Origin of the sequence: Enterobacter sp. 237C8, assembly GCF_034106865.1 — a bacterium.
Taxonomy (GTDB): Bacteria; Pseudomonadota; Gammaproteobacteria; order Enterobacterales; family Enterobacteriaceae; genus Enterobacter; species Enterobacter asburiae_B.
Genome location: NZ_JAWNDF010000003.1, coordinates 168,992 through 224,994 on the forward strand (window position 1 = coordinate 168,992; position 56,003 = coordinate 224,994).

The window sequence follows — 56,003 nt, forward strand, 5'->3', positions numbered from 1 at the left end:
TGCGGATGGTCTGCGTGCGGCCACTGCCTTCCTGCAGCTGAGGCTTATATGTCTCCGGGCAGTTAGCCACGGCGATCAGAATGCCGTCGTCGTCATAGAGACCGATCTCTCGGATCCAGAAACCGCCCTCATTCTCGGGAATAATCTGTTCAGCGATGATCTGGCTGGTATTGTTTGGGTCAACAGCGAGCAGGTTCAGCGGCGCTATGCGTTTTTGGTTGACGAGCTTCGTCTGCGCCGGGTCGGGGGTTGGCAACGTTCCGTTGGCGTCGCCTACCGCCATTTGCGTCAGGTTGAGTTGCGTACCAAGTGCCGTCGCGTTAGCTAGCCGCGCCGCGCCCTGATTCGTCAGTATGGCAAAATATTTTGCGGTCATGCGTTCACTCTCAGGTTATCAATCAAATGGATGGCCGAGGCCGGGTAATAATCACCACCGACAATAAGTTCCTCAGTGGTATAGGGGTAAACAGCCAGCGCATCGCCGTGATAGCATCCTGCGCCGACATAAAACTCTCCCGTTGAGCTCAGGCTGATAGCCAGCCCGGTCATGTGTCTACTTGCCGGTTTGGCATCCTCAATGAGCCGTTCAAGCTCCTGATACATTTCGTCAGTGATGCCGTTATCAAGCACACCGACAACCAGACGGAATGTGCCTGGCTCCTCACCGAGCTGCCACCACTCGCGTACCTCAATCAAAAAGCCAAGCGGTTCCACCACACGACGCAATGCGCTGATGGTTCCTTTGTGCTGATGGACGAAAAACGAGGACGCACAGACGCTGCGCTTCGTGCTCTCCGGCCACGCCTCATCCCAACGGTCTACCGACAGCGCCCATGCCAGGTAGGGAAGTAAATTTACCGGGCACGCGCTGGGGTTCCATAACGTGCGTAGAGGTACCGGCACACGCTCAATATTCGAGAGCGCAGCGGCAGCGGCGACTTCCAGCGGCGAGGATCCAACGGGTAACAGCCTTTCACTCATCCGAACCCCCGATTGCTATCTGATACGAGGTACAGTTCGAGGCCTGCGACTTACTCAGTACAATGTCAGAGTGGGGAGATTCCAGTTCCACGCGCTGCACGCCTTCAACGTGAAGTGCTGCATAGATGGCCGACAGACGAATATCGCGTCCAAGGCGATGCTGTGCGCTGATATAATTCTGCAGCTTCTGCTCTGCAGCTTGCCTGATGGGTTCAGCTTCTGGTCCGGGATAAACGTAGAGCGTTGCGTTTATCTTGTAAGGCACAATTTCTGCTGACTGGACAGTTACACGATCGCCGACCGGGCGGACGGTTTCAGCGTTAAGCGCTTTTTCAACAACCGCCAGTAGTTCAGGACGAGCGGTACCATCACCCTCACGGGATAACACCGAAATCGTCACGTATGCGGGCTGAGGGCTTTCAACCGAAACGTCAGCGACCCGTCCGTCGGCGCTTCGACCATGATATTCATAGGCTCCAACCGGCCCCGCGACGCTCAACCCTTCAAAGGCCTGCTGCGCACGCAGTCGCAGGTCAGCATCAGACTCCATGACGGCAGCCGTTGGCGGAATGGTAGTGTCATCGCCCGGGGTGATGGTCAGGCGTTCGGTATTATTGTTTCCCGCAATAACGTCCAGATCGTGACCGGAAGAATAAGCCAGCGTCACGGCCAGCGCAGCCTCATTAACCCGCTGGCGCCAGATAACTTCCCGGTAGGCGTTCTCCTGCAGCAGCTTCACAATCGGCTCGGATTCCAGCGTCAGCGTCCGTGCAATCGCCTCTCGCTCCTCTTCCGGATAGAGGGAGACAAAGGTGGCCTTTCGTTCTGCCAACAGCGTTTCATAATCCACCTCCTCCACGACATCAGGCGCGGCGAGCTGGCTCAGATCAACAATAGCCATAGCGTTTAACTCAGTGAAATAGTGATAGAAAAGGATTGCCCGGAGGTGGGGCGCGTGCCGGTGATATCGACATACAACGTCCCGTCGTTCTCCGAACGCTCGAAAGTGATGGCCGTCAGGCTTATTCGCGGCTCCCATTTCTGGATGGCGGAATAACAGGCGGCCATGATTTGCAGACGCAGCGCCGGGCTCTGCGGCCTGTCGATCATCGCCGCCAGCAGCGAGCCGTAATCCCGCCGCATGACCCGCGAGCCAATCGGCGTAACCAGAATGTCGCGCACGCTTTGCCGGATGTGTTCCGCCTCTGAAAGGCTAAGCCCGGTCTGCCTGTTCATCCCCCTGTAAAGCACCGTCATTGTGTCCCCTTAGTCCAGCTTCCACCGCTTTGCACACTGCCGTGCGCGTGGTTATCCACCTGCACCCCGTTGGAGGTGAATTTACCGCCGGAATGCTCAATATTTCCGGCCATCACGCCGCCCTTCTGCACTTCAAGAGAGGCAGTAATTAACTTGTTGGTACACACCACTTCAGGCGTATCCAGCGTGATGCGGGACGTTGACGTCACCCTCACCTCCGGCACGGTGGCGGTCAGCGATTCAGAGGCGGTAATGTCGGCCGTTTTAATGCCTGTAACCGTCAGCGCCCCGCGACCGGGTTCGTACTCGATGACCGCCCCGTCAGGAAACGAGACGTGGAACGCATCAGGTGACCCGGACGGCGCCGGATGGTCGTCAGAGAAAATGCCGGGCAGCACAAAGGCGGTATCAAGCTCGCCGCCGATGGCCAGCAGCAGCACCTGCTCTCCCTCGGAAGGGGCCCACCAGACGCGTGAACGTCCCGCACGACAGGTGAGCCAGTTCAGCCAGGTGGTTTTCATCCCGCCGGTCTGGACACGACAAAGCCCTCTGCTGAGGTCAACATCGGTCACAACACCGATACGAATAAGATTGCGGATCGCGCGAGCGATGCCGTTCATGGAAGTTAATGTATTCATGAGAAGAGAATGCCGTTCAGGAGGAACGGCAGCAACGAGACGGGGTTTTCTGCGGGATGATACAACAAGCGGTCCAGACGGCAGTCGGATGGCGGCCTTCAGCGCGGGGAAATTACTCCTCCCACTGGCTGACCAGCTCGCCGTTAACGTACAGCGCCTTCGGACGCGTGACGGGCTCCGGCAGCGGCGGCTCGGGGGAATACGTCGCGTGCAGAGCGCCCTGCTCCTGGGAAACAAGAATACGCTCGGTTAATTGCACGCTGATGGTGATATCCATCGTATCGTCATCGTTTAAGACGATCGCGAAGGTGTAACCGTTTTTGCGGCCTTCATCGAGGGTAAAAATATCCGGCTGGTTTTCCCGAAGCCAGGCCAGCACAGGGACGAAAAATCCCTCGCTGTCGCCGGTGAAGCCGCTAACCTTCGCGTTCAGCGCATACCGCTTTTCAAAGGAGAGCGAGGAGGCCTGGCGGGCGTCAATATTGCCGCCTCCGACCGACATCTGCAGGCGCTCCGGGTTGGCATTGAGTTGGGGGATCGCGTCAATTAATGCCTGACGCAGGCTCTTGAGTTTGTGCATCGAGTTTATCCTGACAGTCTTTAATGGTTTCAACCTGCAGCGCGCAGGCGATAAGGGCGTATTCCAGCCTGCGAATATCCGCGCTGAGATCGCCGTTAGTGGCGGGTTCGCTCCCCGGCATCGGGCAGCGGCTCACCTTCGGGCAGGCGTTGTAAACAATGGGCTGCAGAGGCGCAGGCGGTGCGGGTGTGCAGCCTGCGGACAGCATCAGGCAGCTGAGCGGTATACCAGCGGCGTAACGCTTCATTTTCATTGAGTAATCTCCCGATAGTCGCTTCCCGTCTTGCCCTCTCCTCGCCCGCGGTGACAAGCTCCTCACGGAGCCTGACCTGGGCGTTTTCATTTGCTCTGGCCATTCGCTGCGACAGGGACAGCTGCTGATTAAGCGTGGCGAGGGCCGTTTTTTGCTCGCTGGCGACCCGGTTGGCCGCGGCTAAGGAACGGGACAGGTTCAGGTTGTCATGACGAAGCCACAGCGCGATGGCCAGCAGCCCGGCCAGCGCCAGCATGAGCGTTCTCACGGCAGCCCCTTCATGCACCAGGCCTTCTCGCGGACGCGACGGTTTTCCAGCCCGGCATTTTTGACGCCGTTGACGTACACCCAGCGGGTAAGCTGCCCGCATGCCTGCGGCCACTGTTTACGTTTGATAAAGGACACCAGCGTCGAACGGCAGGCAGCGCCTGCGCCGACATTAAAGGTAAAACTCACCAGCGCGTCATAGACCCGGGGCGGCATCTCTACCGGTGCACACGCCGCCAGACGCCGCTCAACATTGAGCACATCAGCAACCAGGTTTACCGCAGCCTCACGCTCGGTAATGTCCCGCGTCGGCACAACGTTTGCCGTGTGGCCAATGCCGGACGTCCATACGCCGGCGCTACACCGGTAGGGCGAGAGGCGACATCCTTCGAGATCGGCAATCAACGCCAATCCTTCCGGGGACGTTTTCAGTAATCGAAAGTCAGGCATCAGCACCGCCAGGGCCAGCACGCCGGCGACGCTGCAACGCTTAATGATTGAGTTCACGAATGCTCTTCTTATCGAGGCCAAGAGACTGGAGATAGCGCCAGGTTTTGCGCTTAAACCAGTAATTCGTCAGCGCGGTAAAAATGGCGCACAGACTCCCCACGTACAGCGCGACTTTTTCAGGAGACATCGCCCCGAACCATGCCAGCGCCACGGCCAGCCAGTAGGCGATAAACGTGGTGATTTTCTCCAGGCTCAGTCCCATAGGTTTACGGATTCTTTTGTGGGGGCGCTATTCACCTCCGGCATCTCTACCGGCGTGCCGTGAGGCAAGATAACGCCTAACTCCGCGAGGCCAGGATTGGCCTTCAGAACGGCTTCAACGACGCCAGCCGTGCGCCCATAAAAGCGGGCGCAAACGGCATCAAGCGTGTCCCCTTGCATTGCATAGATTTTCATCAGACGCTCCCAACATCCGGTTTCCAGGTACTGTAGAGTTTCCCGGGCCAGCAGGCTTTTCGCTATCGCTGACGGATGGACAATCGCGGGCACAACAGATCGTCCGCGAGCGGCGAAGCGTGGTTCAACGGAAGCGCAAAACAGGAATGAGGGTGTTGGTACGGGTGATGACGCCGGGGCTAGCGCCAGCTCTCGTCTTCCCAGACTTCCCGGAGGATAGCGTCCAGCGCCTCGCGATCGGCTTCTTTTTCAAGCCCCTGGAGCTCGACACCCGTCACCGATCCTATTTTCACGTTCACCCGCGATGACGGAAACAGGTAGCGTATTCTGCGGGTCAGTTCGCACTGAAAGGCCTCAACGACGGCATGATCGATCTGCTGATCTTTATCGAGAGTAATGTTCACCCGAACGTTGCCCTCTTTTTTGATTCGTTCCGGAACAGGCGATGCTGAGAACACAACGGTAAATGCGTTGTTCTTGATTAAATTTCCCCGCGCAATCTCAGCAATCAAATTCAGGGCAATCTCACGATCTCTTTCCTGACACGTTCCTTCCGTCGTCAGTCTCGCAATCAGCTCGACTCGTTCAATCATGACCTGCTCGTTCAACTCTCTGTCCACACAACCTCCACCACGAGATACTGTATAAACATACAGTATCACGTATTCATAAAAAGAGTGAAGCGAAAAATCAGAACCCTTCACGGTATGTACATGATATGGATGGAGATTAGCGTGCCCTCTGAGCGAAGAGATCCGTTAAAAGCCCAATACGTTCAAGGATTTTCCGCGCCTTTTGCTGGTAAGAACACGGTGCCGGAAATAGCGATCCGTCAGCTGCGCCCCTGCACCATTTATCGTTAAAGCGGCTGATGCCTCCCGCCATCAGATGCAGGGCTTCTGCCCGGCTGATGGCTATCCCGGTGGCGAGCCGTATCTCATCGATCACCTTCTCCGGTACCCCGTTCTGCGGGTCGCTCGCGAAGACGACGGGCGCTGTCGCGCCAGGGCGGATGAATTTGATGCGTTCGGTTAACGCCCGCCTCGCACGTCGGCTGAGGGGTTGAGAAAGATCGGTCTGCGTACAGTTATTGACAGAACTCCGAGAGGATACGGGCGCGTCCTTAAGATCCGCGGCCCGCTTCGGCACAATTTTCCACTGCGTGAGCCGGGTTAAAACTGGGCTGCCCGCGCCAACGGCAGAATCGTACACGCCGCGGATGCGGACCGTTTCCTCGCCGTACTGGTTAAACCCGGCGCGCGGCTCATACAGCGTGCGCACCTGTAAATCATCGCGACGCACAAACGGCCCGCCCTGCGCAGTAACGTAACCCGCCCAGTCCCCGGCGTCGGCAGCCTCCTGGACGGCGGCAAATTCAACGCTCAGACCGCGCGCGGCCTCGGCATCCACCAGACGCCGCAGCTCGCGGTAGACCGTTACCGGCGCGCCGCCGATGAACTGAAACTGGCGAATGTGCCAGCGCCCTGCCCAGGCCGACACGGCGGACGCCGTCTCCTTCAGCAGCCCACCGCTTTCGCTATCGGTCTCGCCATCGAGCGCATAGCCGTCGATATTCTTTGAGATGTATTTGGCGATATAGCCGGTAGCGCTGCCTTTCTGCGGATCGATCGCGTCCGCGTGAAAGCGCGCCTGTCTGGCGTCTTCGCTCTGCAGCTCAGCGCCATCCTCCTGCCGGGCGTAATCCCCGATAATCCGGCGAACGCATTCGACGTCTTCCGGCAGCATAAACATCAGCATGTGCCAGTGGGGTGTACCGTCGTGATGGGGTTCCGCAACGCGGATACCAAAGATACGGCGCCCGTCCCGGTGCAGTTTTGCCCGGATACGCGCCCACAGTCGGGTAAAGTAGAGTTGCGTATCCGCCGGGCTGGCCCCGTTCCACTTCGCGTTGGGGAAGCCTGATTTCAGCGTCGCGTGATACTGCGCGGGCGCGGTTAAGGTATAGAACTCGCCCACGTAGCCCAGCGCCTCACAGATATTTTCAAACCCGCGGATGCGGGTCATCAGTTCACAGCGACGTATCGCCGGGTTGGCCGCCGAGCTGTCGTATTTTTCAATCAGGCTGATGCGGTTGCCCTCTTCATCTTCCAGCTCCATGCCCTTGAGAAATTCGCGCGTGCGGCGCTTCTGCTCGCGCCACTCGGTCACGCAGCGTTTGCTCGCATACGCCGTTCTCCGTTTGCTGACGTTGCCGAGGGCAATCTGCAAATGCTCGCGCCAGGCAGCCGCGACCCGACGCAGGCGCCCGCGCCACCACGCCTCGGAAAACATGCGGATCACCGCCGCGGCAACGTCATCTTTGTTGAAAAACGTCTTCGACACCCGCTCCCAGTGCGGAGGCGACACGTTGAACTGTCGGGCGATCAGTCCGGCGCGCTGATACCAGACGTACAGCGTCTGGTATTCACCCATCTCAGCATCGTTAATATTCGCCAGCTCGCCGCGAATAAAGCTGGCGATATCTGCGGCCAGCAGGTCGAGGTCCGCGCGGGACATATCCGGAAGGCGGTTATAGCGGGCCACCAGTTCGACCATCCGCGAGGCGAGGTATTGCAGATGCTGAGTGTCGAAATGGCCGTCAAACACGGCCCTCGAGACCTCGTCGTGCAGGCCTGTGCAGGAATAGCGATCAGAGACCCGCCTCAGACGGGGTAACATCCTTTTGCAGAAGCGGATCAAAAAGGCGTTAGCCTGCGGGCTGCCCCTATGCTGTTCGAGGGCGTCAACCGTGCGCCAGACCTCGAAGCGTACGCAGTCAGGCTGCTGTGAGAGGGCAATTCTTGCCTGCTGCAGCGCCGCGAAAAGGCGATCGCGGCGCTGCTGTTGGGCATGGGTGAGATAAGGGCTGGCAATGGCCGACCGTGGGGCATTCCACGGATAAGCAAATGACGTAGCCAACTTATCCTCCCCGGACGTGTTTATTTTTTATCTCTGCGATCTCCTGGCAGGTTACGCACAGGGCTACGCCGGGCACCGCTATTCGGCGCGCCTCCGGTATCGGCGCCTCGCAGTCCTCGCAGAGGAAACGCGAAGGCGATGCGGGTCGTCTGCGGGCGCGATTAATGTATCGCTCTCTGTCTTCCTGCTCGCGCGCCTGCGCAAGATCGATAAAATCGGCCATCAGTGCAGCTCCTGGGATTCACGCTCGTAGCGAGCCGCCTCGTGGCACAGCAGTTCGGCAACGTCTTCTCCGCTCATGCCGGTTTTGTAGATATGGCTCGCCAGGGCCTCCAGACGCAGGGAGACCGCGAGGGCTCGCGCGCATCGTTCCTCTGTTTTTGCCTCTGCCAGCAGGCGCTTCAGTTCTTCACTTCCGGTCGGATAAGGGCGGTTTTCACTGTTTCGCATCACGCGTTCTCCTTAAATTCAGGCAAAAGGATGCCCGGCGGGTTTACGCCATTAGTTTTTGGGTTGGGTTATATCGGCATGGTCAGCCGTTCAGGAAATAAACTCACGACAGCACGAAAATGATTCATGGCGTTAATCAGCGCCCTTTTCTCCTCTGTGGTTAGCTCACTGAGCTCGCACTCATGACGGGCGACGGGCAATCTCGCCAGGAAAAAGAGGGCGGCCAGCGCCCTGCTGTTCTCCTCAAAACAGGGATCGCGCTTATCGCGCAGCTCAGCCATAAACCGCGCCAGCTCTTTTCCGCTATCGCTCCCGTATCGGGCGCGCAGTTCAGCGATGTGGTTAAGCCCGCTAAGGCGAGCTCCCACGCTAAGTGGAACCCTTGCACGGGCAGCTTCTATCGCCATATCTCCCCTCGCGTAAACTCACGCACGCTAGTGCGCTGAAAACGGGCACAGCACGGTTTTTCCGCCGTTTGATGATTGCGATTTCAGATGCCATGCTGCATGATTCCCATTTTGATAATGTCTGCAATCATTAGCCTCTGTTTGCCAACGCCTGCCGCTGATTGCCCGAATTTGTAATGATACTAATACCCAAATGAGTGTTAGTAAACACCCAAAGGAATATATTTTGATTTTAGATTCTCAAGTGAATAATGACGAGTTACTCGATAGAATCTGTCAGGTATATGGTTTCACGCAGAAAATCCAGCTGGCCCGGCACTTTAATATCGCCGCCAGCTCGCTTCAGAACCGCTACGCGCGCGGTACCGTCTCTTACGACTTTGCGGTTCAGTGCGCGCTGGACACCGGTGCCAGCCTTCGCTGGCTGATGACCGGACAAGGTGCACAGTTTGAAGGTCACCCCGCACCGGGCGATCCGGTTTCGGTTTCCACATTCACACTGAGTGATGGAAAGCTGGAAGAAAATACCACTTTGAGTATTGACTCTGGTTTCTTTAGCAAACCGCTGGCTCGCGGCATCGCCGTTCGGGCGGAGGGAAAGCTGCACTTTATTGAAAAAGAAGCATCGTTAACCGACGGCCTGTGGCTGGTTGAGATTGAAGGCACCGCCAGCATCCGCGACCTCACGCTGCTGCCGGGTAAAAAACTCCACGTGGCGGGCGGCAAGGTTCCGTTTGAATGCGGTATCGACGAGATAAAAACGGTGGGTCGCGTAGTGGGGATTTACAGCGAGGTTAATTGAGGGTGGGTCGGATGCATTCGCCACCAAAGGTGGGGCGCTCGCTTTCGGGTAGGACACGGAAAAACCCGAGGCAGGGGAAAAAGAGGATCGACGCACATTAACAGGGCTGGTGAAGGTGTGGCATGTCGCTCTATCGGGTTTACCCCATAATGAGAGCACCACACATCAACTCATTAAAGAAATCCCCCATCGCGCCGATCATCATCCGTGTGTATTATTTCCTGTAGCTTTTACAACAACTAACCTTAACTCAAATACTTAAGCGCCAAAGCGAAAGGCATCATGAGCACACCGATCAAACGGCTAGAAATCATTAAAAATGCCATTGAACTGGAAGATGACGACATCATCCAGAGCCAGCTGACACGCCTGAAAAATGAAGCGTTTGACGATGAGCTACAGGCAATCGTCGTGGCGCTTGAGGAGAAGAACTACACCGCTGCGATGGCGGCAATTACCGCCTGGCTGCAGGGCCAGCGCGCCGTAACCCAGTGGCGAGATCCGCAGGTGGCCGCCAGCAAGCTGGAGCTGAAGGCGCTGGAAGAGCGTCTGCGCGATCTGATTGACCGGCGCAACGCCCGGGTGCAGCAGCTTGATGAGTTCAACGATCTCTATTTTTCTCGCCTCGGACCGCTGATGCAGCAGATCCTCGCCCTGCGTAAAACGCTGGCCGAGCTCAATCTGCGCCGTCAGCAGGCGGAAGCGCGTCGTCGCGAGGAAGATTACCGTCGCTGCCAGCGCTATATGGCGCAGGCGGTAGAGGTGCTGGCGACGCTCACCCAGCGCTGGCGCGATCTCCCGGCCGACTCCGTGCAGGCCGCTGAGGCGCGTAAGCATCTGGAACAGCAAAGCAATCTGATTGCCAACCTGCTGGCCGAAGCGCTGGAGCTGGAGAGCGGCTTAACGCGCGAAGAGGAGCCTGCGCGTCAGGCGCGCGACGACGCTAACGAAGAGTACGAGAAGTATCGCGAGCAGCATCACGATGCCGAAGTGCGGCTGCGCAAGGGTAAGGATCTTTCGGAAGAGGATCGGAACGAACTCAAGCGCCTCTGGCGGCAGGCGAGCAAGCTCTGCCACCCGGATCTGGTGGCGGACGACCTGAAAGAGGAAGCTAACGCGATGATGGTCCAGCTCAACCAGGCGAAGCAGCGTGGCGACGTTAAAACCATTCGCTCACTGGTGGCCCGCCTGCAGCAGGGCTTTGAGCCATTGATGGCAAGCGACAGGCTGAACGATCTGGAACGTATCCGCAAAAAAATGGCGCAGGTTCGCGAGCAAATCGACATTTTAGTGAACGAGCTGGCAGAGCTGGAGAAAGAGGAATCCTGGCTTCTGGTCTCGTCGCTGAACAATATGGAAGCTTACTTCGCTCAGCAGGAGAAAGCGCTGCACGAGGTCCGCGCCTCGCTCGAACATCAGGTGAGCGAAGCGCAGCTGGATTCCGCCGCCTGATTATTTGGCGTGCCAGTATGCGCTGGCACGCACCAGTTGAGGGTCAATCGCGTCGGTTTCAAACTGACGGCTCAGCGTCTTCACTACCTTCCCTTCCCCGGTCAGCCAGATGAAGTAATCTTCCCCTGGAACGGTCAGCGCCGCCAGATGGTCCGCTACCGCCCGCTCGCTGTGGCCCACCACCCAGGTGATGTTGAATTCACTCAGGTGCGCCAGATACGCCTTATAAGAATCGTCCCCGACCGTCACAACCGCATGAATTTCCGGGCGAACCGGCAGTTTAGCAATGCTCTCTAAGCGTCGACGCAGCGCGGGCATGCCGGACTCGTCGCACACGTACAGCTGCCAGGCGTAATCCTCCGGCACCACCAGCGAACCGCGCGGGCCGCCGATGGTCAGCCTGTCTCCCGCTTTCGCCTCGACTGCCCAGCGGCTGGCAATGCCGCCGTCATGAACGAAGAAATCGAGCACCAGCTCATGGTTTGCCTCGTCGTACAGCGGCGTGTAGTCGCGCGTCTGAGGACGTACGCCGTCACCCCAGTCGATGCCTTCATCGGTGACCACCGGCGGTACAAATACCTCCCCAGGAGCCGGGAAAAAGACTTTTGTATGGTCGTCGAAACCGCGGGAACTAAAGCCCTCCAGCTGCTCGCCGCCTAAAACAATGCGCTGGAAACCCGCGCTGGCGCGCTCAACGCGGAGCACCGTCAGCTCGCGAAAGCGCAGGTCATTACGAACACGCTGTGGGTAACGGGTAGATGCCATTTTTAGCCCCTTCTCTGGTGAATACGATATATCTAAATCAATTATCCAAATGATAATGATTACTAGTAAGTAAAAATGCAAGATCTTTTAGATTGCATCTGAATATATCTTAGATATAGTTTAGATATATCAAATTAAGAGAACTACTATGCGACACGAACACGACAGCGGCGGGCGCCGACCGCGCTTTTTCGGCCACGGCGATCTGCGGCTGGTGATTCTGGATATCCTGACCCGCAGCGCGAGCCACGGCTACGAGCTGATCAAAGAGATCGAGAATCTGACCCAGGGGAACTATACCCCGAGCCCAGGGGTGATCTACCCGACCCTGGATTATCTTCAGGATCAGACCTTTATCACCATTACGGAAGAAGATAACGGTCGTAAGAAGATTGCGATTACCGCTGAAGGACAACGCTGGCTGGACGAAAACCGGGAACAGCTGGAACAGATCCAGGTGCGTATCAAAGCGCGTTCCGTCGGTTTTCAGCTGCGCAAAAACCCGCAGATGAAGCGGGCGCTGGATAACTTCAAAGCGGTGTTAGACCTGAAGGTGAATCAGGGAGAGCTCAGCGACGCGCAGCTCAAGCAGATTATCGGCGTTATTGACCGCGCGGCGCTCGAGATCTCCCAGCTGGACTAAGCCGGAGCGTGCTCGCTCACGCGGAAGACGCGTACCAGCTCCTTCAGGTGCATCGCCTGTTCGTTAAGCGATGCCGCCGCCGCGACGGACTCCTCCACCAGCGCGGAGTTCTGCTGGGTGGTGGCATCAATCAGGCCAATCGCGCTGTTAATCTGCGAGATACCTTCCGTCTGCTCGTGGCTGGCCTGGCGGATTTCGCGCAGGATCACGTCCATCTCTTCCACGTTGCCGACCATCCCGTTGATCAGCGCACTCGCTTTTTCAACCAGGTTCATCCCGTCCTGGGTCTGGCTGGTAGAGCTCTCAATCAGCTCGCGGATTTCGCTGGCAGACGACGCGCTCTTCTGGGCAAGCTGGCGAACTTCACCCGCCACCACCGCAAAGCCGCGACCGTGCTCGCCGGCGCGCGCCGCTTCCACCGCCGCGTTCAACGCCAGAATATTGGTCTGGAAAGCAATAGCGTCGATCAGGTCGATAATGTCGGACATCCGGTTCGACGTCTCGTTAATCAGGCGCATTTTGCTGGTCACCTGCTTCATCATCTCGCCGTTGTTTTTAACCACCGTGGCGGCATCCGCCGAGAGGTTGGTCGCTTCCCCGGTATGCGAGGCGGTATTTTTCACCGTTGCGGTGATCTGCTCCATCGAGGCGGCGGTCTGTTCAACGGAGCTTGCCTGCTCTTCGGTACGCGCGGCCAGATCCTGGTTCCCGGCGACAATCTGCGCGGCTGCGCTGGAGATATTCTCCGAGCCGGTTTGCACCTGCTGCACGATGTCCAGCAGTCGCGTTTTCATCTCCATCAGCGCATGCAGCAGCAGGCCCGTTTCGTCTTTACCGTGTGGCGTGATGCTGCCCGTAAGATCGCCCTCAGAAATGGCTTTTGCAAAATGCACCGCCTCGCCGAGCGGACGAGTGATAGCGCGCACGATAAACCAGCCAATCAGGCTGCCTGCCGCGACGCTAAAGAGCGTGAGCAGGATCAGCAGCAGGCGGTTAGACCTGAAATCCCCTTCCACCTGCGCGCCGGCACTCTGCATCTCGCTGTTTTGAATGGTAATCAGCTCCTTCACCTTCGCTTTATAAGCCTGCTGCACGGCGAGGGTGGTGGTCATCATCTCCTGAATAGCGCCCGCACGATTGTTGTTCTGCACCGCCTGCAAAATGCGGTAGCGCGAGTCCAGATACTGCTGGCGCACGCTGCGGATCTCCGCCAGCACCTGCTGAGACTTTTGATCCTGCAACGCGTTGTTCAGCTCGCCCAGGATCACCGTGATGTGCTCGCTGATCTCTTTCAGGCGCTGCTGAGATTGCCCCGTATAGGTGCCCTGCTCGTCCAGCAGCATCAGCTGTTGAGTGCTAATAAATTCCTGGAAGTTATCGATTAACTGGTTCGCTTTTACCGTGGTCGGATAATCACTGGTAATAATCGATTGCATCCCGTTATTAGCCCGGTTCAGGCTCAGCAGAGACAGGCTCGCACTGATGGCCATCAGGACAATAAAGAACCCGAACGCCAGAAATAATTTCGTGCCGATCTTTACGTCATGTAAGAACATATTTTCTCCATCGATGTGATTATTTCTCAGACGATCGCTGTTATCGGTAACGATTTCGCTAACTTTATGAGTTTGATCGTTTTTTTATTTCATAACCCCCGCAATGCATAGGTGTAGGCTATTAATATGGCCTCATCGATCGTTACCAGACCGTCAAACGGGGTATTTTCGAAATAGCATTCTGAAGAACTGACTTAGGCAGGAATAAATAACTGAGGCACTTTCTTTAGTTATTTAATATTAAATTAACAATAAACCACATTAATAGTCACAATCAGAAAAATAAAAAGCCGTTTATTCCCTACGGTATAAACGGCTTTTTTGGAACATTACTGACTCAGTGGAGCACAGTCACCGCATCCTTTAGGCGTCCGGCGCGGTGCTTCACCATTGCAGAAATGTGGGCGCTCTCCTCGACCAGGTCGGCGTTTTTCTGCGTGATGCTGTCGAGTTCGGCCACCGCGCGGGTCAACTCTGACAGCCCGGTTGCCTGCTCGGAGGTCGCGTGGCTGATCTGGGCGATAAGCTGCGTCACGTTTTTCACCTGCACTACGATATCATCCATCGTGCGGCCTGCGGCGTGAACCTGCTCAGAGCCGGACTGCACCTTGCTGGCGCTGGCATCAATGAGTTTACGAATATCATTGGCGGCACTGGCGCTGCGGCTGGCGAGATGGCGAACTTCGCCCGCGACCACGGCAAAACCTTTTCCCTGCTCTCCTGCCCTTGCCGCTTCAACCGCCGCGTTCAGCGCCAGAATATTGGTCTGGAAAGCGATGTCGTTAATCAGGGAGGTAATCGAGCCAATCCGCTGCGTGCTGTCGGCAATGTCATCCATGGTTTTAACGACGGTCTGCATCGCGTTGCCCCCTTTCGTCGCCGCGCTGCTCGCGGCCACGGAGAGTTTATCCACCTCGGCGGCGGTTTCAGAGTTACTCTGAACGGAAGCGGCCATCTGGTTCATTGTTGCAACGGTCTGCTGCACGTTCGCCACGGTCTGACGCGTCCGATCGTTCAGGTCTTCATTTCCCTGCGCCAGCCTGTCGCTGCCGTCACGGACGCTCACTACCTGGCTCGAGACGTCATTGATTAACCAGCGGCACATCAGGCCCAGCTGCCCGACCGCGCGCAGCGTCAGCCCCAGCTCGTCGCTGCGGTTCAGATGCTGCACGCTGTTGCGTTCACCGGTTGCGACCTTCAGGGCCTGTCGCGCCACATTCTCTACCGGGCGGACAATCTGTTGCTCAAACAGCAGCGTCCCCAGCAGCATCACCACCGCGGCAGCAACGAGCGGCATCCACCCGGCGGAAGTCGCGATCAGCGTGGCGGCGAGAACGGCAAAAAGCGCCGCCATCACGCTGCGCACGCGCCAGCGCAGCGGCATTGCCGGCAGTTTACCCAGCCAGCCTTTTCCAACCACCAGCCCCTTGTGCACGCGTTTCTTACAGCTCCCGTCGTTCAGCGCCCGGTAGAGCGGCTCCACGGCCGCAATCTCTTCGGCTGTGGCTTTGGTGCGAATGGACATATAGCCCGTCACCTGCCCGCGGCGCACCATCGGCACCGCATTCGCTCGCACCCAGTAGTGGTCACCGTTTTTGCGCCGGTTTTTGACAATCCCGCTCCACGGCTCGCCCTGCTGCAGCGTGTACCACATATCGGCAAACGCGGCTTTTGGCATGTCGGGGTGGCGGACCAGATTGTGCGGCTGGCCCGTCAGCTCATCAAGCTGGTAGCCGCTCACCTGCACAAAGGTGTCGTTGGCGTGTGTGATGTAGCTGTGGACGTCTGTGGTAGACATTAAGGTGGTGTCATCGTCCAGAGAATATTCATTCTGGGTGACATAGGTTGGAGAGGACATCGTGGGCATCCCTTGCAGGTTATTTGAATGTTAATTTTGTGGGTCAATGTTTTTTCGGCGGTAAACAATTTATCTTTAGTTGTTAAACTTGATGAAGATCGCAGATTTCACTTAAACCATACTTTTTGTACGATTTTATAATTCATTGATTTCAAATACTTTCGCAAAGAAATTACCTATAAAGCATGACCAGTTAATGCCCACTTAAGTTGCAGCCAATGCACTTCTTTAGTGCAGATGCGCTTTTCCGGCCTCATTTACCCTTTTTGTCCTGTACCGCTAAATCCCGTTTCGGTTGCTCCGGCATGATTAAATATTGTGCAACATTATTTTAACCTGGCGTTTATCCCGATTTTCGTTAAGTCATCTGAAGTGGCGTAATCCCTGCAATACTTAAACCAGTATCATGTGATACGCGATCCCCGGGAGCACATTTTGAACAGGTTACCTTCCAGCGCCTCGGCTCTTGCCTGTACCGCGCACGCACTGAATCTCATTGAGAAGCGAACGCTCGATCATGAGGAGATGAAACAACTTAACCGAGAGGTCATCGATTACTTTAAAGAGCACGTCAATCCAGGTTTTCTGGAGTATCGCAAATCTGTTACCGCCGGCGGGGATTACGGAGCCGTAGAGTGGCAAGCGGGGAGTCTTAACACGCTTGTCGACACCCAGGGACAGGAGTTTATCGATTGCCTGGGTGGTTTTGGTATCTTCAACGTGGGGCACCGTAATCCAGTTGTGGTTTCCGCCGTACAGAATCAACTTGCGAAACAACCTCTCCATAGCCAGGAACTGCTCGACCCGCTTCGCGCTATGCTCGCGAAAACGCTGGCGGCCTTAACGCCCGGCAAACTGAAGTACAGCTTCTTTAGCAACAGCGGCACGGAATCGGTCGAAGCGGCGATTAAACTCGCCAAAGCGTACCAGTCGCCGCGCGGGAAATTCACCTTTATCGCCACCAGCGGCGCGTTCCACGGTAAATCCCTGGGCGCACTGTCTGCTACCGCCAAATCCACCTTCCGCAAACCGTTTATGCCGCTGCTGCCGGGCTTCCGCCACGTGCCGTTTGGCGACATTAACGCCATGCGCACCGTGCTGAGTGAATGCCGTAAAACCGGTGATGACGTGGCGGCGGTGATCCTGGAGCCGATTCAGGGCGAAGGCGGCGTTATCCTCCCTCCGCAGGGCTATCTGCCCGCCGTGCGTCAGCTGTGCGATGAGTTTGGCGCGCTGCTGATCCTCGACGAAGTCCAGACCGGGATGGGGCGCACCGGCAAGATGTTTGCCTGCGAGCACGAAAACGTGCAGCCGGACATCCTGTGCCTGGCGAAAGCGCTCGGCGGCGGCGTGATGCCGATTGGTGCGACGGTTGCGACTGAAGAGGTGTTCTCGGTGCTGTTCGACAACCCGTTCCTGCATACCACCACCTTTGGCGGTAACCCGCTGGCCTGCGCGGCCGCGCTGGCAACCATCAATGTGCTGCTGGAGCAAAACCTGCCCGCGCAGGCGGAGCAGAAAGGCGACATGCTGCTGGACGGCTTCCGTCAGCTAGGCCGGGAGTATCCGGACCTGGTGCAGGACGCGCGTGGGAAAGGGATGCTGATGGCGATTGAATTTGTCGATAACGAAACCGGCTATAGCTTCGCGAGCGAGATGTTCCGCCAGCGGGTACTGGTCGCCGGAACGCTCAACAACTCGAAAACCATCCGCATCGAACCGCCGCTGACGCTGACGATTGAGCAGTGCGAGCAGGTGCTGAAAGCGGCGCGTAAAGCGCTGGCAGCGCTGCGAATAAGTGTGGAAGAGGCGTAAGCAACGCCCGGTGGCGCTACGCTAACCCGGCCTACAAAATACTGCATGCAGGCCCGGTAAGCGTAGCGCCACCGGGCTGCTTTTTATCGGTGAAATTCCGCCACCGTCATGGTGAAGCGAAGCACGGTATCGCCTTCGTTCGCATATCCGTGCGCCGCTTCCGTTTTCGCCACCGCCGATGCGCCAGCGTTAACCTGGGTCACCGTCTCATCCACCGTCAACGTTAAAACGCCTTCGTTCACGTGCAGCAGCTCAAAGGTTCCCGCCGGGTGCCCCGGAGAGGTAAAGCGCTCTCCCGGCTGCATCTCCCACTGCCATAGCTCAATCATATCCGGGCCTGCGGTTCCCGCCAGCAGTCTGGCGCGTCCACCCTGTGCGCCCTGCCACAGCACCGGAATCGCGGCCTCTTCGATAACGTGCACCAGCGGCTCGCTGGATACGTTGACGATATCCGCTACGGAGATGCCGAGCGCGGCGGCCAGCTTGCACAAGATGGCGATACTGGGGTTGGCTGCGCCCTTTTCGATCTCCACCAGCATGCCTTTGCTAACGCCTGCCCGGCGGGACAGCTCGTCCAGAGACAGCTTTTTCTCTTTGCGCCAGTTGCGTATGCGGTTTGCCACGGCCAGGCTTACCTGGGCAACATTGGCACCCTGCAAAGTCATTATATTGACTTTATCAGTCATTGGTCACTACCATGGTATAAAACAGTCAATACAGGATTATTTATGTCTCTCGTTACGCCGTCAATAGATTCGCATCTTGCCGGGATTGCCCCGGGCTTTCGGGCGCTGAGCATTCTGGTTGAAGCTGCGCCGATAACCCACCCCGAGGTTGCGCCCGCCGCGTTGGCGCAGGCCTGCCAGCAGATGTTGAATGATGATGTGCCATGGGCTGATGCACACCTTTCAGACTGGGATGAGGTGTTTAAAGCCTTCGGCGCGAAACCGAAACGCACGCCCTGCTCGGCATCTGCCCTGCGCAAGCGGGTACTGAAAGACGGTTCGCTGCCGTCGCTGGATCCGGTCGTAGATATCTATAACGCGGTGAGTATTCGCTATGCCATTCCGGTGGGCGGGGAAAATCTCGCGGCGTATTCGGGTGCGCCGCGTCTGACGCTGGCCGACGGCAGCGAGCCGTTTGATACCTTCAAAGAGGGACAACCAGTGATGGAACATCCGGAACCGGGCGAGGTTATCTGGCGCGACGATCTCGGCGTCACCTGCCGCCGCTGGAACTGGCGACAGGGGGTACGTACCCGTCTGGACAAGCAGGCACAATCCATGTGGTTTATTCTTGAAAGCCTGCCGTCGATGCCCCTTGCGGCACTGGAAGAGGCAGGAGAAGAACTGGTCAACAACCTGCAGCGGCTGATGCCGGGAGCCACGGCTCGGGTTCAGCTGCTGACGCTGTAGGAGGACAACACAATGTTTCACGGGTTAAGCGCGTTTCCGTTAACCCCCCTGAAAGAGGGGACGTTTGACGAGCACTCCTTCATCAATCTTCTGCGCCCCGTGGTCGACGCTGGTATGGATTCACTGGGCATTTTGGGCTCAACGGGAAGTTACGCCTATCTGACCGTTGAAGAGCGCGGTCGGATCGCACGATGCGCGGTGGCGCATGCTGATGACATTCCGGTCATCGTCAGCATCGGCGCATTGCGGCTGGACGATATTCTGCGTCTGGCTGACGACGCGCAATCGGCAGGTGTCTCCGGCGTGCTGCTGGCACCCGTTTCGTACCAGCGATTAACGGAAGACGAAGTGTTTAATCTGTATGAAACGGTGACCCGCCAGCTCTCCGTACCGCTGTGCATTTACGATAATCCCGCCACGACCGGTTTTTCGTTTAGCGATGAACTGTTATTTGCCGCCGCGGCCCTGCCGAATATAGGGTCCATAAAGCTTGGCCGCGTGCCGGAGGACCTGTTGCAGGTACGCGCTCGTCTACCTGATACCGTCACGCTGGGCATCGCCGGTGACTGGCGAGCGGCCTCCGCCCTGCAGGCCGGGTTTGACGTCTGGTACTCGGTGGTCGGCGGGTTGTTTCCGCAAACAGCGCTGGCGATTGCCCGTTCGAAAGAGTCGGCACAATCCGAGCGGCTGGAGCCGCTTTGGGAATTGTTCCGTCGCTACGGCAGCTTACGGGTTATCGCGGCGGCGGCAGAGATGATGGGAAAAGTGGCTGCACCTGCGTTGCCTTTCCCGTTACAGGCGCTTCAGGGTGAGCCGCGTGAAGCGCTTGCAAAGTTATTTGTCAGCCTGGATCTGGCCTGAAAAACGCCGGGTGGCGCTAACGCTTACCCGGCCTACCGCACCGTCCCGCACCCCGTAGGCCCGGTAAGCGTAAGCGCCACCGGGCAAAGCCGCTACTCCGGCAGTAGTCCCACAAAACTGCGTTTCTTGCGCGGCTCCGACATCAGCTCTTCGAGCTTATCCACGCACGCCAGATAGTGCGGGGTTTGCTTATGCGCCAGCACCGCCTCTTCGTCTTTATAGGCCTCGTAGATAAAGAACCGGGTCTTCACCCTCGGGTCCTGCAATACGTCAAAGCGCAGGTTTCCCGGCTCCTGGATTGCCCCCTCGTGGTTGGCGCGAAACACCTCCAGAAACTCGTCTACCCGCTCGGGCTTGATGTTGATCTCCACCAGCGTCACGTTCATTTTGCTTCTCCCTGTTTCTCTTCCTGCCAGAACTGGAACGCATCGCGGGCATTCCAGTTCTCGTGAACCACTTTTTTCACCGCCTTCAGCATGGAGAGCGGCGCGCTGGACTGGAAGATGTTGCGTCCCATATCCACGCCCGACGCCCCCTGATCGATAGCCCGCCAGCACATTTCCAGCGCCTCGTGCTCCGGCAGCTTTTTGCCCCCGGCGATAACGATCGGCACCGGACAGCTGGCGGTCACTTTTTCAAAGCCCTCGTCCACGTAATAGGTTTTGACGAACTGCGCCCCCATTTCGGCGGCGATGCGGCTGGCCAGCGAGAAATAGCGCGCGTCGCGCGCCATCTCTTTACCGACGCCCGTCACCGCCAGCGTCGGCATGCCGTAGCGCGCGCCCGCATCCACCAGCTTGATGATGTTGTTGATCGACTGATGCTCAAACTCGCTGCCGATGTAAACCTGCGCCGCCACCGCGCAGACGTTCAGGCGCAGCGCGTCCTCCATCGCCACCGCCACGCACTCGTTCGACAGTTCGCCCAGAATCGAGTTACCGCCCGAGGCGCGCAGCACCACCGGTTTGTTCGTGGCGGCTGGCACTTGGCTCCTGAGGATGCCGCGGGTGCACATCAGCACGTCGGTTTCGCCAAACAGCGGCGCGATGGAGAGATCGATGCGCTCAAGGCCGGTGGTCGGCCCCTGAAAATAGCCGTGGTCAAAGGCCAGCATCACCGTGCGGTTGCTCTGCGGGTTGAAAATGCGCGCCAGCCGGGACTGCATGCCCCAGTCCAGCGAGCCGCAGCCCTTCAGGGTGTACGGCACATTCTGCTGCGGCGTGCCGATGCCAAAATCCTTGCCGTCTTTGATGTCGTCTAAATCAGCCATTTGCTCCCCCGTCAGAAATCGTATTTGCTGATGTTCTCTTTGGTGAACACCACGCGCTCCGGCAGCAGCACGATGCCGTTGCCCTTCGCCTCATACTGGTAGCCCTGCACGCTGTTCGGCTCGACCTTCAGCGCGCCGATATTTTTTACGTCCACGCTGTCGCCGACGTTAAGATCGCCTTTTTTCAGCAGGCGATCGGCGACGTTGACCGCAATTTTGCCCTGTTGTACGACATCCCACAGGCCGAAGGCTTTCACCGTGCCGCGCTCAACGTACGGGCGCATCACGTTCGGCGTGCTGAAGCCGACAATCGCCACCCCTTCCCGCTTCAGGTTTTCCGCCGCCTGCGCCGCCGCTGGAAGCGCGTTGGCGTCCGGGGCGATAATCGCGTCCAGATCCGGATACGCTTTTAAGATCCCTTCGGCGGTTTGCAGGGATTTGGTGGCGTCGTTATAGCCAAACTGGGTCGTCACGACCTGCCACTGGGGGTGATCTTTCTCGATTTTGGCCTTCGCCTCTTTCACCCACTGGTTCTGGTCGGTGACGGTCGGGCTGGAGTAGAAGAACGCCACTTTAGCGTTCGGTTTGGTGACCTGTTTGCCCGCCATCTCCACCAGCAGGCCGCCCAGCTGCTCCGGCGTCCCCTGGTTGATGTAGATGCTGCGGCACTCCGGTTTGGTGTCGGAATCCCAGGTCAGGACCTTGACGCCGCGCTGCATCGCGCGCTTGAGCGCCGGGCAGAGGCCGTCCGGCGACACGGCGGAGACGATAATGGCGTTATAGCCCTGGTTAACGAAGTTATTGATGAGCTGCACCTGCCCGGAGACGCTCGGCTCGGTCGGGCCATCGTAGGTCACGTCCACGCCGAGGTCTTTCCCCGCCTCTTTCGCGCCGTTGCCGCCGCTGGTGAAGAACCCCACGCCCACCAGCTTCGGGATAAAGGCGATGCGGTCCGCCGCCTGCGCCGAGGCGAAGCTGAGGGCCATTGCCAGGACTATCAGTTTTGTTTTCATCTTACGCTCCGGATAGTTTTCTAAAGAGAGAACGCACCCACTCGCGGTGCAGACTCAGCGAACGTCCCATCACCACCACAACCAGCAGCGCCCCTGACAGCGCGCTCGACACCTGGTTAGGGATGCCGACCATCTGTAAACCCTGCTGCAGGTAGCCCACCAGCAGTGCCGCCAGCGCAGTACCAACAACCGAACCTGACCCGCCGTAGATATTGGCCCCGCCGAGCACGGCGGCGGTGAGCGCGGGCATCAGCAAATCGCGCCCCAGATCCGAACGCGCGGAGCCGAAATAGGAGACCATCACCAGCGCGGCAACCGCCGAGGCCACGCCCACCAGCCCGTACAGCGCGTAGGGCATGCCGTTCACCGACAGCGCCGCATAGCGCGCCGCGCGCGGGTTTTGCCCGATCAAAAACAGATGGCGACCAAAGCGCCCGCGGTGGGTAATCAGCCAGAAGAAAAACGTAATTACCGCGAACAGCACCAGCGGGATCGGCAGGCCCAGCACCGTGAGGTTAGCGAACGCCGTGAAGCCGTCCGGGAAGCCGCCGATGCCCTCGTAGCCCGTCGCGCCCGCCATGCCGGAGAGCAGCAGCGCGCCGCCGCCGTAGAGGTAAAGCGTGCCGAGGGTGATGACTAAAGGACTAATGCCGGTGTAGTGGATCAGCGCCGCATTCAGCAGCCCGCACAGCAGGCCGAGCAGCAGCGTCAATGGAATAGCGACCGCCATCGGCCACCCCGCCTGCATCATCACGCCCAGCGCGATGGCGCACAGGCCGATGGTTGAGCCGAGGGAGATGTCGATCCCGCCGCTGATGATGACCAGCGTGAGCGGCAGCGCCACGATGCCGATGCAGATGAAGTCGCTGGTGCTGAACAGCAGCATGTTGACGTCGAGCATGCGCGGGTTGATGGCGCCAAAGAGCAGGATCTCCAGCACCAGCAAAATCAGCAGCGCGCTTTCCCAGTTAAGCCTCATTTACGCCACCTCTTTTTTGCGTTTGGGAAACGGGGTGACGTGCTTTCCCCCTTTGTTACCCGGCTGGAAGCGACCGTACTTCAGCGCCCGCTGATGGCGCGCCAGCGCCTGGCGCAGACGCCCGTCGAGCACCAGCACGCCCAGCAGCACCAGCCCGGCGATAAAGTCGTTCCACCACGCCGGGAGCCTGAACAGCACCAGCACGGTGTCGATTTGGGTCAGGAAGAAGGCGCCGAGCAGCGCGCCAATCAGCGTGCCCGTGCCGCCCAGCAGCGAAATACCGCCGAGCACGCAGGCGGCGATGGCCTTCATCTCCAGCCCGCTGCCGGTCTGGTTGGGCACAAAGCCAATCTGCGCGGCAAAGACGATCCCGGCGCAGGCCGCCAGCATGCCGTTGAGGGTAAAGGCGATCATGCGGGTGCGGTTCACCGCCACGCCCAGCTGTCGCGCGGCGGCGAGGTTATCCCCCACCGCGTAGAAATCACGCCCGAACGCGGTGCGCGAGAGCGTCCACGCGCCCGTGACCGCGATAATTAACACCAGCATGCCGAGCGGCGAAATGCCGATGGCGGCAGGCTCAGAGAGGGATTTCAGCCCGGGTGGCAGTCCTTCAATCCACTTTCCGCCGGTCCAGAGCAGCATCGCGCCGCGGTACAGCCCCAGCGTGCCGAGGGTGGCGACAATCGCCGGAATGCGCAGCCCCACCACCAGAAACCCGTTGAACGCCCCGGCCAGCGCGCCAACAGACAGCGCGAAGAGAATGGAAACGGGCAGGCTGTAGCCGCTGTTCAGCGCCACGCCGACGGCAATGGCGGACAGCCCGACGGTTGAGCCAACGGACACGTCGATATTGCGGGTCAGCATCACCAGCGCGGCACCGATGGCCAGCAGGATCAGGATCTGCGAGCTGGCGAAAATCATCCCGAGCGTCTGTAAACTCAGGTAGGACGGATTCAGCGCCACCAGCACGGCGAACAGCGCCAGAATGGCGAGGAACGCGCTCAGCTCGCGGTTTTTCAGCAAGGTCTTCATGACTGCCCTCCGAATGCCAGCGCCATCATCCTGTCGAGGCTGACGGCGTGGCGCGGCAGCTCGCCGCTGAGCACGCCCTGATGCATCACCAGCACGCGGTCCGCAAGGCCCGGGAACTCGTCAAGATCGCTTGAGATCATCAGCACCGCCACGTTCTGCGCCGCCACGCTTTTTATCAGCTGGTAGATGTCGGCGCGCGCCGAGACGTCCACCCCGCGCGTCGGTTCATCGACGATCAGCAATAAGGGGTTGGCCTCCAGACAGCGCGCCAGCAGCACCTTCTGCTGGTTGCCGCCGGAGAGCGTGCGCACGGTTTGATCCGCATGGTTGAGCTTGATCCCCAGCGCCCGGTGATAGCGCTCCACCACCGCCGACTCCCGCTTGCGCTGCTGCCAAATCGACGGCTCGTTCAGCGCCACCGTGTTCCAGCGGATCGGCGCGTCGAGGAACAGGCCGGACACCTGCCTGTCTTCCGGCAGGTAGACCAGCCCTTTTTCCAGGCGTGAACTTACCGGCTCGGCGGTAATGTCCTGATTCTCCAGCCAGACGCGTCCGCCGCGTACCGGCCGCAGGCCGTAGAGCGTTTCCGCAAACTCGGTGCGCCCGGATCCCACCAGCCCGGCCAGGCCGACGATCTCGCCGGCGTAGATCTCAAGGCTGAGATCGATAAAGCCTTCCCCGGTGAGATCCTCCACCCGCAGCACCGGGAAATCCTGCGGCTGGGTGCGGCGGTTGCCCGGCAGCGCCAGCCACAGCTTTTGCGTATCGCTGAGGGATTTCTCCCGGCTTACCGGCGTCATGGCGGCGATCAGGGCGCTGTCGTCAAACTGCGCGGTTTCACCGCTCAGCACCACCGCGCCGTCGCGCATCACCGAGACGTGGCTTGCCAGCTGGCGAATCTCCGGCAGCTTGTGCGAGATAAAGACAATCCCGACGCCGAGCGCCTGCAGGGCGCGGATCTGGCGGAACAGCCGCTCGGTTTCGCCGGGCGTGAGGGAGGCCGTGGGTTCGTCGAGGATCAGGATCCTCGCGTTGCGCATCAGCCCGCGCAGGATCTCCACCATCTGCTGATCCGCCACTTCAAGGGTGCTGGCGGCGGCGTCGAGGTTAAGCTGGCACTGGAGCTGCTGGAGCTTCTCCGCCAGGCGCTTTTCCAGATCGCGTTCGCGCGGCAGGCGAAACAGGATGTTTTCCCGCACCGTCAGGTTGGGGAACAGCAGCGGCTCCTGCGGCACCAGATAAATGCCTAACCCGTGCGCCTGAGCGGGCGTGAGCCGCGCATATGACTGCCCCTCGACAGAAAGTTCACCGCCGTCCGGCGTTTCGACCCCGGCGATGATCTTCATCAGCGTCGATTTTCCCGCGCCGTTTCCGCCCATCAGGGCGTGCACCTGGCCCGCAAGCAGCGTGAAATCAATGCCTTTTAAGACCGGCACGCCTGAGAACTGCTTGCTGATATTCCGCGCGTCGAGAAGTGGTGTCATCATCGCTCCGCTATTGAACAAATGATTTTTAGATTTAATAATGTTCAAAAGCGTAGACGGTGAACTATATTTACAACCGTGCAGAGATCACAGTTTTATCGATTGAGATTCAGATAAACCAGAAACGATCTAAAAGATCCGTTTTGTCGCGTGGCTCACACTTTCCCTTCGCGTCATCACGAACATATGATCTAAATTTTTATAAGAGTTCAACTATGAGCGATAAACGCACTGCGGAAGAAGTAAGGTTTGCCGGGCTGGCACTGGCGGAAGAGGAGCTGGTGGCGCGCGTAGCCTGGTGCTACTACCACGACGGGCTGACCCAGAACGACATCGGCGAGCGGCTCGGGCTGCCGCGCCTGAAGATCTCCCGCCTGCTGGAAAAAGGCCGTCAGTCCGGGGTGATCCGCGTGCAGATCAACTCCCGCTACGAGGGCTGTCTGGCGCTGGAGACCGAGCTACAGCAGCGCTTTGGCCTGAAGCTGGTGCGCGTGATGCCCGCGTTAAATACGCCGCCGATGAACGTGCGGCTCGGCATTGGCGCGGCGCAGTCGCTGATGGGCGTACTGGAGCCCGGCCAGCTATTAGCGGTGGGGTTTGGTGAAACCACCATGAGCTGCCTGCAGCACCTGAGCGGCTTTATCAGCTCGCAGCAGATCCGCCTGGTGACGCTCTCCGGCGGCGTCGGGCCGTACATGACCGGTATCGGCCAGCTGGACGCGGCCTGCAGCGTCAGCATGATCCCCGCCCCGCTTCGCGTGTCATCCGCAGAGGTGGCCGGGATCTTAAAACGCGAGACCAGCGTGCGGGACGTGATCCTCGCCGCGACCGCCGCCGACGTGGCGGTGGTCGGCATTGGTTCAGTGAACCAGCGCCGTGACGCCACGATACTGCGCTCCGGCTATATCAGCGAAGGTGAACAGCTGATGTATGCCCGCAAAGGGGCGGTCGGCGACATTCTCGGTTATTTCCTCAATGCCGAAGGGGAATGCGTCGAGGAGCTGGAGATCCACAAAGAACTGCTGGGCGTCACGCTCGATGAACTGGCGCAGCTGCCCACCATCGTTGGCGTGGCCGGAGGAGAAGAGAAAGCCGATGCGATTTATGCCGCACTGAAGGGTCGCCGTATCAATGGCCTGGTGACGGAGGAGACGACAGCCCGCGCGGTGCTGGCTCTGGCCGACTAAGAGCCGCCCTGCGCTAACAACGAGGCAAGCTCATGAGTTACCTTTTAGCGTTAGATGCAGGGACAGGCAGCGTTCGCGCCGTGATTTTCGATTTACAGGGCAACCAGATTGCCGTCGGCCAGGCCGAGTGGAAGCACCTGAGCGTGGAGAACGTGCCGGGATCGATGGAGTTCGATCTGGAGACCAACTGGCAGCTGGCCTGCCGGTGCATTCATCAGGCGCTGGAGCGTGCGCGCCTGAGCGCGGCGGATATTCAGTCCGTCGCCTGCTGCTCCATGCGCGAAGGGATCGTGCTGTACGACCGCAACGGCGAGGCCATCTGGGCCTGCGCCAACGTCGACGCCCGCGCCAGCCGCGAGGTGGCCGAACTCAAAGAGATCCACGACGACCGTTTTGAATCCGAGGTGTATGAGGTTTCCGGCCAGACGCTGGCGCTGAGCGCCATGCCGCGCCTGCTGTGGCTGGCGCACCATCGTCCTGACATCTACCGTAAAGCCGCCACCATCACCATGATCAGCGACTGGCTGGCGGCGAAGCTCTCCGGCGAGCTGGCGGTCGACCCGTCTAACGCGGGCACCACCGGCATGCTGGATCTGTTTTCCCGCGACTGGCGTCCGGCGCTGCTCGACATGGCCGGGCTGCGCGCCGATATTCTCTCCCCGGTGAAAGAGACCGGCACCGTGCTGGGCACGATTACCAAAGAGGCCGCCCAGCAGTGCGGCCTGCGCGAAGGCACCCCGGTGGTGATGGGCGGCGGCGACGTGCAGCTGGGCTGCCTGGGGCTGGGCGTGGTCCGCGCCGGACAGACGGCGGTGCTGGGCGGTACCTTCTGGCAGCAGGTGGTCAACCTGCCGCAGGTGCGCACCGACCCCGAGATGAACATCCGCGTGAACCCGCACGTTATCCCCGGCATGGCGCAGGCGGAGTCGATCAGCTTCTTTACCGGGCTGACCATGCGCTGGTTCCGCGACGCCTTCTGCGCCGAGGAAAAGCTGATTGCCGAGCGGATGGGGATGGACACCTATTCCCTGCTGGAAGAGATGGCGAGCCGCGTACCGGCAGGCTCCCACGGGGTGATGCCGATATTTTCCGATGCGATGCATTTCAAGCAGTGGTACCACGCCGCGCCGTCGTTTATTAACCTCTCCATCGATCCGGAAAAATGCAATAAAGCGACGCTGTTCCGCGCCCTTGAGGAGAACGCGGCGATTGTCTCGGCCTGCAACCTGGCGCAGATCTCGCGCTTCTCCGGCGTGACGTTTGAAAGCCTGGTGTTTGCGGGCGGCGGGGCCAAAGGCGCCCTGTGGAGCCAAATTTTAAGCGACGTCACCGGGCTGCCGGTGCGCGTGCCGGAAGTGAAAGAGGCGACGGCGCTCGGCTGCGCGATTGCCGCAGGTGCGGGCGCGGGGCTGTTTGCGGATATGGCCTCGACGGGCGAGCGGCTGGTGAAGTGGAGCCGCGAGTTCACGCCGAACCCGCAGCACCGCGAGCTGTACGACGGCATGATGCAGAAATGGCAGGCGGTGTACGCCGACCAGCTTGGGCTGGTGGACAGCGGGCTGACGACATCGATGTGGCAGGCACCGGGGTTAGTAAAAACCCACACCCCTCACCCTGCCCCTCTCCCCTGAGGGGAGAGGGAAAAAATCAGATCGAGCCAATTCTTTGAGACCGCACCAGCCAGTCCCCTCTCCCCTTTGGGGAGAGGGTTAGGGTGAGGGGCGAAGTTCTTTGAGATCTATCACAATCATTCGATCCCGCTTTTACCTTTCCGCTCCCGCTGGCTAAATTAGTAACTCATCCGACCACATAACAATAATTTTACACTGGAAGAGACTATGAGCCGCTACCCGTCGTTATTCGCCCCCCTCGATCTGGGGTTCACCACACTCAAAAACCGCGTGTTGATGGGCTCGATGCACACCGGGCTGGAGGAGCATCCCGACGGGGCCGAGCGTCTGGCAGCCTTCTATGCCGAGCGCGCCCGCCACGGGGTGGCGCTGATTGTCACCGGCGGCGTGGCCCCGGCGCCTTCCGGCGTGGGCATGGAGGGCGGCGCGGTCCTGAACGATGCGTCACAGCTGCCGCACCACCGCATTGTGACCGACGCGGTACACCGCGAGGGCGGTAAAATCGCCCTGCAAATCCTGCACACCGGACGCTACAGCTATCAGCCGAACCTGGTCGCGCCGTCGGCCATTCAGGCGCCAATCAACCGCTTTAAACCTCATGCCCTCAGCCACGATGAGATCCTGGCGCTGATCGACGACTTTGCCCGCTGTGCGGCGCTGGCGCGCGAGGCGGGCTACGACGGCGTGGAGGTGATGGGCTCGGAAGGCTATCTGATTAACGAGTTCCTCGCCGCCCGCACCAACCAGCGCGACGACGAATGGGGCGGCGACTATGCCCGCCGGATGCGCTTTGCCGTGGAGGTGGTGCGCGCGGTGCGCGAACGTGCGGGCGCAGACTTTATTATCGTCTTCCGCCTGTCGATGCTCGACCTGGTGGAAGGCGGCGGCACGTTCGACGAAACCGTGCAGCTGGCGCAGGCGATTGAAGCCGCCGGTGCCACGATTATCAACACCGGGATTGGCTGGCACGAGGCGCGCATCCCGACCATCGCCACGCCGGTGCCGCGCGCGGCGTTCAGCTGGGTAACACGGAAGCTGAAAGGCAAAGTCTCTGTTCCACTGGTCACCACCAACCGCATTAACGATCCGCAGGTAGCGGACGATGTGATTTCACGCGGCGACGCCGACATGGTGTCGATGGCGCGCCCGTTCCTGGCCGATGCCGAACTGCTCTCCAAAGCGCAAAGCGGCCGTGCGGACGAGATCAACACCTGCATCGGCTGTAACCAGGCCTGTCTGGATCAGATCTTCGTCGGCAAGGTCACCTCTTGCCTGGTTAACCCTCGCGCCTGCCATGAAACCAAAATGCCGATCGTTCCGGCGGTCAGTAAAAAGCGTCTGGCCGTGGTGGGCGCTGGCCCCGCGGGCCTGGCGTTTGCGGTGAATGCCGCCTCGCGCGGGCACAGCGTGACGCTGTTTGATGCGCTAGCGGAGATTGGCGGGCAGTTTAATATCGCCAAACAGATCCCCGGCAAAGAGGAGTTCTATGAAACCCTGCGCTACTATCGCCGGATGATCGACCTGACGGGCGTCGAGCTGCGGCTTAATCAGTTTGTCAGCGCGGCGGATCTGATCGGTTTCGACGAGGTGATCCTGGCGAGCGGGATCGTACCGCGCACGCCTGCGATCGAGGGCATCGATCATCCTAAAGTGTTGAGCTATCTGGATGTATTGCGTTACAAAATGCCGGTCGGCGAGAAGGTGGCGATTATCGGCTGCGGCGGGATCGGCTTTGATACCGCCATGTACTTAAGCCAGCCGGGCGAGGCCACCAGCCAGAACATTGCCGAGTTTTGCGTGGAATGGGGTATCGACACCAGCCTGAACCAGTCCGGCGGGCTACGCCCGGAAGGGCCGCAGCTGCCGAAAAGCCCGCGCCAGATCGTGATGCTGCAGCGCAAGGCCAGCAAGCCGGGCGAAGGGCTGGGCAAAACCACGGGCTGGATCCACCGCGCCACCCTGCTCTCGCGCGGGGTGAAGATGATCCCGGCGGTGAGCTACCAGAAGATCGACGACGAGGGTCTGCACGTCACGATCGGCGGCGAGCCGCAGTTGTTACGTGTGGATCATGTGATTTTATGCGCCGGGCAGGAGCCGAAGCGCGATCTGGCGGATCCGCTGCGCGAAGCCGGTAAAACGGTGCATTTGATCGGCGGGTGCGACGTGGCGATGGAGCTGGATGCGCGGCGGGCAATTGCGCAGGGGACGAAGTTGGCTCTGGCGATCTAGGGTATTGCCGGGCGGCCAGGGTAAAAGCAAAACGGCAACCCAGTTGCCGTTTTTAGCGTTTGCTCCCTCTCCCTGTGGGAGAGGGCCGGGGTGAGGGCATCAGGCCGCACATCCCCAATCTTAACGACGACGTCCCAGCTTCACCGCCTTCAGCACCACGAATTTATTGTTCGTCGCAACGGTGACGCAGTTGCCGAAAATCTTCTTCAGCTTGTGGAAGTAGTCCAGGTGGCGGTTCGCCACGATGTACAGCTCGCCGTTGATTTTCAGGCAGCGGCGCGCGTGGTGGAACATCTCCCACGCGACGTTATCCGTCAGGGCGTGCTTCTGGTGGAACGGCGGGTTGCAGAACACGGCGTTGAAGCGGAACGGCTCTACGCCGGACAGCGCGTTGTTGATCATAAACTCGCAGCGGTCCAGCGCTTCAGGCATGTTGGTTTCCACGTTCAGACGGCTGGAGGCCACCGCCATTGGCGACTCGTCGCTGAACACCACGCTGGCGTCCGGGTTCTTCGCCAGCAGCGTCAGGCCAATCACGCCGTTACCGCAGCCCAGATCGACGATTTCCCCTTCCAGATTTTCCGGCAGATGTTCCATAAAGAAACGCGCCCCGATATCCAGCCCGGTGCGGGAGAAGACGTTCGCATGGTTGTGGATGGTCCAGTCGGTGCCTTCCAGCTTCCAGCTCAGGGTCTCCGGCGCGTCGGCCAGCTCCGGCGCGCTGAAGGTGCAGTTGATCAGGCGCGCTTTTTTCCAGGCCAGCGTCGTGGTGGTCGGGCCGAGGACTTTCTCGAACAGCTCGAGCGTCGAGGTGTGAATATCGCGCGCTTTAGCGCCCGCGATAATGCGCGTTTCCGGCGTCACGACCTTACGCAGCGCGCGCAGCTGTTGCTCCAGCAGCGCCATGGTTTTTGGCACTTTGATCAGCACCACGCCCGGCGCCTGCGGGTAGTCCGCGGTGCTGTCAAGGAACTTCACGCTGGACTCTTCGATGTCGTTATGGCGCAGGTTTTCACGCGTCGCCAGCTCGCTCAGGTAGGAATCGCCGATGCTGTATGGCGTGTGCTCCGCCAGGGCGCAGCCCAGCGCGCCAAAGGCGTCATTCAGGATCAAAACCGGGCCGCGGATTTCAGTCTCATCCAACTGCTGCAGCAGATATTCATCTGCCGCTTCCCACGCCATGAGCGGGTTAACGTCGTCCGTTTCCGGGAAACGTTTAAGGTTGAGTGAACGGAAACCGTTGTCTAAGTGGCTCATCGGCCCTCCTGAATGGTAAAATTTGGCGTATCCCTGAAAAGGGTGCGTGAGTATACCCGTTTTCGCATTAATTTGGGCTTTTGATGAACCAACTTACTTATCTCCAGGGCTATCCGGAGCATTTACTGACTCAGGTTCGCAGCCTGATTGCCGAGCAGAAGCTCGGCGCGGTGCTGGAAAAACGCTATCCCGGCACGCACGATTTCGCGACCGATAAGGCCCTCTGGCAGTATACGCAGGATCTGAAAAGCCGGTATCTGAAGAGCGCGCCGCCGATCAACAAGGTGATGTACGACAACAAGATCCACGTGCTGAAAAACGCGCTTGGCCTGCACACCGCCATTTCCCGCGTACAGGGCGGCAAGCTGAAAGCGAAGGCCGAAATCCGCGTCGCGACGGTTTTCCGTCACGCGCCGGAGGCGTTTCTGCTGATGATCGTCGTCCACGAGCTGGCGCACCTGAAGGAGAAAGAGCACGACAAAGCGTTCTACTCCCTGTGCTGCCACATGGAGCCGCAGTACCACCAGCTGGAGTTTGATACCCGCTTGTGGCTTACGCATTTATCGTTAAATGGTAATGCGGAATAGCGCACGCGAATTGTCATGATGACGTGCTACAGTGGCTGAAGGTTCCCCGCTACGGAGTACGTAAACGTTTATGATACGTTTCGCAGTCATTGGTACGAACTGGATCACGCGCCAGTTCGTCGACGCCGCCCACGAAACCGGCAAACTTAAGCTTACCGCAGTCTATTCCCGCAGCCTTGAGCAGGCGCAGAGTTTTGCCAACGATTACCTCGTTGAGCATCTCTTCACTTCGCTTGATGACATGGCGCAAAGCGACGCTATTGACGCGGTGTATATCGCCAGCCCGAACTCCCTGCACTTCCCGCAAACGAAGCTGTTCCTCAGCCATAAAAAGCATGTGATTTGCGAGAAGCCGCTGGCGTCAAATATTGAGGAAGTGGAAGCGGCCATTGCGCTTGCCCGCGAAAACCAGGTGGTGCTGTTCGAAGCGTTCAAAACCGCCAGCCTGCCGAATTTCCTGCTGCTGCAGCAGTCACTGCCGAAAATTGGCAAAGTGCGTAAAGCCTTTATCAACTACTGCCAGTACTCGTCGCGCTATCAGCGCTATCTGGACGGCGAGAACCCCAACACCTTTAACCCGGCGTTCTCGAACGGCTCGATTATGGATATCGGTTTCTATTGCCTGGCCTCTGCCGTGGCCCTGTGGGGCGAACCGCACGGCGTCAGTGCGCAAGCCAGCCTGCTGGAGAGCGGCGTGGATGCGCACGGTGTAGCGGTGCTGGATTACGGTGATTTCAGCGTCACGCTGCAGCACTCCAAGGTGAGCGACTCCGTGCTGCCGAGCGAAATTCAGGGCGAAGCGGGCTCGCTGGTTATTGAGAAGATCTCCGAGTGCCAGAAAGTGAGCTTTGTGCCGCGCGGCGGCAAAGCGCAGGAGCTGACGCAGCCTCAGCATATTAACACTATGCTCTATGAGGCAGAGGTCTTCGCCCGTCTGGTGGAAGACAACGAAGTGAATCACCCCGGCCTCGCGGTGAGCCGCACCACGGCGAAGCTGCAAACGGAGATCCGTCGCCAGACCGGCGTGGTATTCCCGGCAGACGGCGTGAGCGCGGAAGCGATCGCGTAAAGCTGTGTAATGAAACGGCGCAGACCATTGACGAAACCAATGGTCTGACATATTTTGTTACCTGCAAAGGGGAGTAACTTCTTCGCCGGTGGATCGTCATTACGATGCGTTAAACACGCATCCGGTCGCCGGGCAACCTTCGTGGTTGTAAGTGAGACCTTGCCGGAAGGCGAGGTCTATGCATAAAAAGCTAACGGCTATCGTCTTCTGACCATGGCCGTTTTTGTTTTTTATGTGTAAGGAAAATAGTATGCATTCTGTCGGCACTCCAATGTTGTGGGGCGGATTCACGGTTGTCGTGCTCATCATGCTGGCGATCGACCTCTTTTTGCAGGGGCGTCGCGGCGCACACGGCATGAGCATCAAACAGGCTGCGGCCTGGTCTCTGGTGTGGGTCACCCTCTCCCTGCTGTTCTGTGCCGCCTTCTGGTGGTACCTGGCGTCGACCGAAGGCCGCGCGGTGGCCGACCCTCAGGCGCTCGCCTTCCTCACCGGTTATCTGATTGAAAAAGCCCTGGCGGTTGATAACGTCTTCGTCTGGCTGATGCTGTTCAGCTACTTTGCCGTACCTGCTGCCCTGCAGCGACGCGTGCTGGTGTACGGCGTGCTGGGCGCGATTATCCTGCGTACCATCATGATCTTCGCCGGCAGCTGGCTGATTACCCAGTTCGAATGGCTGCTGTACGTCTTCGGCGCGTTCCTGCTGTTCACCGGGGTCAAAATGGCGCTGGCGAAAGAAGACGGCTCCGCGATTGGCGATCGCCCGCTGGTGAAGTGGATCCGTGGGCATCTGCGCATGACCGACAAGATCGAGAGCGAGCACTTCTTCGTGCGCAAGAACGGCCTTCTGTTTGCCACTCCGCTGCTGCTGGTACTGATTCTGGTTGAGCTAAGCGACGTGATTTTCGCGGTGGACAGCATTCCGGCGATCTTCGCGGTGACCACCGACCCGTTCATCGTCCTGACGTCTAACCTGTTCGCCATTCTCGGCCTGCGTGCGATGTACTTCCTGCTGGCAGGCGCGGCGGAGCGCTTCTCGATGCTGAAGTACGGTCTGTCGGTGATACTGGTGTTTATCGGCATCAAGATGCTGATCGTCGATTTCTACCATATCCCGATCGCCATTTCGCTCGGCGTGGTGTTTGGCATTCTGATCGTGACGCTGATTATCAATACCTGGGTTAACCGCCAGCACGATAAGAAGCAGCAGGTGGAGTAATCCCCCTCACCCCGGCCCTCTCCCACAGGGAGAGGGTGAACACACTTTTGTAACGCAGTAGTTAAAAAATATGATGCAACACGTAAAATCCAGCATTTTACGCTTTCTTCCTTTCGCGCATTCCCTATACTCGACCAGGCAAACATTTACTTACATCCGGACATAAATGTGACTAAGAGCACATCCGGGATGGAACGCAATTTCACTCAGGAAATACGTATGAGCACACAATCAAGCGGACTGTTCGCGCGCCTGGCGCAGGGCAGCCTCGTTAAACAAATTCTGGTCGGGCTGGTGCTGGGTATTCTGCTGGCGATGGTGTCAAAACCTGCTGCGGAGGCTACGGGGCTGCTCGGGACCCTTTTCGTTGGCGCACTGAAGGCCGTGGCACCGGTACTGGTTCTGATGCTGGTCATGGCGTCAATTGCCAACCACCAGCACGGACAAAAAACCAACATTCGCCCCATTCTGTTCCTGTATCTGCTGGGAACCTTCTCGGCTGCCTTAACGGCCGTGGTGTTTAGCTTCCTGTTCCCCTCCACGCTGCACCTGACCAGCGCGGCCGGTGACATCACGCCGCCATCCGGCATTGTCGAAGTGCTTCGCGGACTGCTGATGAGCATGGTTTCTAACCCCATCACCGCGCTGATGAGCGGAAACTACATTGGCATCCTGGTCTGGGCGATTGGTCTGGGCTTCGCGCTGCGTCACGGTAACGACACCACGAAAAATCTGGTCAACGATCTGTCAAACGCCGTGACCTTTATGGTGAAGCTGGTGATTCGCTTTGCGCCAATTGGCATTTTCGGGCTGGTCTCCTCTACGCTTGCAACCACCGGCTTCGACGCGCTGTGGGGCTACGCGCAGCTGCTGGTTGTGCTGGTCGGCTGTATGCTGCTGGTGGCGCTGGTGATCAACCCGCTGCTGGTGTTCTGGCAGATCCGCCGCAACCCGTATCCGCTGGTGCTGACCTGCCTGCGCGAGAGCGGAGTGTATGCCTTCTTCACCCGCAGCTCTGCGGCGAACATTCCGGTTAACATGGCGCTGGCGGAGAAGCTGAACCTGGACCGCGATACCTATTCCGTGTCGATCCCGTTGGGCGCAACCGTGAACATGGCGGGCGCGGCAATCACCATCACCGTGCTGACCCTGGCGGCGGTGCATACGCTGGGCATTCCGGTGGATCTGCCAACCGCATTGCTGCTGAGCGTGGTGGCGTCACTGTGCGCCTGTGGCGCATCCGGCGTAGCGGGCGGTTCGCTGCTGCTGATCCCGCTGGCGTGTAATATGTTCGGCATCCCGAACGAGATTGCGATGCAGGTTGTGGCCGTCGGCTTTATCATCGGCGTGCTGCAGGACTCCTGCGAAACAGCGCTGAACTCCTCTACCGACGTGCTGTTTACCGCAGCGGCCTGTCAGGCGGAAGACGCGCGTTTAGCGAAGAACGCCCTGCGCAGTTAACAACAAAAGCCCGGTGGCGGCTACGCCTTACCGGGCCTACAGGGTAAATGCAAAACGGCAACCAACGGTTGCCGTTTTTAGTGTTTGTACCCTCTCCCCGTGGGAGAAGGTCAGGGTGAGGGCATCAGGCCGCACCGATTAAAGCGTCACACCACTCTTAAAGATCGCCAGCTCGCGGAAGTCGTTCTTCTCGTTGCAGGTCTGCCTGCCGTTAGCAAATTCCACGATAGTATCCACGAACTCCGTCAGCAGCTGCAGCATCGCTTTGCCGTGAATCAGCTGGCCCGCATCAAAGTCGATCCAGTGCTTTTTCTTTGCCGCCAGCTCGCTGTTGGTAGCGATTTTCACCGTCGGCACAAAACCACCGTACGGCGTGCCGCGACCGGTACTGAACAGCACCATATGACAGCCGGCACCTGCCAGCGCGCTGGTGGCGACCGCATCGTTGCCCGGTGCGCTCAGCAGGTTCAGACCGTGGGTTTTCAGGCGCTCGCCGTAGCGCAGCACGTCAACCACCTGGCTCGCGCCCGCTTTCTGGGTGCAGCCGAGGGATTTCTCTTCCAGCGTGGTGATCCCGCCCGCTTTGTTGCCCGGCGACGGGTTCTCGTAAATCGGCTGATTGTGGGCGATGAAGTACTGTTTGAAGTCGTTCACCATCGTGACGGTCTTCTCAAAGGTCTCTTCGTCGCGGCAGTGGCTCATCAGAATACGCTCCGCGCCGAACATTTCCGGCACTTCGGTCAACACCGTCGTGCCGCCGTTGGCAATCACGTAATCCGAGAAGCGGCCCAGCATCGGGTTAGCGGTAATGCCGGAAAGGCCATCTGACCCGCCGCACTCCAGCCCAAACTTGAGCTCGCTCAGCTTGCCCGGCTCGCGCCTGTCATGGCGCATCACCTCATAAAGCTGGTGAAGCTGCTCAACGCCCGCTTCCACTTCATCGTCCTGATGCTGGCACACCATAAAATGCACGCGCTCAGGATCGAACTCGCCCAGCGTGTCGCGGAAGGCGTCCACCTGATTGTTCTCGCAGCCCAGGCCAATCACCAGCACCGCGCCCGCATTCGGATGACGCACCATGTTTTGCAGCATGGTGCGGGTGTTAATGTGGTCGTCACCGAGCTGGGAACAGCCGTAGGTGTGGCTGAACAGATGCACGCCGTCAGTCCCTTCGGCGTTGTTGGTCTCTTTCAGGAAGCGCGTCTGGATCTGGCGCGCAATTCCGTTGACGCAGCCGACGGTCGGGAGGATCCACAGCTCGTTGCGGATCCCCACGTCGCCGTTGGCGCGACGGTAGATCTGCACCTCACGATCGGCCGCCTGACGCTCTTCCGTCGGTAAATCAGGTTGATAGCTGTACTCGTCCAGATCGCTCAGATTGGTGCGGGTATTGTGTGAGTGAATGTATTCACCCGGCGCAATATCCGCCAGCGCATGGCCGATGGGCAAACCGTACTTCACCACGTTCTCCCCTTTCGCAATGGGGATCAGGGCAAACTTGTGTCCACGGACGATCGCCTGACGCAGGGTGACGCTCTGGTTATCAACGGTCACCACGTCGCCTTCAGCGAGATCCGTCAGCGCGACGGCCACGTTATCCAGCGAATGGATTTTGATGTATTGCATATCAACCTCAAACGGCCTTAGTTCAGTTCAATGGCGAAGTAGTCACGCGCATTGTTAAAGCAGATGTTTCTCACCATTTCGCCCAGCAGCTGGATATCCGCTGGCGCTTCGCCCGCGTGTACCCAGCGACCAATCATCTGGCACAGAATGCGTCGGAAATATTCATGACGGGTATAGGACAGGAAGCTGCGGCTGTCGGTCAGCATGCCGACAAAGCGGCTCAGCAGACCCAGCTGCGCGAGCTGCGTCATCTGACGCTCCATGCCATCTTTCTGATCGTTAAACCACCAGCCGGAACCGAACTGCATCTTGCCCGGCATCCCTTCGCCCTGGAAGTTGCCGACCATGGTACCCAGCACTTCGTTATCGCGCGGGTTCAGGCAGTACAGGATGGTTTTAGGCAGCAGGTTATGTTCGTTCTGTTTGCTCAGCAGTTTTGACAGCTCTTCCGCCAGCGGACGATCGTTGATGGAGTCGAAGCCCACGTCAGCACCGAGCAGTTTGAACTGGCGCTGGTTATTATTGCGCAGCGCGCCGATATGGTACTGCTGTACCCAGCCGCGACGCGCGTATTCCGCACCGAGGAATACCAGCACCGCCGTTTTGAACTGCGCCACTTCGTGCTCGCTTAAGCCTTCGCCAGAGAGACGACGCGCCAGAATGCTGTCCAGCTCGGCTTCGTTTGATTCCGCAAACAGCACTACGTCCAGCGCGTGGTCAGACACTTTACAGCCGTGCGCCGCGAAGTGATCCAGACGTTTGGTCAGCGCGGTTTGCAGGTCAGCGAAACGACGGATGTCGGTATCCGACACTTCCGCCAGCTTCGCCATGTAGTCGGTGAAGGTGGCCTGCTCAATGTTGAAGGCTTTGTCCGGGCGCCAGCTTGGCAGCACTTTGATATCAAAAGAGGTATCTTTCGCGACAACGGCATGATGCTCCAGGGAGTCGATCGGATCGTCGGTGGTGCCCACCATCTTCACGTTCATCTGCTTCATGATGCCGCGCGCGGTGAAGTTATCCTGCGCCAGCAGCGCGTTGCAGCGATCCCAGATTTCATCCGCGGTCGTTGGGGAAAGCAACTTGCCGGTGATGCCAAACGGACGGCGGAGTTCAAGATGGGTCCAGTGGTAGAGCGGGTTGCCGATGGTGTGCGGAACGGTTGCCGCCCAGGCGTCAAACTTCTCGCGGTCGGTCGCATCGCCGGTACACAGGCGCTCCGCCACGCCGTTGGTGCGCATGGCACGCCATTTATAGTGGTCACCCTTCAGCCAGATGTCATACAGGTTTTTGAAGCGATAATTTTCGGCAACCTGCTGCGGCGGTAAATGGCAGTGGTAGTCGAAAATCGGCTGGTCTTTTGCGTAGTCGTGGTACAGGCGGCGAGCAAATTCGGTATCTAACAGAAAATCTTCGGTCATAAACGGCGTCATTATCGTCTTCCTCATTACGGGAGCGCAGAAAGCGTATGTTCATATGCTGCAAAGTTATCACACCAATTTCCACCAACCGAAGCTTTTTTCGTGAGTGAGATCAATAAACGCCAACAAATAAATTACCCTCAATGAAGTAAACCCTTCTGCAGACCGCGCCAATACTGGCTTTGCGCGCGACGATTAATGTCCCCACAAAGAATCATACATTTGTGATGTCACTCACCTTTTAAAGTTGTATGACAAGTTATCTTTTCGCCGTCGCAAACACTCAGCCGACGGAATGCATTACCGGTGTGAGAGACATCGGGTTTAACGGTACGGATACCGACTTATGCACGCTTACTTATGGCAAGGTTCGGGCCGTTCCGGGACATGCTCCTGGTTACGCCCCTCCCGTTACACAACTGCTCCCGGAAACGGTTGAGAGGTTGCCGTGCTCTGGCGCGGAAATAACATAACGATGAGGTTTTAGATGCGTAAAATTAAAGGGTTACGTTGGTATATGATCGCACTGGTGACGTTAGGCACCGTGCTGGGCTACCTGACGCGTAACACCGTGGCAGCAGCAGCGCCAACGTTGATGGAAGAGCTGCATATCTCCACGCAGCAATACTCCTACATCATTGCCGCCTATTCCGCGGCGTATACCATCATGCAGCCTGTTGCGGGCTACGTGCTGGATATTCTCGGTACCAAAATCGGTTATGCCTTCTTCGCCATCGCCTGGGCGGTGTTCTGCGGTGCAACCGCGCTGGCAGGCAGCTGGGGTGGACTGGCGCTGGCGCGCGGTGCGGTCGGTGCGGCTGAAGCCGCGATGATCCCGGCGGGCCTGAAGGCCAGCTCCGAGTGGTTCCCGGCGAAAGAGCGTTCCATTGCGGTCGGCTACTTCAACGTGGGCTCGTCCATTGGGGCGATGATAGCGCCGCCGCTGGTGGTGTGGGCCATCGTGATGCACAGCTGGCAGATGGCGTTCATCATCTCAGGCGTGCTGAGCTTCGCCTGGGCGATGGCGTGGCTGATTTTCTACAAACACCCGCGCGATCAGAAAAAACTCTCCGAAGAAGAACGTGAATACATCATTGGCGGTCAGGAAGCGCAGCATCAGACCAACAACGGCAAAAAAATGACCGTCTGGCAGATCCTGGGCACCCGTCAGTTCTGGGGTATCGCCCTGCCGCGTTTCCTGGCTGAACCAGCCTGGGGTACCTTTAACGCGTGGATCCCCCTGTTCATGTTTAAAGTCTACGGCTTTAACCTGAAAGAAATCGCGATGTTCGCCTGGATGCCCATGCTGTTCGCTGACCTGGGCTGTATCGTGGGCGGCTACCTGCCACCGCTGTTCCAGCGCTGGTTTGGCGTGAACCTGATCGTTTCCCGTAAGATGGTGGTGACCATGGGCGCGCTGCTGATGATCGGCCCAGGCATGATCGGCCTGTTCACCAGCCCGTACGTTGCCATTGCCCTGCTGTGCATCGGTGGCTTTGCGCACCAGTCCCTGTCCGGCGCGCTGATTACGCTCTCGTCTGACGTCTTTGGTCGTAACGAAGTGGCAACCGCCAACGGCCTGACCGGCATGGCCGCCTGGACCGCGAGCACCATGTTTGCACTGGTGGTCGGCGCGCTGGCGGATACCATCGGCTTCAGCCCGCTGTTCGCGGTGCTGGCGATCTTCGACCTGATGGGTGCGGTGGTTATCTGGACGGTGCTGAAAAGCAAATCCGCAGAAGAGCTGGCGAAAGAGTCTCTCGGGAAACCGGCGACGCAGAGTTAGCGAAAATACGTTTCGCCGAAGCCGCCTCCGGGCGGCTTTTTTAATGGCAAAATCTGGAGAGTGGCACGCAAAAGTGGTATAACAAATCATCTGCCGTACCCTGCCTGGAGCGCATATGGAAATCACCGAACCACGTCGTTTGTATCAACAACTTGCTGCGGAGCTGAAAGATCGCATCGAGCAAGGGGTCTATCTTGTCGGTGATAAACTTCCCGCCGAGCGCTTTATCGCGGATGAAAAAAGCGTCAGCCGCACGGTGGTGCGTGAAGCGATTATCATGCTGGAAGTGGAAGGCTACGTTGAGGTACGCAAAGGCTCCGGCATTCACGTGATTTCTAATCTGCCGAAACACTCTCCCGTCGCGGACGAAAGTCTGGAATTCGCCAGCTATGGCCCGTTTGAGCTGCTCCAGGCTCGCCAGCTGATCGAAAGCAATATTGCTGAGTTTGCGGCGACGCAGGTGACCAAGCAGGACATCATGAAGCTGATGGAGATCCAGGAGAATGCCCGTAAGGAAAAATGTTTCCGCGATTCAGAGTGGGATCTGCAGTTCCACGTTCAGGTCGCCCTGGCAACCCAAAATACGGCCCTGGCGGCAATCGTTGAAAAAATGTGGACTCAGCGCGTTCACAACCCGTACTGGAAAAAACTGCACGACCATATCGATTCCCGTACCGTCGACAACTGGTGCGACGATCACGACCAAATCCTTAAGGCGCTGATTCGTAAAGATCCGCATGCCGCCAAGCTGGCGATGTGGCAGCACCTGGAAAACACCAAGCAGATGCTGTTCAACGAAACCAGCGATGACTTTGAATTTAACGCTGACCGCTATCTTTTTGCCGATAATCCGGTTGTTCATCTCGATACGGCTTCCAGTGCCGCAAAATAGATGACCTTTCTGCTGGCAGGCGCTACGTCGCGCCTTCCGGCTTACAGGAGTAAGCAAAACATATATAGTGTCAGCCTTTGTAAATCCCCTCGCTCACTTCCTGGGCTTACGCCAAAATCAATTCACCCCTGCAAATTCTGTGACGCAGAACGTTGGGCTTTGTTACAATTGGATTCAATTCCTTATTTTGTAAGTTAGTGCTTGCTAACCAGCCAATTAACAGGGAACAGTGTTGGCCACACCGCAATGTGTCCGCGAGCGACCATAATGAAATCACAACAATGTCGCCGTGCTGTTTGTCCCGGATAACAGGCGTGACGTTAACCGATTTCCAGGAACACTGAATGGAACTTTTGACCCAACTGCTGCATGCCCTCTGGGCGCAGGATTTTGAAACGCTGGCCAACCCTTCCATGATTGGCATGCTCTATTTCGTCTTGTTTATGATCCTGTTCCTTGAGAACGGTTTGCTGCCTGCTGCCTTCCTGCCCGGTGACAGTTTGCTGGTACTTGTCGGCGTGCTGTGTGCCAAAGGGGCGATGGCGTTTCCACACACCATTTTATTACTGACCGTGGCGGCAAGCCTCGGCTGCTGGGTGAGCTATATCCAGGGACGATGGCTGGGCAATACCCGGATCGTCCAGAACTGGCTCTCTCATCTTCCCGCGCATTATCACCAGCGGGCGCACCACCTTTTCCACAAGCACGGGCTTTCCGCGCTGCTGATTGGCCGCTTTATCGCCTTTGTTCGCACCCTGCTGCCGACCATTGCCGGTCTGTCGGGGTTGAGCAGCACGCGCTTCCAGTTCTTTAACTGGATGAGCGGCCTGCTATGGGTGCTAATTCTGACGACGCTCGGCTATGCGCTGGGTAAAACGCCGGTCTTTATGAAATATGAAGACCAGCTGATGTCCTGCCTGATGCTGCTGCCTGTGGTTCTGCTGGTCTTCGGCCTGATTGGCTCACTGGTTGTCCTGTGGAAAAAGAAATACGGAGCCAGAGGCTAACGATGGCTATCTCACCGCTCGCCCTGCGCCGTTTTGCCGTTGCCGTGATTACGCTGATCGTCCTCAGCGCCATGCTGCTGGCATGGAGCGCGCTTTCGCATCAAGAATCGACGCTGGCTATTCGCCCGGTAAACCAGGGCGCCAGCGTGCCTGACGGTTTTTCTGTCTGGCATCATCTGGACGCGAACGGGATCCGCTTTAAGAGCATTACCCCGCAGGACGATGTTTTACTGATCAAGTTTGATTCCCGTGCGCAAAGTGCCGCCGCGAAAGTGGTTCTCGACCGTACCCTGCCGCACGGGTATATCATTGCCCAGCAGGAAGATGACAGCCAGCCTGCAGCCTGGCTGTCATTGATTCGCGATACGTCGCATCGGTTTGGATAACTTCCAGGATTCCGAATCTTTTCACTCACTTTGGTGAATCCCCCGTTTACTTACTATGCTTAAGTACGCGGAGCACCCCTCGATGTACTCCGCATAACTTTGGATAGCGGCTAACGCCGCAACACAATGGAAGGTTTCGATAATGAAATTCCGCATGACTCTGGCTCTGGCCCTTTTTTCTTTAAGCACAGCATCCTTCGCAAACTCTCTCTGTCAGGAGAAAGAACAGGATATTCAGCGTGAGATCGGTTATGCCGAAAAGCATAACAATCAGCACCGTGTTGATGGTCTTAAAAAAGCGCTGAGCGAAGTGAAAGCGAACTGTTCAGACAGCAAGCTTCGTGCCGACCACAAGAAGAAAATCGCTGAACAGAAGGACGAGATAGCCGAGCGCCGTCGCGACCTGCAGGAAGCGAAAGAGAAAGGAGATGCGGAAAAAATTGCTAAGCGCGAGAAGAAGTTGAAAGAAGCGCAGGATGACCTGAAAGCGCTGGAAGCTCGCGATTATTGAGTTAACGGAAATCTCAACAGGAGAGAGAATCATGTCAAAAGATACGACGTCTGAACATCTGCGCGCTGAACTGAAATCCCTGGCCGATACCCTTGAAGAGGTGCTGAACTCCTCTGCTGACAAGTCAAAAGAAGAGGTCAGCAAGCTGCGCAGCAAGGCGGAGCAGGCGCTGAAAGAGAGCCGCTATCGCCTGGGTGAAACCGGTGATGCGCTGGCGAAACAGACCCGCGAAGCGGCTGCGCGCGCGGACGAATATGTGCGTGATAATCCATGGACGGGTGTAGGGATTGGTGCCGCAGTGGGTGTGGTACTGGGTGTCCTTCTGACGCGTCGTTGATATGGAAGATCCTCGTCACGCACAAGGGCCTGCTAACAACGTCCTCGGCATCGGCCAGCGTATTTTAACGACGCTGGTCGGGATTGCCGAAACGCGCGTCCGGCTGGCAGTGGTGGAGCTGGAAGAGGAGAAAGCGAACCTCTTCCAGATGCTGCTAATGCTCGGGCTGACCATGCTCTTTGCCGCGTTTGGTCTGATGAGCCTGATGGTGTTAATCATCTGGGCCATCGATCCGCAGTATCGTCTTAACGCGATGATTGCCACCACCGTCGTTCTGCTGGTCGCCGCGTTGATAGGCGGTATCTGGACGCTGCGTAAAGCGCGCAAGTCCACTTTCCTGCGCCATACGCGTCAGGAGCTGGCGAACGATCGCGCTCTGCTGGAGGATGACTAGCCGTGAGCGATAAAGCCGAACGTCAAAAGCGAAAAGCGTACCTGTTAAGCCAGATCCAGCAGCAACGGCTGGATCTGTCGGCCAGTCGTCGCGACTGGATTGACGCGACGCGACGGTTTGACCGGGGCTGGAATACCGTTCTGAGCCTGCGTTCGTGGGCGCTGGTCGGCAGCAGCGTGATGGCGATCTGGACGGTTCGTCATCCGAACATGCTGATCCGCTGGGCTCGTCGTGGATTCGGCGCCTGGAGCGCCTGGCGTCTGGTGAAAGCAACGTTACGGCAGCAGCAGCTGCGGTGATAAAAGCAAAACGGTAACTCAGGTTACCGTTTTTTGTTTTTGCGCCCTCTCCCCGTGGGAAAGGGTTGGGGTTATGGCACCAGCGCGCACGTTCCCTTACTCAATATCTTTGAAGAAGATTGACAGTTTTCCTTGCTAACAATTACCACCCGCCCCGTTTATTATCCTCTCCATCGACAGCAACGCCGCGGTATCTACCCGGAATTGCAGACAAATAATGTTCAGCCGCTCATGTGGTTTCCTGGAGAGTAAAATGAAAAAATTAGAAGATGTTGGTGTACTGGTCGCGCGTATTCTGATGCCAATTCTGTTCATCGTGGCAGGTTGGGGAAAAATCACCGGTTATGCGGGTACCCAGCAGTATATGGAAGCCATGGGCGTTCCGGGGTTCCTGCTGCCGCTGACCATTCTTCTTGAGTTCGGCGGCGGCCTGGCGGTACTGTTCGGCTTCCTGACCCGTACTACCGCGCTGTTTACCGCAGGCTTCACCGTGCTGACGGCGTTCATCTTCCACAGCAACTTTGCGGAAGGCGTGAACTCTCTGATGTTCATGAAAAACCTGACCATCGCGGGTGGCTTCCTGCTGCTGGCCGTCACTGGCCCGGGCGCATACAGCATTGACCGCGTTCTGAATAAGAAGTGGTAAGCACGCTATACTGAATGAACACAAAGCGAGGAGACATCTCCTCGCTTTTGCTATCTGACGGAGGAGAAAAAATGGGGCAACTCGTAGACGGCGTATGGCAGGATGTCTGGTATGACACCAAATCCACCGGAGGTCGCTTCAAGCGCTCAGTTTCGGCCTTCCGTAACTGGCTGACCGCCGACGGCGCGCCAGGCCCGAGCGGCGAAGGCGGCTTCGCGGCTGAGAAAGACCGTTATCATCTTTATGTTTCGCTTGCCTGCCCGTGGGCACACCGCACGCTGATTGTGCGCAAGCTTAAAGGTCTCGAATCCTTAATTCCGGTTTCGGTCGTGAACCCGCTGATGCTGGAAAACGGCTGGACGTTTGACAGTGATTTCCCGGCCGCGACGGGTGATGAGCTGTATCATCACGATTTCCTTTACCAGCTCTATCTGCGCGCCGATCCTCACTACACCGGGCGCGTTACCGTGCCGGTGCTGTGGGACAAGAAAAACCAGACGATTGTCAGCAATGAGTCTGCGGAAATTATCCGCATGTTCAATACCGCGTTTGACGCGCACGGTGCCCGCGCCGGAGATTATTATCCGGCTGAGTTGCGAGAGAAAATTGACGAGCTGAACGGCTGGATTTACGACAACGTCAACAACGGTGTCTACAAGGCCGGTTTCGCCACCAGCCAGGAAGCGTATGACGAAGCGGTTGGAAAGGTGTTTGAATCGCTGGAGCGTCTGGAGCAGATCCTGGGCCAGCATCGCTACCTGACGGGCGATCGCCTGACGGAAGCGGACATCCGCCTGTGGACCACGCTGGTTCGCTTCGATCCGGTCTATGTCACCCACTTTAAGTGCGACAAGCACCGCATCAGCGATTACCTGAACCTGCATGGTTTCCTGCGTGACATCTACCAGATGCCGGGTATTGCCGACACGGTCGATTTCGACCATATCCGCACCCACTATTTCCGCAGCCACAAAACCATCAACCCGACGGGCATTATCTCCATTGGGCCGTGGCAGGATCTGGATGAACCTCACGGGCGCGACGTCCGATTTGGATAAATACGAAGGGCATCACCAGATGCCCTTTTTTAATTCACAATCTCCATCTATCCTTACCTCGATCGCTTAGAAAACAAGTGATTGACTGACTAATGAGGCAAGGAAAATGGACTGGTATTTAAAAGTACTGCGTAACTACATTGGATTTGGTGGCCGTGCCCGCCGCAAAGAGTACTGGATGTTCGTTCTGGTGAACTTCATTCTCATTATGGTGCTGGGTATTGTGGATAAAATTCTTGGCTGGGAGCGGGCTGGCGGTGAAGGCGTGCTGACCACCATTTATGGCCTGTTAGTCCTGCTGCCATCGTGGGCGGTGCTGTTCCGTCGACTGCACGACACCGATCGTTCAGCGTGGTGGTTATTGCTGCTGTTGATCCCGATTATTGGCTGGATCGTGATTTTGATCTTCAACTGCCAGAGCGGGACGCCGGGCGAAAACCGCTTTGGTCCGGATCCTAAGATCGGCGCATAAAAAAAGCCCGGTGGCGCTTCGCTTACCGGGCCTACAAATTTTTATTTATTGTATTGCGTGAAAAGCTTCGGAATTTCGCGTAAACACCATGATTTGGCTTCGCCCATGCTGTCACGGCGCCACGCCATAATGATATCAACCTCGTGGCTATATTCCGGGCTGACTACGCGCAGCCGCCCTTCTGCAATGTCTTTTTCGACAAACGGGTACGGCATGGTCGCCACGCCCAGACCGGCCAATAGCGCCTGCCGTTTGTCTTCCAGCGAGGTCACCGTCAGACGAGGCTGTTTATCCAGCAGCTGCACCGTCAGCACCGGACGCTCGCGCGCGGTATCCGCTACCGCCACGCCGCGATACTTCACGCGCGTCACTTCAGAGAGCGGCTCCGGCTCCTGGTGAATCGGGTGATTAGGTGCGGCAACATAGACGTTCATCACGCTGTAGAGCTTGCGCGAGTTGATTTCCGATGAGGAACGGAAGTGCATGTCCGGCGCAATCACAATATCCGCCCTGCCCGTTTCCAGACGTTCCCACGCGCCTGCCAGCACCTCGGTGATGATTGACAGCTGCGTATTGGCCTTCGCCGCCAGGCGGTCCACCAGCGGGAACAGCGCTTCAGTCGGCACCAGCGCTTCGGTAACTAACGTCAGATGGGTTTCCCAGCCGCGCGCCAGCGCTTCGGCGTCCGTCGTGAGCTTGTCCGCCGCTTCCAGCAGCACGCGGCCGCGCTCCAGCAGCATTCGCCCCACGTTGGTGAATTTTGTTCGATGACCGGAGCGGTCAAACAGCACCACGTCCAGCTCTTCCTCCAGCTTCTGCATGGTGTAGCTTAGCGCAGACGGAACGCGCCCCAGCTCATCTGCCGCCGCCGCAAAACTGCCGCGCCGGTCAATCGCGTCCATGACGCGAAGCGCCTCAAGCGTCAATGCTCTCTCTTTAGCCATCTCGTTCTCATTCAGGAAATTTGAACATACCGGGCAGAATATCTGGCTAACAATGCAGCGTCCATACCTTTACCATTGTTTTAGTGTAAAGAGAGGTCAAGTTTATGATTACGACAAGAACAGCTAAACAGTGCGGACAAGCCGATTTCGGTTGGCTGCAGGCCCGCTACACCTTTTCCTTTGGACACTACTTTGACCCTAAACTCCTCGGTTACGCTTCACTGCGCGTGTTAAACCAGGAAGTGCTCGCCCCGGGCGCCTCCTTCCAGCCGCGTACGTACCCGAAAGTCGATATCCTGAACCTGATCCTGGAAGGCGAGGCAGAATACCGCGATAGCGAGGGCAATCATGTCCAGGCAAAGGCTGGCGAAGCGTTGTTAATTTCCACGCAGCCGGGCATCAGCTACAGCGAGCATAACCTCAGCAAAGACAAAACGCTGACCCGTATGCAGCTGTGGCTGGACGCCTGCCCCGAGCGGGAAAATCCGCTGGTACAGAAGTTAGATTTAACGGGCGATAAGCAGCAGCTGATTGCATCGCCGGACGGCAGTAAAGGTAGCCTGCAGCTGCGCCAGCAGGTGTGGCTGCACCATATCGAACTGAAGAAAGGTGATCAGGCGAGCTTCCAGCTTCATGGTCCGCGCGCCTATTTGCAGTCTATTCACGGTACGGTACATGCGGTGACGCACACGGAAGAGAAAGAAGCGCTCACCTGCGGCGACGGGGCGTTTATTCGTGATGAAGCGAATATCACCCTGGTGGCGGATACGCCGCTGCGCGCGCTGCTGATTGATTTGCCGGTTTAGAGAATGCTCTCACCCTAACCCTCTCCCAATGGGAGAGGGAACCGATCGAGCCACGGCAGAATCATCCGGCGCCGTAAGAAATCACTCTGCCAGCGCGTTAGCCATATCGGTTCTAATCTGCTTACGCTGTTCCGGCGTCAACACCTGGCTGACGTCGAAGTAATATTTCACGCGGTAATAGCGGGTCTGCTCTTCAATTTTGCTAAAGGCAGCAAGCTGGCTTTTCACCGTGCTTTCGTCCCATTTACCCGCCTGGAACATGTCGATCAGCGCGCCGTCCTTCACCCCCGTCATCGGGATCTTGCTGACATTTTGTTCCAGCTGCTTATGCAGATCTTCAATCTTTTTAACCTGCTCATTGCTGAGCTTCAGGTGCTGTACCAGCGGATCCTGCGAGGGAGACGGGGCAGCCTCAACGTTCGCGGCCTGTGCCGTAAAACTGCACGCTGCCAGCGAGGCGGCGACCAGCGCAATACGGGTCATTTTCATCATCTTACTGTCCTTACATGCTGTGATAGGGAAAAGCAGGCGTATTGTTTTTCAAGAGCGGATGAATATGTGTGAGTAATTATATAAACAATTTTGTATGTTTAGCGGGCAAAAAAATGCCCCCAGGGTGAGGGGGCATGAGACCTGAATGTCGTCAGATAGATTGCGTAAACGTCCTCGAAATCACATCCTGCTGCTGCTCGCGCGTCAGGGCGTTAAAACGCACCGCATAGCCTGAAACGCGGATCGTCAGGTTCGGGTAATTCTCGGGATGCGCGATGGCATCGAGGAGCATTTCCCGGTTCATGACGTTGACGTTCAGATGCTGCCCGCCCTCAATGGACGCTTCGTGATGGAAATACCCGTCCAGCAGCCCCACCAGGTTGGTTTTGCGCACCTGCTCGTCCTTGCCCAGCGCCTGCGGCACGATGGAAAAGGTGTAGGAGATCCCGTCTTTCGCATAGGTGAACGGCAGCTTGGCCACCGACGTTAGCGAGGCCACGGCCCCTTTTCTGTCGCGGCCGTGCATCGGGTTCGCACCAGGGGCAAACGGCGTGCCGCCGCGGCGTCCGTCCGGCGTGTTCCCGGTCTTCTGGCCGTAAACCACGTTGGAGGTGATAGTCAGAATCGACTGGGTTGGCACCGCGTTGCGGTAGGTTGGCAGCGCCTGAATTTTCTTCATAAAGCGCTCCACCAGGTCGCAGGCGATGCTGTCCACGCGGTCGTCGTTATTGCCGTACTGCGGATAGTCCCCTTCAATCACGAAATCGACCGCCAGACCGGTGTGGTCGCGCACCGGCTTCACCGTGGCGTATTTAATGGCCGACAGGGAATCCGCCGCCACCGACAGCCCGGCAATGCCGCATGCCATGGTGCGATAGACGTCGCGGTCGTGCAGCGCCATCAGCGAGGCTTCGTAGCTGTACTTATCATGCATGTAGTGAATGAGGTTCAGGGCGCTGATGTACTGCACCGCCAGCCAGTCCATAAAGTGGTCGAGGCTCGCCATCACGGTATCGTAATTCAGCACGTCGTCCAGCAGCGGCTCGGTTTTCGGGCCGACCTGGATCTTCAGCTTCTCGTCCACCCCACCGTTGATCGCGTACAGCAGCGTTTTGGCGAGGTTGGCGCGCGCGCCAAAGAACTGCATCTGCTTGCCGATCACCATCGGGCTGACGCAGCAGGCAATGGCGTAGTCGTCGCTGTTGAAATCCGCACGCATCAGATCGTCGTTCTCATACTGCAGCGAAGAGGTGACGATCGACACCTGCGCGGCGTATTTCTTGAACGCGATCGGCAGTTGTTCAGACCATAGGATCGTCAGGTTCGGCTCCGGCGCAGGCCCCATGGTGTGCAGGGTATGCAGATAGCGGAAGCTGTTTTTGGTCACCAGCGTGCGCCCGTCCAGCCCCATGCCGCCGATCACTTCCGTCGCCCAGATCGGATCGCCGGAGAAGAGCGTGTCGAACTCCGGCGTGCGCAGGAAGCGCACCATGCGGATCTTCATGATGAAGTGGTCGATCAGCTCCTGCGCCTGGACTTCATTCAGCCTTCCTGCCTGCATGTCGCGTTCAATGTAGATATCGAGGAACGAGGCCGTGCGCCCCAGCGACATCGCCCCGCCGTTCTGGGATTTCACCGCTGCAAGATAGGCAAAATAGACCCACTGCACCGCTTCCTGGGCGTTCATCGCCGGACGTGAAATATCAAAACCATAGTTCGCCGCCATCTGCTGGATCTGCAGCAGCGCGCGCCTGTGCTCCGCCAGCTCCTCACGCAGGCGGATCGTCGCCTCCAGATCTTCACCGCGCTCCAGCCTGCCCTGCAGATCGGCAAACTGCAGTTCGCGCTCGCGCACCAGATAAGCGATCCCGTATAGCGCCACGCGGCGATAGTCACCGATGATGCGTCCGCGCCCGTAGCCGTCCGGCAAGCCGGTCAGCACGCCGGATTTACGGCAGCGCATCATCTCCGGCGAATAGACGTCAAACACGCCCTGGTTGTGGGTTTTGCGCAGGTCGGTAAACAGGTATTCGAACTGCGGATCCATCTCCCGGCCATAGGCTTCGAACGAGCTGCGGATCATGTTGATCCCGCCATAAGGATGCAGCGCGCGCTTGAGCGGCTTATCGGTTTGCAGGCCGACGATCGTCTCCAGATCCTGGTCGATATAGCCCGGCCCGTGGGCCGTAATGGTGGTGGCGATGTTGGTATCAAAATCCACCGGGGCGTGGGTGGCGTTCTCCTGGCGAATGCCGACCATTACCTTCTGCCACAGCGCCGTCGTTGCTGGCGTCGCCTGCGCGAGGAAAGCTTCATCGCCTTCATAAGGGGTGTAGTTATGCTGAATAAAATCGCGGACGTTGACGGCGTTTTTCCATTCTTCACCGCGAAACCCGGCCCATGCGTCGCTGTAGGGCGCGACGCCCGTATCGATTGTTACTTTCATGTGATTCTCGCTTTATCAGGCGTAAGCCGCGGCCGGGGTAACCTTTCCAAGACGGAGGGCGTCCAGCGCGATCATTTTTTCTTCGTTGGTAGGGATAACCGCGCAGGCCACGCGGGACGATTCGGTGGAGATCACGCGCTCACCCGCGCTCCCCGACAGGGCATTTTTGGCGTCGTCGAGGATGATGCCGAAGACTTTCAGATGTTCCGCCACCAGCGCGCGGACAAGCTTCGAGTTTTCGCCAATGCCGCCGGTAAAGACCACCCCATCCAGGCGGTGCAGCGACGCCGCGTGGCCGGCAATATGTCGCGCAATGCGGTGAACAAAGGTGTGTATTGCCAGCTGCGCCCGCTCGTTACCTTCGTGCCAGGCTTTCTCCAGCGCGCGTAAATCGGAGGAGATGCCGGAGATCCCCAGCAGCCCGGACTCTTTATTGACCACGCGCTCCAGATCCTCGAACGACTGGCCGGTCTGCTCGGCAATCCACGCCATCGCGCCGAAGTCCACATCGCCGCAGCGCGTACCCATCACCAGCCCTTCCAGCGGCGTCATCCCCATCGAGGTGTCGACGCTTTCGCCGTTGCGCACCGCGCAGATGGACGCCCCGTTGCCGAGATGGGCAATCACCAGGCCGCTGTCGTCGGGGGACAGCCCGAGAAGCGTATGCGCCTGTGCGGCCACGTAGCGGTGAGAGGTCCCGTGAAAGCCGTAGCGGCGCACGCCCAGCTCTTCAAAATAGCGGTACGGCAATCCGTACAGATACGCCTGCGGCGGCAGCGTCTGGTGGAAGCTGGTATCAAATACCGCGACCTGCTGCACGCCCGGGAACAGGCGCTCTGCCGCTTCCACGCCGCTCAGGTTGGCGTAGTTATGCAGCGGTGCCAGCGGGGAGACCTGGCGAATCTGCGCGATCGCCTCTTCCGTGATCAGGGTCGACTCGCTGAAGAGATTTCCCCCATGCGCAATGCGGTGGCCAATTAAGGCCACGCTGCTCATCAGGTTACGCTTCTCCAGCTCCAGGGCGATGGCAGCCAGCGCCCCTTCGTAGTCCTGGTGAGCCAGTCTGGCTGGCTCACCCCCGTTCACGGAAATAAAGGCCTTCTCGGTGTTGATCCCATCTGCAATGCCCGTCATCAGGGCATCGCAGCTGCTGGCGTCGAGCACCGAAAACTTAACAGAGGACGATCCGCAGTTAATAACCAGTACAACCGGAAACTCAATCATCATGTGACTCCGCTCTTCCTGAGCAATGGGTTAGAACAGTTTGTAAACGATATTCAGAATGGTCAGCAGCCCGACCGCGGTAACGAAGATGTTCTCGGTGCGCCCTTTGTACTTCGCCAGCGCCGGTGCTTTGCGGATGGCATACATCGGCAGCAGGCACAGCAGAGAGGCGATGATTGGTGCGCCCATGGCTTCAATAAGGTCCAGAATGTTCGGATTGGCGTAGGCCACAACCCAGGTGGAGCCCATGATGAACACCATGCTGATGGTGTTCAGCTTGCCAACGGAGACTTTCTTCTTATCGCCCTTGTAGCCGAACTTGAGGATCAGGCCGTTCAGCCCTTCCAGCGTGCCCAGGTAGTGACCGAAGAAGGATTTGAAGATAGCCACCAGCGCGATGATGGAGGCACCGTATTCCAGTACCGTCGCGAACGTCGATTTGGTTCCTGACATTGACGCAAAGTGGTTCGCCAGGTAGGAGAGCACCGGAATGTTCTGCGCCTTGGCGTCCGCCATGTTCTGCGGAGAGAGCGTAAACAGGCAGCTAAAGGCGAAGAACATCACCACGGCCACCATCAGCAGGCTGGCGCGACCGATGATTTTGGAACATTTCTGCTCGGTGAACGCTTTACCGAACTCCGGCTCGTACTCTTCGCGCTTGGAGACCACAAACGAGGAGACGATAGGCGAGAAGTTGAAGGAGAAGACCATGATGGAGATACCCAGCCACACCGTGACCAGAATGCCGTCATGACCGGTGAAGGCGATATCGCTCAGGTTGACCTGATCAATCACCGCCGAGTTCCAGTAAGGGATCAGCGACAGGGAAATCAGCACAAGGCTGGCGATAAACGGGAACACCAGGAAGCTCATGACTTTCACCATCAGGTCTTTACCAAACCAGATAACAAAGGCCATCAGCAGCAGCAGGAACAGCGCCACCACGCCGCGGTTCAGCGCAGGCAGCTGGAGCTGGTTTTCCCAGAAGGTCATAAAGGTGTTGGTAATGGTGACGCCGTAAATCCACAGCAGCGGGCAAATGGCGAAGAAGTAGAGGAAAGTGATCACCACCCCACCGGTTTTACCAAAGTGCTCTTCCACCGTTTCGGTGATGTTGCCGGAGACGTTGCTGCCGGAGAGGCACAAACGCGCCAGCGCGCGGTGGCAGTAAAACGCAATCGGGAACGCGAGAACCAGCATCAGCAGGATAGGGATCAATCCACCAAAGCCTGCGCGAATGGGGAAGAACAGCACGCCTGCGCCAATGGCGGTACCAAACAGGCCGAGCGTCCATGTGGTATCAGACTTACGCCAGGAGGACGTTTTTGTCTGGCCAACGATAATGCTTTCTGTGTTGCTCATAGGTCACCTTTATGCGTCAACGAAGCCGGTAATTTGGGAAACACGGGAGAGATCGATATTGCCGCCGGAAATAATGCAGACGGTTTTACGACCCTGAATATAGTGGTCAAGCTTGCCGCTTAATAACGCGGCACAGGCCAGCGCGCCGGCGCCTTCCGTCACCACTTTATTTCGCTGAATAAGTGCGATCATGCTGTCGCGAATGTTGTCTTCGCTGACCAGCACAATGTCATCAACCAGCTCGCGAACAATTTCGAACGGTAAATTACCGGGACGAGAAACATCACAGCCGTCGGCCAGCGTGCCGGTAACGCGATGGCTCATTATTTCCCCGGCCTGGTACGATGCCGCCATGCCGTGAACATTTTCTGACTGCACGCCGATGATATTAATGGTGGGGTTGATGGATTTAATTGCCGTCGCAATCCCGGCAATTAAACCGCCGCCGCCGATAGGCACAATAACGTTATCCACATCGTATAAATCTTCGAGAATTTCCAGACCGATGGTGCCCTGCCCGGCGATCACTTTGGCATCATCGTACGGAGGAATAAAAATGCGCCCTTCCATCTCGACGATTTCGCTGACTTTGGCAATGGTGTCGTTGAAGTTCTCGCCGTGCAGCACAACTTCCGCCGAGTAGTCCCGCGTCGCGGCCACTTTAGACTTCGGCGCGCCCATCGGCATCACCACTTTGCCGTCGATGCCAAGCATCGCGCAGGAGAGGGACACACCCTGCGCGTGGTTTCCCGCGGAGCAGGCGACAACGCCTTTGCGTTTTTCAGCGTCGGTCAGCGAGCTTAATTTGTTAAACGCGCCGCGGATCTTAAACGAGCCGGTACGCTGCATGTTCTCAAACTTCAGGAATATTTCGCCCTTGCAGCGTTCGCTAAGATAATTCGAGCGCGGCATACCTGTTTTATATATTTTTCCTGCCAGTCGTTTTCTGGCGTCCTGAATATCTTCAATCGTTACCGGGAGATCGTAGGTAATATGCATAATATCCTCGTTATAATAATTCATTCTTTTCGGGCAAAGTCAGGGTATCAGAGCGTTACAGAGATAAGCTCTGGGTGTTTTTAAATTGATTACTCATTATTCATCGTCGTCTTTCGATATTCATCGACGAATACTGTTTTGCCAGCTCAACTAATACTGACGCCGATTTTTTAATCCTGTAATTTTTTGACCACACGGCGGCATAACGCGCCACGGGTAATTCATCTTCTACGGGCAACACAATAAACTGATCAGAACCGAACGGTGCAATCATGTCGCGGGGAATCACCGTCAGATAATCGGCATTCAGGACAAGGTTATAAATGGTGACGACAGAATCGGTCTGGACGATGTTTTCGATGCTGATGTGGTTGTCTTGCAGGGTAGTCAGAAGTTCTTTGTAGTAGCCCATATCGGTTTGCGGCATCACCCACTGCTCGTGCGTGAGCGATGCCAGTGTCGTCGGGCCGGTGCACGTTCGCGTTTTGCTGGCGACCAGCACAAACTCGGACTCAAACAGCGGTTCGACGTGCAGATCCTGCAGCAGCATTTCATCACTCAGCGTGCCGATAGCGAAATCCAGACGACCGTCGCGAATAGCCGGAAGGAAAGAGGAGAGCTGGGCTTCATACATCGAGACGCGTGCTTTCGGGAA

61 protein-coding genes (2 of these 61 running past the window's edge) are annotated in these 56,003 nt (G+C 58.0%); 25 read left to right on the forward strand and 36 right to left on the reverse strand.

Features of this window, described 5'->3' with window-relative positions; translation table 11 throughout:
• The 16 genes from USF70_RS12550 to USF70_RS12625 form a co-directional block, all read right to left on the reverse strand.
• A protein-coding gene (locus tag USF70_RS12550) for a phage tail protein (protein ID WP_232938735.1) crosses the window boundary here: on the reverse strand, positions 1-376 show its start. 710 nt of this gene lie to the left of the window's left edge; the window shows 376 of its 1,086 coding nt (coding positions 1-376); it begins with the start codon at positions 374-376; its stop codon lies beyond the left edge, outside the window.
• The gene (locus tag USF70_RS12555) at positions 373-981 is read right to left on the reverse strand and encodes a phage tail protein I (RefSeq protein ID WP_224979552.1); all 609 of its coding nucleotides are present in this window, start codon (positions 979-981) and stop codon (positions 373-375) included. The genes USF70_RS12550 and USF70_RS12555 overlap by 4 nt, the downstream gene beginning before the upstream one ends.
• Positions 974-1,882, reverse strand: a complete 909-nt coding sequence (locus USF70_RS12560) for a baseplate assembly protein (RefSeq protein ID WP_033146687.1) — start codon at positions 1,880-1,882, stop codon at positions 974-976. Before USF70_RS12560 ends, USF70_RS12555 begins: the two co-directional genes overlap by 8 nt.
• Positions 1,883-1,887: 5 nt before the next feature.
• Positions 1,888-2,238, reverse strand: coding sequence for a GPW/gp25 family protein (locus tag USF70_RS12565; RefSeq protein WP_320735674.1), 351 nt, complete (start codon positions 2,236-2,238; stop codon positions 1,888-1,890).
• Positions 2,235-2,876, reverse strand: coding sequence for a phage baseplate assembly protein V (locus USF70_RS12570; protein WP_320735675.1), 642 nt, complete (start codon positions 2,874-2,876; stop codon positions 2,235-2,237). The genes USF70_RS12565 and USF70_RS12570 overlap by 4 nt, the downstream gene beginning before the upstream one ends.
• Before the next feature lie 112 nt (positions 2,877-2,988).
• A complete protein-coding gene (locus USF70_RS12575; RefSeq protein WP_064673338.1) occupies positions 2,989-3,456 on the reverse strand; it encodes a phage tail protein in 468 nt (155 codons plus the stop codon).
• On the reverse strand, positions 3,419-3,664 hold the full coding sequence (gene lysC / locus USF70_RS12580; protein ID WP_231926973.1) for an Rz1-like lysis system protein LysC: 246 nt from the start codon (positions 3,662-3,664) through the stop codon (positions 3,419-3,421). Before lysC ends, USF70_RS12575 begins: the two co-directional genes overlap by 38 nt.
• On the reverse strand, positions 3,552-3,965 hold the full coding sequence (gene lysB / locus USF70_RS12585; RefSeq protein WP_071891638.1) for an Rz-like lysis system protein LysB: 414 nt from the start codon (positions 3,963-3,965) through the stop codon (positions 3,552-3,554). Before lysB ends, lysC begins: the two co-directional genes overlap by 113 nt.
• Before the next feature lie 8 nt (positions 3,966-3,973).
• Complete coding sequence (locus USF70_RS12590; protein WP_048981243.1) at positions 3,974-4,483, reverse strand: lysozyme; 510 nt, start codon at positions 4,481-4,483, stop codon at positions 3,974-3,976.
• Entirely contained in the window at positions 4,467-4,688 is a 222-nt protein-coding gene (locus tag USF70_RS12595) for an HP1 family phage holin (RefSeq protein WP_029741404.1), read from the reverse strand. Before USF70_RS12595 ends, USF70_RS12590 begins: the two co-directional genes overlap by 17 nt.
• Positions 4,679-4,882: a tail protein X gene (locus tag USF70_RS12600; RefSeq protein ID WP_023309248.1), complete on the reverse strand. Its 204-nt coding sequence runs from the start codon at positions 4,880-4,882 to the stop codon at positions 4,679-4,681. Before USF70_RS12600 ends, USF70_RS12595 begins: the two co-directional genes overlap by 10 nt.
• 179 nt (positions 4,883-5,061) lie before the next feature.
• Entirely contained in the window at positions 5,062-5,502 is a 441-nt protein-coding gene (locus USF70_RS12605; protein ID WP_196355060.1) for a DinI-like family protein, read from the reverse strand.
• A 109-nt stretch (positions 5,503-5,611) separates the two neighbouring features.
• Positions 5,612-7,801: a replication endonuclease gene (locus tag USF70_RS12610; protein ID WP_320735676.1), complete on the reverse strand. Its 2,190-nt coding sequence runs from the start codon at positions 7,799-7,801 to the stop codon at positions 5,612-5,614.
• 1 nt (position 7,802) lies between these two features.
• Positions 7,803-8,024 (reverse strand): TraR/DksA family transcriptional regulator, encoded by a 222-nt coding sequence (locus USF70_RS12615; protein ID WP_087823171.1) that lies wholly within the window; start codon positions 8,022-8,024, stop codon positions 7,803-7,805.
• The gene (locus tag USF70_RS12620) at positions 8,024-8,251 is read right to left on the reverse strand and encodes a DUF2732 family protein (protein WP_029741400.1); all 228 of its coding nucleotides are present in this window, start codon (positions 8,249-8,251) and stop codon (positions 8,024-8,026) included. Before USF70_RS12620 ends, USF70_RS12615 begins: the two co-directional genes overlap by 1 nt.
• A gap of 68 nt (positions 8,252-8,319) precedes the next feature.
• Complete coding sequence (locus USF70_RS12625; protein ID WP_033146696.1) at positions 8,320-8,658, reverse strand: DUF5347 domain-containing protein; 339 nt, start codon at positions 8,656-8,658, stop codon at positions 8,320-8,322.
• Positions 8,659-8,884: 226 nt separating this feature from the next.
• Between USF70_RS12625 and USF70_RS12630 the strand changes: the two genes are divergently transcribed.
• Together USF70_RS12630 and USF70_RS12635 are read left to right on the forward strand one after the other, a co-directional pair.
• Complete coding sequence (locus tag USF70_RS12630; RefSeq protein ID WP_232938739.1) at positions 8,885-9,460, forward strand: phage repressor protein CI; 576 nt, start codon at positions 8,885-8,887, stop codon at positions 9,458-9,460.
• Between the two features lie 282 nt (positions 9,461-9,742).
• A complete protein-coding gene (locus USF70_RS12635) occupies positions 9,743-10,912 on the forward strand; it encodes a DNA repair protein (protein ID WP_033146698.1) in 1,170 nt (389 codons plus the stop codon).
• Here USF70_RS12635 and USF70_RS12640 read toward each other — a convergent pair whose 3' ends face one another.
• Positions 10,913-11,677, reverse strand: a complete 765-nt coding sequence (locus USF70_RS12640) for a siderophore-interacting protein (RefSeq protein WP_246946687.1) — start codon at positions 11,675-11,677, stop codon at positions 10,913-10,915.
• Positions 11,678-11,825: 148 nt separating this feature from the next.
• On the opposite strand from USF70_RS12640, the gene USF70_RS12645 reads away from it, so the two are divergent.
• Entirely contained in the window at positions 11,826-12,320 is a 495-nt protein-coding gene (locus USF70_RS12645) for a PadR family transcriptional regulator (protein WP_167818700.1), read from the forward strand.
• On the opposite strand, the gene USF70_RS12650 is transcribed toward USF70_RS12645, so the two are convergent.
• Positions 12,317-13,876 carry a methyl-accepting chemotaxis protein gene (locus USF70_RS12650; RefSeq protein WP_023333505.1) on the reverse strand — a complete coding sequence of 520 codons (1,560 nt, stop codon included), beginning with the start codon at positions 13,874-13,876 and terminating at the stop codon, positions 12,317-12,319. The genes USF70_RS12645 and USF70_RS12650 overlap by 4 nt on opposite strands.
• Before the next feature lie 337 nt (positions 13,877-14,213).
• Entirely contained in the window at positions 14,214-15,734 is a 1,521-nt protein-coding gene (locus tag USF70_RS12655; protein WP_182931230.1) for a PAS domain-containing methyl-accepting chemotaxis protein, read from the reverse strand.
• Positions 15,735-16,169: 435 nt separating this feature from the next.
• Here USF70_RS12655 and ygjG point away from each other — a divergent pair, with 435 nt between their 5' ends.
• Entirely contained in the window at positions 16,170-17,549 is a 1,380-nt protein-coding gene (ygjG, locus tag USF70_RS12660) for a putrescine aminotransferase (RefSeq protein WP_023309267.1), read from the forward strand.
• 83 nt (positions 17,550-17,632) lie between these two features.
• Here the strand turns inward: ygjG and USF70_RS12665 are convergent, their stop codons facing one another.
• Positions 17,633-18,235: a helix-turn-helix domain-containing protein gene (locus USF70_RS12665; RefSeq protein ID WP_320735677.1), complete on the reverse strand. Its 603-nt coding sequence runs from the start codon at positions 18,233-18,235 to the stop codon at positions 17,633-17,635.
• 42 nt (positions 18,236-18,277) lie between these two features.
• Between USF70_RS12665 and USF70_RS12670 the strand changes: the two genes are divergently transcribed.
• Entirely contained in the window at positions 18,278-18,964 is a 687-nt protein-coding gene (locus tag USF70_RS12670; RefSeq protein WP_182931232.1) for a B3/4 domain-containing protein, read from the forward strand.
• Between the two features lie 12 nt (positions 18,965-18,976).
• On the forward strand, positions 18,977-19,825 hold the full coding sequence (locus tag USF70_RS12675; RefSeq protein ID WP_150182663.1) for a dihydrodipicolinate synthase family protein: 849 nt from the start codon (positions 18,977-18,979) through the stop codon (positions 19,823-19,825).
• A 92-nt stretch (positions 19,826-19,917) separates the two neighbouring features.
• Here the strand turns inward: USF70_RS12675 and lsrG are convergent, their stop codons facing one another.
• From lsrG to lsrA, 6 genes are read right to left on the reverse strand one after another with little or no spacing between them, the layout of a single operon-like run.
• The gene (gene lsrG, locus USF70_RS12680) at positions 19,918-20,211 is read right to left on the reverse strand and encodes a (4S)-4-hydroxy-5-phosphonooxypentane-2,3-dione isomerase (RefSeq protein WP_008503162.1); all 294 of its coding nucleotides are present in this window, start codon (positions 20,209-20,211) and stop codon (positions 19,918-19,920) included.
• Entirely contained in the window at positions 20,208-21,095 is an 888-nt protein-coding gene (gene lsrF, locus USF70_RS12685; RefSeq protein ID WP_058841619.1) for a 3-hydroxy-5-phosphonooxypentane-2,4-dione thiolase, read from the reverse strand. The genes lsrG and lsrF overlap by 4 nt, the downstream gene beginning before the upstream one ends.
• An 11-nt stretch (positions 21,096-21,106) precedes the next feature.
• A complete protein-coding gene (gene lsrB, locus USF70_RS12690) occupies positions 21,107-22,108 on the reverse strand; it encodes an autoinducer 2 ABC transporter substrate-binding protein LsrB (RefSeq protein ID WP_033146708.1) in 1,002 nt (333 codons plus the stop codon).
• 1 nt (position 22,109) lies between these two features.
• Entirely contained in the window at positions 22,110-23,087 is a 978-nt protein-coding gene (gene lsrD, locus USF70_RS12695) for an autoinducer 2 ABC transporter permease LsrD (RefSeq protein WP_039260482.1), read from the reverse strand.
• On the reverse strand, positions 23,088-24,119 hold the full coding sequence (gene lsrC, locus USF70_RS12700; RefSeq protein ID WP_320735678.1) for an autoinducer 2 ABC transporter permease LsrC: 1,032 nt from the start codon (positions 24,117-24,119) through the stop codon (positions 23,088-23,090).
• Complete coding sequence (lsrA, locus tag USF70_RS12705; protein WP_232938762.1) at positions 24,116-25,603, reverse strand: autoinducer 2 ABC transporter ATP-binding protein LsrA; 1,488 nt, start codon at positions 25,601-25,603, stop codon at positions 24,116-24,118. The genes lsrC and lsrA overlap by 4 nt, the downstream gene beginning before the upstream one ends.
• Positions 25,604-25,818: 215 nt before the next feature.
• On the opposite strand from lsrA, the gene lsrR reads away from it, so the two are divergent.
• The 3 genes from lsrR (at position 25,819) to USF70_RS12720 (ending at position 30,650) form a co-directional block, all read left to right on the forward strand.
• Positions 25,819-26,790, forward strand: coding sequence for a transcriptional regulator LsrR (lsrR, locus tag USF70_RS12710; RefSeq protein ID WP_048974664.1), 972 nt, complete (start codon positions 25,819-25,821; stop codon positions 26,788-26,790).
• 32 nt (positions 26,791-26,822) lie between these two features.
• Positions 26,823-28,421, forward strand: a complete 1,599-nt coding sequence (lsrK, locus tag USF70_RS12715; RefSeq protein WP_182382741.1) for an autoinducer-2 kinase — start codon at positions 26,823-26,825, stop codon at positions 28,419-28,421.
• A 207-nt stretch (positions 28,422-28,628) separates the two neighbouring features.
• The gene (locus tag USF70_RS12720) at positions 28,629-30,650 is read left to right on the forward strand and encodes an NADPH-dependent 2,4-dienoyl-CoA reductase (RefSeq protein WP_232938743.1); all 2,022 of its coding nucleotides are present in this window, start codon (positions 28,629-28,631) and stop codon (positions 30,648-30,650) included.
• A gap of 120 nt (positions 30,651-30,770) precedes the next feature.
• On the opposite strand, the gene rlmG is transcribed toward USF70_RS12720, so the two are convergent.
• On the reverse strand, positions 30,771-31,907 hold the full coding sequence (gene rlmG, locus USF70_RS12725; RefSeq protein WP_010435862.1) for a 23S rRNA (guanine(1835)-N(2))-methyltransferase RlmG: 1,137 nt from the start codon (positions 31,905-31,907) through the stop codon (positions 30,771-30,773).
• Positions 31,908-31,990: 83 nt separating this feature from the next.
• On the opposite strand from rlmG, the gene USF70_RS12730 reads away from it, so the two are divergent.
• The 4 genes from USF70_RS12730 (at position 31,991) to sstT (ending at position 36,243) form a co-directional block, all read left to right on the forward strand.
• The gene (locus USF70_RS12730; protein WP_320735679.1) at positions 31,991-32,494 is read left to right on the forward strand and encodes a M48 family metallopeptidase; all 504 of its coding nucleotides are present in this window, start codon (positions 31,991-31,993) and stop codon (positions 32,492-32,494) included.
• Between the two features lie 70 nt (positions 32,495-32,564).
• The gene (locus USF70_RS12735; protein ID WP_048974668.1) at positions 32,565-33,563 is read left to right on the forward strand and encodes a Gfo/Idh/MocA family protein; all 999 of its coding nucleotides are present in this window, start codon (positions 32,565-32,567) and stop codon (positions 33,561-33,563) included.
• 250 nt (positions 33,564-33,813) lie between these two features.
• A complete protein-coding gene (locus USF70_RS12740; RefSeq protein WP_232938745.1) occupies positions 33,814-34,782 on the forward strand; it encodes a TerC family protein in 969 nt (322 codons plus the stop codon).
• Positions 34,783-35,001: 219 nt separating this feature from the next.
• The gene (sstT, locus tag USF70_RS12745; RefSeq protein ID WP_029739668.1) at positions 35,002-36,243 is read left to right on the forward strand and encodes a serine/threonine transporter SstT; all 1,242 of its coding nucleotides are present in this window, start codon (positions 35,002-35,004) and stop codon (positions 36,241-36,243) included.
• A gap of 138 nt (positions 36,244-36,381) precedes the next feature.
• On the opposite strand, the gene USF70_RS12750 is transcribed toward sstT, so the two are convergent.
• Both USF70_RS12750 and uxaC read right to left on the reverse strand, forming a co-directional pair.
• Positions 36,382-37,869 (reverse strand): UxaA family hydrolase, encoded by a 1,488-nt coding sequence (locus tag USF70_RS12750; RefSeq protein WP_232938746.1) that lies wholly within the window; start codon positions 37,867-37,869, stop codon positions 36,382-36,384.
• A 17-nt stretch (positions 37,870-37,886) separates the two neighbouring features.
• Entirely contained in the window at positions 37,887-39,299 is a 1,413-nt protein-coding gene (gene uxaC, locus USF70_RS12755; protein ID WP_320735680.1) for a glucuronate isomerase, read from the reverse strand.
• 475 nt (positions 39,300-39,774) lie between these two features.
• Here uxaC and USF70_RS12760 point away from each other — a divergent pair, with 475 nt between their 5' ends.
• The 11 genes from USF70_RS12760 (at position 39,775) to USF70_RS12810 (ending at position 47,075) form a co-directional block, all read left to right on the forward strand.
• Positions 39,775-41,073: an MFS transporter gene (locus USF70_RS12760; RefSeq protein WP_023333537.1), complete on the forward strand. Its 1,299-nt coding sequence runs from the start codon at positions 39,775-39,777 to the stop codon at positions 41,071-41,073.
• A gap of 115 nt (positions 41,074-41,188) precedes the next feature.
• Positions 41,189-41,965 carry a transcriptional regulator ExuR gene (gene exuR, locus USF70_RS12765; protein WP_023309288.1) on the forward strand — a complete coding sequence of 259 codons (777 nt, stop codon included), beginning with the start codon at positions 41,189-41,191 and terminating at the stop codon, positions 41,963-41,965.
• A gap of 344 nt (positions 41,966-42,309) precedes the next feature.
• Positions 42,310-42,972 (forward strand): DedA family general envelope maintenance protein YqjA, encoded by a 663-nt coding sequence (gene yqjA / locus USF70_RS12770; RefSeq protein WP_024906405.1) that lies wholly within the window; start codon positions 42,310-42,312, stop codon positions 42,970-42,972.
• A gap of 2 nt (positions 42,973-42,974) precedes the next feature.
• On the forward strand, positions 42,975-43,358 hold the full coding sequence (mzrA, locus tag USF70_RS12775; protein ID WP_039260467.1) for an EnvZ/OmpR regulon moderator MzrA: 384 nt from the start codon (positions 42,975-42,977) through the stop codon (positions 43,356-43,358).
• A gap of 142 nt (positions 43,359-43,500) precedes the next feature.
• A complete protein-coding gene (locus USF70_RS12780; protein ID WP_023309291.1) occupies positions 43,501-43,869 on the forward strand; it encodes a DUF1090 domain-containing protein in 369 nt (122 codons plus the stop codon).
• Positions 43,870-43,900: 31 nt separating this feature from the next.
• On the forward strand, positions 43,901-44,206 hold the full coding sequence (locus USF70_RS12785) for a DUF883 family protein (RefSeq protein ID WP_008503141.1): 306 nt from the start codon (positions 43,901-43,903) through the stop codon (positions 44,204-44,206).
• Position 44,207: 1 nt separating this feature from the next.
• Entirely contained in the window at positions 44,208-44,600 is a 393-nt protein-coding gene (locus USF70_RS12790) for a phage holin family protein (protein ID WP_023333540.1), read from the forward strand.
• Between the two features lie 2 nt (positions 44,601-44,602).
• Complete coding sequence (locus USF70_RS12795) at positions 44,603-44,899, forward strand: YqjK-like family protein (protein WP_033146723.1); 297 nt, start codon at positions 44,603-44,605, stop codon at positions 44,897-44,899.
• A gap of 253 nt (positions 44,900-45,152) precedes the next feature.
• Complete coding sequence (locus tag USF70_RS12800) at positions 45,153-45,545, forward strand: DoxX family protein (RefSeq protein WP_023309292.1); 393 nt, start codon at positions 45,153-45,155, stop codon at positions 45,543-45,545.
• Between the two features lie 71 nt (positions 45,546-45,616).
• Positions 45,617-46,603: a glutathione S-transferase family protein gene (locus tag USF70_RS12805; protein WP_320735681.1), complete on the forward strand. Its 987-nt coding sequence runs from the start codon at positions 45,617-45,619 to the stop codon at positions 46,601-46,603.
• A 106-nt stretch (positions 46,604-46,709) separates the two neighbouring features.
• The gene (locus tag USF70_RS12810) at positions 46,710-47,075 is read left to right on the forward strand and encodes a DUF805 domain-containing protein (RefSeq protein ID WP_029739660.1); all 366 of its coding nucleotides are present in this window, start codon (positions 46,710-46,712) and stop codon (positions 47,073-47,075) included.
• Positions 47,076-47,116: 41 nt separating this feature from the next.
• Here USF70_RS12810 and USF70_RS12815 read toward each other — a convergent pair whose 3' ends face one another.
• Positions 47,117-48,019, reverse strand: coding sequence for a LysR family transcriptional regulator (locus USF70_RS12815; protein WP_029739659.1), 903 nt, complete (start codon positions 48,017-48,019; stop codon positions 47,117-47,119).
• 104 nt (positions 48,020-48,123) lie between these two features.
• Between USF70_RS12815 and USF70_RS12820 the strand changes: the two genes are divergently transcribed.
• The gene (locus tag USF70_RS12820; protein ID WP_033146726.1) at positions 48,124-48,825 is read left to right on the forward strand and encodes a pirin family protein; all 702 of its coding nucleotides are present in this window, start codon (positions 48,124-48,126) and stop codon (positions 48,823-48,825) included.
• Positions 48,826-48,906: 81 nt separating this feature from the next.
• Here the strand turns inward: USF70_RS12820 and USF70_RS12825 are convergent, their stop codons facing one another.
• From USF70_RS12825 to tdcA, 6 genes are all read right to left on the reverse strand, one after another.
• The gene (locus USF70_RS12825; RefSeq protein ID WP_033146727.1) at positions 48,907-49,317 is read right to left on the reverse strand and encodes a Spy/CpxP family protein refolding chaperone; all 411 of its coding nucleotides are present in this window, start codon (positions 49,315-49,317) and stop codon (positions 48,907-48,909) included.
• Positions 49,318-49,468: 151 nt separating this feature from the next.
• Complete coding sequence (gene pflB / locus USF70_RS12830; protein WP_320735682.1) at positions 49,469-51,763, reverse strand: formate C-acetyltransferase; 2,295 nt, start codon at positions 51,761-51,763, stop codon at positions 49,469-49,471.
• 15 nt (positions 51,764-51,778) lie between these two features.
• Complete coding sequence (tdcD, locus tag USF70_RS12835; protein WP_320735700.1) at positions 51,779-52,987, reverse strand: propionate kinase; 1,209 nt, start codon at positions 52,985-52,987, stop codon at positions 51,779-51,781.
• A 30-nt stretch (positions 52,988-53,017) separates the two neighbouring features.
• Positions 53,018-54,349, reverse strand: coding sequence for a threonine/serine transporter TdcC (gene tdcC / locus USF70_RS12840; RefSeq protein ID WP_029739656.1), 1,332 nt, complete (start codon positions 54,347-54,349; stop codon positions 53,018-53,020).
• Between the two features lie 9 nt (positions 54,350-54,358).
• A complete protein-coding gene (gene tdcB / locus USF70_RS12845; protein WP_032640996.1) occupies positions 54,359-55,348 on the reverse strand; it encodes a bifunctional threonine ammonia-lyase/L-serine ammonia-lyase TdcB in 990 nt (329 codons plus the stop codon).
• A 100-nt stretch (positions 55,349-55,448) separates the two neighbouring features.
• Positions 55,449-56,003 carry the 3' portion of a transcriptional regulator TdcA gene (gene tdcA / locus USF70_RS12850; protein WP_008501504.1) on the reverse strand. It continues 366 nt past the right edge of the window, so the window shows 555 of its 921 coding nt (coding positions 367-921); its start codon lies beyond the right edge, outside the window; it ends in the stop codon at positions 55,449-55,451.

Coding starts and splice junctions, on each gene's coding strand:
- USF70_RS12645 (WP_167818700.1), top strand. CDS start 11,826: ATGCGACACGAACACGACAGCGGCGGGCGCCGACCGCGCTTTTTCGGC.
- tdcD (WP_320735700.1), bottom strand. CDS start 52,987: ATGATTGAGTTTCCGGTTGTACTGGTTATTAACTGCGGATCGTCCTCT.
- USF70_RS12670 (WP_182931232.1), top strand. CDS start 18,278: ATGTCTCTCGTTACGCCGTCAATAGATTCGCATCTTGCCGGGATTGCC.
- lysC (WP_231926973.1), bottom strand. CDS start 3,664: ATGCTGTCCGCAGGCTGCACACCCGCACCGCCTGCGCCTCTGCAGCCC.
- uxaC (WP_320735680.1), bottom strand. CDS start 39,299: ATGACGCCGTTTATGACCGAAGATTTTCTGTTAGATACCGAATTTGCT.
- USF70_RS12570 (WP_320735675.1), bottom strand. CDS start 2,876: ATGAATACATTAACTTCCATGAACGGCATCGCTCGCGCGATCCGCAAT.
- yqjA (WP_024906405.1), top strand. CDS start 42,310: ATGGAACTTTTGACCCAACTGCTGCATGCCCTCTGGGCGCAGGATTTT.
- lsrA (WP_232938762.1), bottom strand. CDS start 25,603: ATGACACCACTTCTCGACGCGCGGAATATCAGCAAGCAGTTCTCAGGC.
- lsrC (WP_320735678.1), bottom strand. CDS start 24,119: ATGAAGACCTTGCTGAAAAACCGCGAGCTGAGCGCGTTCCTCGCCATT.
- USF70_RS12565 (WP_320735674.1), bottom strand. CDS start 2,238: ATGACGGTGCTTTACAGGGGGATGAACAGGCAGACCGGGCTTAGCCTT.
- USF70_RS12815 (WP_029739659.1), bottom strand. CDS start 48,019: ATGGCTAAAGAGAGAGCATTGACGCTTGAGGCGCTTCGCGTCATGGAC.
- USF70_RS12730 (WP_320735679.1), top strand. CDS start 31,991: ATGAACCAACTTACTTATCTCCAGGGCTATCCGGAGCATTTACTGACT.
- lsrF (WP_058841619.1), bottom strand. CDS start 21,095: ATGGCTGATTTAGACGACATCAAAGACGGCAAGGATTTTGGCATCGGC.
- USF70_RS12615 (WP_087823171.1), bottom strand. CDS start 8,024: ATGGCCGATTTTATCGATCTTGCGCAGGCGCGCGAGCAGGAAGACAGA.
- USF70_RS12555 (WP_224979552.1), bottom strand. CDS start 981: ATGAGTGAAAGGCTGTTACCCGTTGGATCCTCGCCGCTGGAAGTCGCC.
- USF70_RS12790 (WP_023333540.1), top strand. CDS start 44,208: ATGGAAGATCCTCGTCACGCACAAGGGCCTGCTAACAACGTCCTCGGC.
- lsrR (WP_048974664.1), top strand. CDS start 25,819: ATGAGCGATAAACGCACTGCGGAAGAAGTAAGGTTTGCCGGGCTGGCA.
- lsrG (WP_008503162.1), bottom strand. CDS start 20,211: ATGAACGTGACGCTGGTGGAGATCAACATCAAGCCCGAGCGGGTAGAC.
- USF70_RS12780 (WP_023309291.1), top strand. CDS start 43,501: ATGAAATTCCGCATGACTCTGGCTCTGGCCCTTTTTTCTTTAAGCACA.
- USF70_RS12595 (WP_029741404.1), bottom strand. CDS start 4,688: ATGGGACTGAGCCTGGAGAAAATCACCACGTTTATCGCCTACTGGCTG.
- USF70_RS12735 (WP_048974668.1), top strand. CDS start 32,565: ATGATACGTTTCGCAGTCATTGGTACGAACTGGATCACGCGCCAGTTC.
- USF70_RS12805 (WP_320735681.1), top strand. CDS start 45,617: ATGGGGCAACTCGTAGACGGCGTATGGCAGGATGTCTGGTATGACACC.
- USF70_RS12810 (WP_029739660.1), top strand. CDS start 46,710: ATGGACTGGTATTTAAAAGTACTGCGTAACTACATTGGATTTGGTGGC.
- USF70_RS12785 (WP_008503141.1), top strand. CDS start 43,901: ATGTCAAAAGATACGACGTCTGAACATCTGCGCGCTGAACTGAAATCC.
- exuR (WP_023309288.1), top strand. CDS start 41,189: ATGGAAATCACCGAACCACGTCGTTTGTATCAACAACTTGCTGCGGAG.
- USF70_RS12560 (WP_033146687.1), bottom strand. CDS start 1,882: ATGGCTATTGTTGATCTGAGCCAGCTCGCCGCGCCTGATGTCGTGGAG.
- lsrD (WP_039260482.1), bottom strand. CDS start 23,087: ATGAGGCTTAACTGGGAAAGCGCGCTGCTGATTTTGCTGGTGCTGGAG.
- lysB (WP_071891638.1), bottom strand. CDS start 3,965: ATGCTGGCGCTGGCCGGGCTGCTGGCCATCGCGCTGTGGCTTCGTCAT.
- USF70_RS12800 (WP_023309292.1), top strand. CDS start 45,153: ATGAAAAAATTAGAAGATGTTGGTGTACTGGTCGCGCGTATTCTGATG.
- USF70_RS12635 (WP_033146698.1), top strand. CDS start 9,743: ATGAGCACACCGATCAAACGGCTAGAAATCATTAAAAATGCCATTGAA.
- lsrK (WP_182382741.1), top strand. CDS start 26,823: ATGAGTTACCTTTTAGCGTTAGATGCAGGGACAGGCAGCGTTCGCGCC.
- sstT (WP_029739668.1), top strand. CDS start 35,002: ATGAGCACACAATCAAGCGGACTGTTCGCGCGCCTGGCGCAGGGCAGC.
- lsrB (WP_033146708.1), bottom strand. CDS start 22,108: ATGAAAACAAAACTGATAGTCCTGGCAATGGCCCTCAGCTTCGCCTCG.
- USF70_RS12665 (WP_320735677.1), bottom strand. CDS start 18,235: ATGACTGATAAAGTCAATATAATGACTTTGCAGGGTGCCAATGTTGCC.
- tdcC (WP_029739656.1), bottom strand. CDS start 54,349: ATGAGCAACACAGAAAGCATTATCGTTGGCCAGACAAAAACGTCCTCC.
- USF70_RS12625 (WP_033146696.1), bottom strand. CDS start 8,658: ATGGCGATAGAAGCTGCCCGTGCAAGGGTTCCACTTAGCGTGGGAGCT.
- tdcB (WP_032640996.1), bottom strand. CDS start 55,348: ATGCATATTACCTACGATCTCCCGGTAACGATTGAAGATATTCAGGAC.
- USF70_RS12720 (WP_232938743.1), top strand. CDS start 28,629: ATGAGCCGCTACCCGTCGTTATTCGCCCCCCTCGATCTGGGGTTCACC.
- USF70_RS12750 (WP_232938746.1), bottom strand. CDS start 37,869: ATGCAATACATCAAAATCCATTCGCTGGATAACGTGGCCGTCGCGCTG.
- USF70_RS12655 (WP_182931230.1), bottom strand. CDS start 15,734: ATGTCCTCTCCAACCTATGTCACCCAGAATGAATATTCTCTGGACGAT.
- USF70_RS12620 (WP_029741400.1), bottom strand. CDS start 8,251: ATGCGAAACAGTGAAAACCGCCCTTATCCGACCGGAAGTGAAGAACTG.
- rlmG (WP_010435862.1), bottom strand. CDS start 31,907: ATGAGCCACTTAGACAACGGTTTCCGTTCACTCAACCTTAAACGTTTC.
- USF70_RS12825 (WP_033146727.1), bottom strand. CDS start 49,317: ATGATGAAAATGACCCGTATTGCGCTGGTCGCCGCCTCGCTGGCAGCG.
- USF70_RS12650 (WP_023333505.1), bottom strand. CDS start 13,876: ATGTTCTTACATGACGTAAAGATCGGCACGAAATTATTTCTGGCGTTC.
- USF70_RS12760 (WP_023333537.1), top strand. CDS start 39,775: ATGCGTAAAATTAAAGGGTTACGTTGGTATATGATCGCACTGGTGACG.
- USF70_RS12575 (WP_064673338.1), bottom strand. CDS start 3,456: ATGCACAAACTCAAGAGCCTGCGTCAGGCATTAATTGACGCGATCCCC.
- mzrA (WP_039260467.1), top strand. CDS start 42,975: ATGGCTATCTCACCGCTCGCCCTGCGCCGTTTTGCCGTTGCCGTGATT.
- USF70_RS12675 (WP_150182663.1), top strand. CDS start 18,977: ATGTTTCACGGGTTAAGCGCGTTTCCGTTAACCCCCCTGAAAGAGGGG.
- USF70_RS12820 (WP_033146726.1), top strand. CDS start 48,124: ATGATTACGACAAGAACAGCTAAACAGTGCGGACAAGCCGATTTCGGT.
- USF70_RS12640 (WP_246946687.1), bottom strand. CDS start 11,677: ATGGCATCTACCCGTTACCCACAGCGTGTTCGTAATGACCTGCGCTTT.
- pflB (WP_320735682.1), bottom strand. CDS start 51,763: ATGAAAGTAACAATCGATACGGGCGTCGCGCCCTACAGCGACGCATGG.
- USF70_RS12740 (WP_232938745.1), top strand. CDS start 33,814: ATGCATTCTGTCGGCACTCCAATGTTGTGGGGCGGATTCACGGTTGTC.
- USF70_RS12600 (WP_023309248.1), bottom strand. CDS start 4,882: ATGAAAATCTATGCAATGCAAGGGGACACGCTTGATGCCGTTTGCGCC.